Origin of the sequence: Rhodococcus sp. AW25M09, assembly GCF_000333955.1 — a bacterium.
Lineage (GTDB): Bacteria > Actinomycetota > Actinomycetes > Mycobacteriales > Mycobacteriaceae > Rhodococcoides.
The window spans coordinates 1-42,046 of sequence record NZ_CAPS01000086.1 but is presented as its reverse complement, the minus strand read 5'-3'; the positions used below and the strand labels follow the sequence as shown (position 1 = coordinate 42,046).

At 64.0% G+C, this 42,046-nt stretch carries 42 protein-coding genes and 1 pseudogene; 31 read left to right on the top strand and 12 right to left on the bottom strand.

Annotated elements, in window-relative coordinates; genetic code table 11:
* From infB to RHODMAR_RS17750, 5 genes and pseudogenes are all read left to right on the top strand, one after another.
* The coding region (gene infB / locus RHODMAR_RS17770; protein ID WP_081606037.1) for a translation initiation factor IF-2 at nt 1-1,912 on the top strand (1,912 nt) is incomplete at its 5' end.
* Nucleotides 1,913-2,066: 154 nt separating this feature from the next.
* Entirely contained in the window at nt 2,067-2,357 is a 291-nt protein-coding gene (locus tag RHODMAR_RS17765; RefSeq protein WP_008717108.1) for a DUF503 domain-containing protein, read from the top strand.
* Between the two features lie 103 nt (nt 2,358-2,460).
* Nucleotides 2,461-2,904: pseudogene (gene rbfA, locus RHODMAR_RS17760) on the top strand (30S ribosome-binding factor RbfA); the annotation flags it as partial.
* Between the two features lie 193 nt (nt 2,905-3,097).
* Nucleotides 3,098-4,096, top strand: coding sequence for a DHH family phosphoesterase (locus RHODMAR_RS17755; RefSeq protein WP_008717106.1), 999 nt, complete (start codon nt 3,098-3,100; stop codon nt 4,094-4,096).
* Entirely contained in the window at nt 4,093-5,421 is a 1,329-nt protein-coding gene (locus RHODMAR_RS17750) for an MATE family efflux transporter (protein ID WP_008717104.1), read from the top strand. Before RHODMAR_RS17755 ends, RHODMAR_RS17750 begins: the two co-directional genes overlap by 4 nt.
* On the opposite strand, the gene RHODMAR_RS17745 is transcribed toward RHODMAR_RS17750, so the two are convergent.
* The 4 genes from RHODMAR_RS17745 to RHODMAR_RS17730 all read right to left on the bottom strand — a co-directional run bounded on the left by RHODMAR_RS17745 (nt 5,410) and on the right by RHODMAR_RS17730 (nt 8,555).
* Entirely contained in the window at nt 5,410-6,504 is a 1,095-nt protein-coding gene (locus RHODMAR_RS17745; RefSeq protein WP_008717102.1) for a sulfate/molybdate ABC transporter ATP-binding protein, read from the bottom strand. The genes RHODMAR_RS17750 and RHODMAR_RS17745 overlap by 12 nt on opposite strands.
* Nucleotides 6,501-7,328, bottom strand: coding sequence for an ABC transporter permease (locus RHODMAR_RS17740; RefSeq protein WP_008717100.1), 828 nt, complete (start codon nt 7,326-7,328; stop codon nt 6,501-6,503). Before RHODMAR_RS17740 ends, RHODMAR_RS17745 begins: the two co-directional genes overlap by 4 nt.
* A complete protein-coding gene (gene modA / locus RHODMAR_RS17735; RefSeq protein ID WP_051048145.1) occupies nt 7,325-8,068 on the bottom strand; it encodes a molybdate ABC transporter substrate-binding protein in 744 nt (247 codons plus the stop codon). The genes RHODMAR_RS17740 and modA overlap by 4 nt, the downstream gene beginning before the upstream one ends.
* 94 nt (nt 8,069-8,162) lie before the next feature.
* A complete protein-coding gene (locus tag RHODMAR_RS17730; protein ID WP_042939763.1) occupies nt 8,163-8,555 on the bottom strand; it encodes a TOBE domain-containing protein in 393 nt (130 codons plus the stop codon).
* A 251-nt stretch (nt 8,556-8,806) separates the two neighbouring features.
* Here RHODMAR_RS17730 and RHODMAR_RS17725 point away from each other — a divergent pair, with 251 nt between their 5' ends.
* Genes RHODMAR_RS17725 through truB form a run of 3 tightly spaced genes read left to right on the top strand, consistent with a single transcriptional unit; the run spans nt 8,807 to nt 11,360 of the window.
* Nucleotides 8,807-9,730, top strand: a complete 924-nt coding sequence (locus RHODMAR_RS17725; protein ID WP_008717093.1) for a metallophosphoesterase family protein — start codon at nt 8,807-8,809, stop codon at nt 9,728-9,730.
* A complete protein-coding gene (locus RHODMAR_RS17720) occupies nt 9,727-10,392 on the top strand; it encodes a 4'-phosphopantetheinyl transferase family protein (RefSeq protein ID WP_008717091.1) in 666 nt (221 codons plus the stop codon). The genes RHODMAR_RS17725 and RHODMAR_RS17720 overlap by 4 nt, the downstream gene beginning before the upstream one ends.
* A gap of 35 nt (nt 10,393-10,427) precedes the next feature.
* Nucleotides 10,428-11,360, top strand: a complete 933-nt coding sequence (truB, locus tag RHODMAR_RS17715; protein ID WP_008717089.1) for a tRNA pseudouridine(55) synthase TruB — start codon at nt 10,428-10,430, stop codon at nt 11,358-11,360.
* Between the two features lie 70 nt (nt 11,361-11,430).
* Here truB and RHODMAR_RS17710 read toward each other — a convergent pair whose 3' ends face one another.
* Genes RHODMAR_RS17710 through RHODMAR_RS17695 form a run of 4 tightly spaced genes read right to left on the bottom strand, consistent with a single transcriptional unit; the run spans nt 11,431 to nt 14,831 of the window.
* Entirely contained in the window at nt 11,431-12,165 is a 735-nt protein-coding gene (locus RHODMAR_RS17710) for a metal-dependent transcriptional regulator (protein ID WP_232433697.1), read from the bottom strand.
* Nucleotides 12,166-12,184: 19 nt separating this feature from the next.
* Entirely contained in the window at nt 12,185-13,057 is an 873-nt protein-coding gene (locus RHODMAR_RS17705; RefSeq protein WP_008717085.1) for a metal ABC transporter permease, read from the bottom strand.
* Nucleotides 13,048-13,872: a metal ABC transporter ATP-binding protein gene (locus RHODMAR_RS17700; RefSeq protein WP_008717083.1), complete on the bottom strand. Its 825-nt coding sequence runs from the start codon at nt 13,870-13,872 to the stop codon at nt 13,048-13,050. The genes RHODMAR_RS17705 and RHODMAR_RS17700 overlap by 10 nt, the downstream gene beginning before the upstream one ends.
* Nucleotides 13,869-14,831 (bottom strand): metal ABC transporter substrate-binding protein, encoded by a 963-nt coding sequence (locus tag RHODMAR_RS17695; protein ID WP_051048139.1) that lies wholly within the window; start codon nt 14,829-14,831, stop codon nt 13,869-13,871. Before RHODMAR_RS17695 ends, RHODMAR_RS17700 begins: the two co-directional genes overlap by 4 nt.
* 103 nt (nt 14,832-14,934) lie before the next feature.
* Between RHODMAR_RS17695 and RHODMAR_RS17690 the strand changes: the two genes are divergently transcribed.
* From RHODMAR_RS17690 to RHODMAR_RS17670, 5 genes are all read left to right on the top strand, one after another.
* Nucleotides 14,935-15,903 carry a bifunctional riboflavin kinase/FAD synthetase gene (locus tag RHODMAR_RS17690; protein ID WP_198289471.1) on the top strand — a complete coding sequence of 323 codons (969 nt, stop codon included), beginning with the start codon at nt 14,935-14,937 and terminating at the stop codon, nt 15,901-15,903.
* A gap of 122 nt (nt 15,904-16,025) precedes the next feature.
* Entirely contained in the window at nt 16,026-16,295 is a 270-nt protein-coding gene (gene rpsO, locus RHODMAR_RS17685) for a 30S ribosomal protein S15 (RefSeq protein WP_008717069.1), read from the top strand.
* A gap of 393 nt (nt 16,296-16,688) precedes the next feature.
* Nucleotides 16,689-18,950: a polyribonucleotide nucleotidyltransferase gene (locus RHODMAR_RS17680; RefSeq protein ID WP_008717066.1), complete on the top strand. Its 2,262-nt coding sequence runs from the start codon at nt 16,689-16,691 to the stop codon at nt 18,948-18,950.
* 94 nt (nt 18,951-19,044) lie between these two features.
* On the top strand, nt 19,045-20,304 hold the full coding sequence (locus RHODMAR_RS17675) for a M16 family metallopeptidase (RefSeq protein ID WP_008717065.1): 1,260 nt from the start codon (nt 19,045-19,047) through the stop codon (nt 20,302-20,304).
* 246 nt (nt 20,305-20,550) lie between these two features.
* Nucleotides 20,551-21,225, top strand: a complete 675-nt coding sequence (locus RHODMAR_RS17670) for a lysophospholipid acyltransferase family protein (RefSeq protein WP_008717063.1) — start codon at nt 20,551-20,553, stop codon at nt 21,223-21,225.
* A 9-nt stretch (nt 21,226-21,234) separates the two neighbouring features.
* On the opposite strand, the gene RHODMAR_RS17665 is transcribed toward RHODMAR_RS17670, so the two are convergent.
* Nucleotides 21,235-21,978 carry a polyprenol monophosphomannose synthase gene (locus tag RHODMAR_RS17665; protein WP_042939748.1) on the bottom strand — a complete coding sequence of 248 codons (744 nt, stop codon included), beginning with the start codon at nt 21,976-21,978 and terminating at the stop codon, nt 21,235-21,237.
* A gap of 100 nt (nt 21,979-22,078) precedes the next feature.
* Nucleotides 22,079-22,840: a 2-phosphosulfolactate phosphatase gene (locus RHODMAR_RS17660; RefSeq protein ID WP_008717059.1), complete on the bottom strand. Its 762-nt coding sequence runs from the start codon at nt 22,838-22,840 to the stop codon at nt 22,079-22,081.
* 66 nt (nt 22,841-22,906) lie between these two features.
* Between RHODMAR_RS17660 and RHODMAR_RS17655 the strand changes: the two genes are divergently transcribed.
* Nucleotides 22,907-23,341, top strand: a complete 435-nt coding sequence (locus RHODMAR_RS17655) for a hypothetical protein (protein WP_008717058.1) — start codon at nt 22,907-22,909, stop codon at nt 23,339-23,341.
* Between the two features lie 10 nt (nt 23,342-23,351).
* On the opposite strand, the gene RHODMAR_RS17650 is transcribed toward RHODMAR_RS17655, so the two are convergent.
* A complete protein-coding gene (locus RHODMAR_RS17650; protein ID WP_008717056.1) occupies nt 23,352-23,627 on the bottom strand; it encodes a hypothetical protein in 276 nt (91 codons plus the stop codon).
* Nucleotides 23,628-23,725: 98 nt separating this feature from the next.
* Here RHODMAR_RS17650 and RHODMAR_RS17645 point away from each other — a divergent pair, with 98 nt between their 5' ends.
* The 16 genes from RHODMAR_RS17645 to nuoN all read left to right on the top strand — a co-directional run bounded on the left by RHODMAR_RS17645 (nt 23,726) and on the right by nuoN (nt 40,813).
* Nucleotides 23,726-24,367 carry an AMIN-like domain-containing (lipo)protein gene (locus RHODMAR_RS17645; RefSeq protein ID WP_157226134.1) on the top strand — a complete coding sequence of 214 codons (642 nt, stop codon included), beginning with the start codon at nt 23,726-23,728 and terminating at the stop codon, nt 24,365-24,367.
* 95 nt (nt 24,368-24,462) lie between these two features.
* Complete coding sequence (locus RHODMAR_RS17640; protein WP_042939745.1) at nt 24,463-24,909, top strand: hypothetical protein; 447 nt, start codon at nt 24,463-24,465, stop codon at nt 24,907-24,909.
* 254 nt (nt 24,910-25,163) lie between these two features.
* Nucleotides 25,164-25,523 (top strand): NADH-quinone oxidoreductase subunit A, encoded by a 360-nt coding sequence (locus RHODMAR_RS17635; protein WP_008717049.1) that lies wholly within the window; start codon nt 25,164-25,166, stop codon nt 25,521-25,523.
* A 55-nt stretch (nt 25,524-25,578) separates the two neighbouring features.
* Complete coding sequence (locus tag RHODMAR_RS17630; RefSeq protein WP_008717047.1) at nt 25,579-26,133, top strand: NuoB/complex I 20 kDa subunit family protein; 555 nt, start codon at nt 25,579-25,581, stop codon at nt 26,131-26,133.
* Complete coding sequence (locus RHODMAR_RS17625; protein ID WP_008717045.1) at nt 26,130-26,792, top strand: NADH-quinone oxidoreductase subunit C; 663 nt, start codon at nt 26,130-26,132, stop codon at nt 26,790-26,792. Before RHODMAR_RS17630 ends, RHODMAR_RS17625 begins: the two co-directional genes overlap by 4 nt.
* The gene (nuoD, locus tag RHODMAR_RS17620; protein WP_008717043.1) at nt 26,792-28,090 is read left to right on the top strand and encodes an NADH dehydrogenase (quinone) subunit D; all 1,299 of its coding nucleotides are present in this window, start codon (nt 26,792-26,794) and stop codon (nt 28,088-28,090) included. The genes RHODMAR_RS17625 and nuoD overlap by 1 nt, the downstream gene beginning before the upstream one ends.
* Complete coding sequence (gene nuoE / locus RHODMAR_RS17615) at nt 28,087-29,112, top strand: NADH-quinone oxidoreductase subunit NuoE (RefSeq protein WP_008717040.1); 1,026 nt, start codon at nt 28,087-28,089, stop codon at nt 29,110-29,112. The genes nuoD and nuoE overlap by 4 nt, the downstream gene beginning before the upstream one ends.
* Nucleotides 29,103-30,404: an NADH-quinone oxidoreductase subunit NuoF gene (gene nuoF, locus RHODMAR_RS17610; RefSeq protein WP_008717038.1), complete on the top strand. Its 1,302-nt coding sequence runs from the start codon at nt 29,103-29,105 to the stop codon at nt 30,402-30,404. The genes nuoE and nuoF overlap by 10 nt, the downstream gene beginning before the upstream one ends.
* Nucleotides 30,401-32,830: an NADH-quinone oxidoreductase subunit G gene (locus RHODMAR_RS17605; RefSeq protein ID WP_008717035.1), complete on the top strand. Its 2,430-nt coding sequence runs from the start codon at nt 30,401-30,403 to the stop codon at nt 32,828-32,830. Before nuoF ends, RHODMAR_RS17605 begins: the two co-directional genes overlap by 4 nt.
* A gap of 26 nt (nt 32,831-32,856) precedes the next feature.
* Nucleotides 32,857-34,137, top strand: a complete 1,281-nt coding sequence (gene nuoH / locus RHODMAR_RS17600) for an NADH-quinone oxidoreductase subunit NuoH (RefSeq protein WP_042939753.1) — start codon at nt 32,857-32,859, stop codon at nt 34,135-34,137.
* Nucleotides 34,130-34,675, top strand: coding sequence for an NADH-quinone oxidoreductase subunit NuoI (gene nuoI / locus RHODMAR_RS17595; RefSeq protein ID WP_008717024.1), 546 nt, complete (start codon nt 34,130-34,132; stop codon nt 34,673-34,675). The genes nuoH and nuoI overlap by 8 nt, the downstream gene beginning before the upstream one ends.
* Nucleotides 34,672-35,448, top strand: coding sequence for an NADH-quinone oxidoreductase subunit J (locus tag RHODMAR_RS17590; RefSeq protein ID WP_008717022.1), 777 nt, complete (start codon nt 34,672-34,674; stop codon nt 35,446-35,448). Before nuoI ends, RHODMAR_RS17590 begins: the two co-directional genes overlap by 4 nt.
* Nucleotides 35,445-35,744, top strand: coding sequence for an NADH-quinone oxidoreductase subunit NuoK (gene nuoK / locus RHODMAR_RS17585; protein ID WP_008717020.1), 300 nt, complete (start codon nt 35,445-35,447; stop codon nt 35,742-35,744). The genes RHODMAR_RS17590 and nuoK overlap by 4 nt, the downstream gene beginning before the upstream one ends.
* 13 nt (nt 35,745-35,757) lie before the next feature.
* On the top strand, nt 35,758-37,632 hold the full coding sequence (gene nuoL, locus RHODMAR_RS17580; RefSeq protein ID WP_008717018.1) for an NADH-quinone oxidoreductase subunit L: 1,875 nt from the start codon (nt 35,758-35,760) through the stop codon (nt 37,630-37,632).
* Nucleotides 37,629-39,236: an NADH-quinone oxidoreductase subunit M gene (locus RHODMAR_RS17575; protein WP_008717016.1), complete on the top strand. Its 1,608-nt coding sequence runs from the start codon at nt 37,629-37,631 to the stop codon at nt 39,234-39,236. Before nuoL ends, RHODMAR_RS17575 begins: the two co-directional genes overlap by 4 nt.
* Nucleotides 39,233-40,813 carry an NADH-quinone oxidoreductase subunit NuoN gene (gene nuoN, locus RHODMAR_RS17570; RefSeq protein WP_008717014.1) on the top strand — a complete coding sequence of 527 codons (1,581 nt, stop codon included), beginning with the start codon at nt 39,233-39,235 and terminating at the stop codon, nt 40,811-40,813. Before RHODMAR_RS17575 ends, nuoN begins: the two co-directional genes overlap by 4 nt.
* A 121-nt stretch (nt 40,814-40,934) precedes the next feature.
* Here the strand turns inward: nuoN and RHODMAR_RS17565 are convergent, their stop codons facing one another.
* On the bottom strand, nt 40,935-41,585 hold the full coding sequence (locus RHODMAR_RS17565) for a MerR family transcriptional regulator (RefSeq protein ID WP_008717011.1): 651 nt from the start codon (nt 41,583-41,585) through the stop codon (nt 40,935-40,937).
* 111 nt (nt 41,586-41,696) lie between these two features.
* On the opposite strand from RHODMAR_RS17565, the gene RHODMAR_RS17560 reads away from it, so the two are divergent.
* Nucleotides 41,697-42,046: DUF4188 domain-containing protein (locus RHODMAR_RS17560; RefSeq protein WP_042939750.1), on the top strand; the 350-nt coding region annotated here is incomplete at its 3' end.

Sequence of the window (42,046 nt, the reverse complement as noted above, 5' to 3'; positions counted from 1 at the left end):
AGGTGCATTCGGTCGTCCCGGCGGAGCAGTCCGTCGTGGCCGCAAGTCGAAGCGGGCGAAACGCGCCGAGTACGAGAGCATGCAGGCTCCGGCCGTCGGCGGCGTCAGGCTGCCCCGCGGCAACGGTGAGACCATTCGTCTCGCCCGCGGTGCCTCGCTGTCGGACTTCGCGGACAAGATCGACGCGAACCCGGCTGCACTGGTTCAGGCTCTGTTCAACCTCGGTGAGATGGTCACCGCGACGCAATCGGTCAACGACGAGACGCTGGAACTTCTCGGCGGTGAAATGAACTACGTCGTACAGGTCGTCAGCCCTGAGGACGAAGATCGCGAACTGCTCGACTCGTTCGACCTCACCTACGGCGAGGACGCCGGCGGCGAGGAAGATCTCGAACAGCGTCCCCCGGTGGTCACCGTCATGGGCCACGTCGATCACGGTAAGACGCGACTGCTCGACTCGATTCGCAACACCACGGTGCGCGAAGGCGAGGCCGGCGGAATCACGCAGCACATCGGTGCATACCAGGTGCTGACCGAGCTCGAGGGCAACGAGCGTCTCGTGACGTTCATCGACACCCCCGGCCACGAGGCCTTCACGGCCATGCGTGCCCGTGGTGCCAAGGCCACCGACCTCGCGATCCTGGTGGTTGCAGCCGACGACGGCGTCATGCCGCAGACGGTGGAGGCCATCAACCACGCCCAGGCGGCCGAAGTGCCGATCGTGGTCGCGGTGAACAAGATCGACAAGGAAGGCGCGAATCCGGACAAGATCCGGCAGCAGCTCACCGAGTACGGTCTGGTCGCCGAGGAGTACGGCGGCGAGACGATGTTCGTCGACATCTCCGCAAAGCAGGGCACCAACATCGATGCCCTTCTCGACGCGGTGTTGCTGACGGCCGATGCGTCGCTCGATCTGCGCGCCAACCCGGACATGGAAGCTCAGGGTGTCGCCATCGAGGCGCACCTCGACCGTGGTCGTGGACCGGTTGCGACCGTGCTCATCGCCCGCGGAACGCTCCGTGTCGGTGACTCGATCGTGGCAGGCGACGCGTACGGACGCGTTCGCCGGATGGTCGACGAGCACGGCGCTGACGTCACCGAAGCGCTCCCGTCCCGTCCCGTTCAGGTCATCGGCTTCACGTCGGTGCCCGGTGCAGGCGACAACCTTCTGGTGGTCGACGAGGATCGAATCGCACGTCAGATCGCTGATCGACGCAACGCTCGTAAGCGCAACGCGCTTGCCGCGAAGAGTCGTAAGCGCATCAGCCTCGACGATCTCGATGCAGCTCTGAAGGAGACTTCGCAGCTCAACTTGATCCTCAAGGGTGACAACTCGGGCACCGTCGAAGCTCTCGAAGAGGCATTGCTCGGCATCGCTATCGACGACGAGGTCGAACTTCGGGTCATCGACCGCGGTGTCGGTGGCGTGACGGAGACCAACGTCAACCTGGCGTCGGCGTCCAACGCGATCATCATCGGCTTCAACGTTCGGGCCGAGGGCAAGGCGACCGAGCTCGCCAACCGTGAGGGTGTCGACATTCGGTACTACTCGGTGATCTACCAGGCCATCGACGAGATCGAGAAGGCCCTCAAGGGCATGCTCAAGCCGATCTACGAAGAGGTCGCACTGGGCCAGGCCGAGATCCGCGCGCTGTTCCGTTCCTCCAAGGTCGGAAACATCGCCGGTTGCCTCGTTACCTCCGGTACTATCCGTCGCAATGCCAAGGCGCGTCTGCTCCGTGACAATGCGGTCGTTGCCGAGACCGTCACGATCTCCTCGCTTCGCCGCGAGAAGGACGACGCGGTCGAGGTTCGTGAAGGATATGAATGTGGTTTGACGGTGACGTACTCCGACATCAAGGTGGGCGATGTCATAGAGGCGTACGAACTCCGTGAAAAGCCGCGCGACTAGCAAGTCGACGGGGCCAGTCGGCTCCGTATCCGGTCGCGTGGGCTCGGTGGTGAAGCCAGGGGAGTGACACTGCGCTCCGACTTTCGAGCCGGTGGCGGTACGACAGTTGTACCGCCACCGGCTTTGTCGTCGGAGCCGATCGAAGGACGTCAGCGTGTATCTGGGTGCTCTGGAGTTGGACGTGTTGATGGGGGACGTGCGTTCGCTCGCCGAGAAGCGGTCGATGATGGAACCGGTTCTCGGTGATTTGCACAAGTTGGGAGTGTCGGCTGCCGAAACCGGTGAACGAGAACGAATAAGGCGGTCGCTACTCGGGGTCGCCGCAGCCGGCACGGATGTAGATCTGCTGCACGACAAGCTGGACGAGTGCGAACGGCACGTCGCCGAACGCCACGATCTGGAACTGTTGGCAGTACGCCGGAGAATTTTCGGACCCGAGGATTGATCCGAGAAGTCTGCCGAGCATCGCTCGTCGGACGTGAAGTGCACAGCCGTCGGGATGTCGCAAAAGAATCGACGTTCGGCCATGAAAGAGGAGTGTGATTGTCGTGGTGGATCAGGCCAGGGCTCGTAAATTGTCCAAGCGAATCGCCGCCATCGTTGCGACGGCGATCGATCACGAGATCAAGGATCCACGTCTGGCCTTCGTGACGATCACCGACACCAAGGTGACCGCCGACCTGCACGACGCCACGGTGTACTACACCGTCATGGGTGAAGACCTCGATAGTCCCCCTGACCTGCAGGGCGCTGCGGCGGGCCTGGAGAAGGCAAAGGGCGTACTGCGCTCGAAAGTCGGGGCGGGGACAGGTGTGCGGTTCACTCCGACACTGACGTTCGTGACCGATACGGTGCCCGACACCGCCCGTCACATGGAAGAGCTTCTCGAGCGTGCCCGCATGGCCGACGAGGAACTGGCCCGCGCCCGTGCGAACGCTACGCCGGCAGGTGATCCTGATCCGTACAAGGCTCCCCGCGAACTCGCCGACGACGCAGACACTCATTCCGCAGGCTCCACTCCCGCATCACCCGGTCATTCCGCAGGCTCCACTCCCGGGCCGAATGGTCATTCCGCAGGCTCCACTCCCGGGCCGAATGGTCATTCCGCAGGCTCCACTCCCGGGCCGAATGGTCATTCCGCAGGCTCCACTCCCGCAGACGTCGAGCCTGCCGAAGCCGACTGACATGTCCAATGGTTCGCGGGCAGCGTCGGAGCCCAACGAGGATCTGGCGCGGGCGATCGAGATGCTCGAAAGCGCGTCGTCGGTGACCGTCCTGTGCCACGTGCAGCCCGATGCCGACACGATAGGCAGTGGGCTGGCTCTCGGTTCTGTACTCGAACGGCGCGGCGCACGCGTCCAAGTTGCATTTGCCACACCGTCGTCCCTGCCCGAATCGATGGACGAATTGCCGGGCAGGCACTTGCTGGTCGATGCCGACAAGGTGGCCGAGGTCGTCGATCTCGTGGTCACGGTCGATGCCGGAAGTCGAGATCGGCTGGGTTCGCTGGGTGACCGCCTCGATTCTGCGTCGGGAAGTCTCGTCATCGATCATCACCGCAGCAACACCCACTTCGGAACGGTCAACGTGGTGTTCGCGTCGGCAGAGTCCACCACCGCCGTGATCGCCCATCTGCTCGATCAGTGGGGCGTCGAGATCGATGCAGATCTGGCGCACCTGCTTTTCGCGGGCCTGGTCACCGACACCGGATCGTTTCGCTGGGTTCGGCCGGGTTCGCACCTGCTCGCCGAGAGACTGTTGGCGACGGGGATCGACGGTGCCCACATCGCGCGCAGGCTGCTCGATACCCACCCCTTCAACTGGCTGCCGATGCTCGGGGCAGTGCTCGGCTCGGCAACGTTGCTTCCCGACGCGGCCGACGGGGGCGGGTTGGTGTACGCGGTCATTCGTAGCCAGGACGCGGTCGGGCTCCGGTCCGAAGAGATCGAGAGTGTGATCGACATCGTGCGCACCACGTCCGAAGCCGAAGTTGCCGCAGTGTTGAAGCAGCAGGACTTCGGTTCGGTGTGGGTGGTTTCGCTGCGTTCGAAGACCGAGGTCGACGTGTCGGCGGTCGCATGCAGCCTGGGCGGTGGCGGTCACCGCAACGCAGCCGGCTACACCGCTGCGGGAGCGCTGGACGACGTGGTCGATGCTCTGCGCGGGGCCTTGTCGACGTCGTGAGTTCCACCCCCGTCACCGCTCGAAAAATTCTCGGTCTGTCGCTGCCCTCCCTGGGCGTCCTCGCCGCCGAACCCCTGTATTTGTTGTTCGATGCCGCCGTGGTCGGCCGACTCGGTGCGCTGGCGCTCGCCGGGCTGGCGATCGGCGGTCTCGTGCTGGCGCAGGTCAGTACCCAGCTGACTTTTCTGTCGTACGGAACCACTGCGCGCGCAGCGCGTATGCATGGTGCCGGACGCGAACGCGATGCCGTCGGCGAAGGGGTTCAGGCAACCTGGCTGGCCTTGGCGATCGGGATCGCCATCGTGGCGGTCGTGCAGCTGTCAGCCCAGCCTGTGGTGTCGGTACTCACCGGCGGCGGCGACATCGCCGCCGAGGCCATCGCGTGGCTGCGGGTAGCTCTGCTGGGAGTGCCGTTCATTCTTGTCTCGTTGGCCGGAAACGGATGGATGCGTGGAGTTCAGAACACGCTGTCGCCTCTTCGCTTCGTTGTTCTCGGCTTCGGTGTGTCGGCTCTGCTGTGCCCGCTTCTGGTTCACGGGACACTCGGATTTCCACGACTCGAGCTCGTGGGATCGGCCGTGGCGAACGTGATCGGCCAGGGCGTCGCGGGAGCGTTGTTCGTCGTGGCGGTCGTGCGACAGGGCACCGAATTACGGCCACGATGGGTGGTGATGCGGGCACAGTTGGTGCTCGGCCGTGACCTCATCGTGCGCAGTCTCGCGTTCCAGGCGTGCTTCCTCTCGGCCGCTGCGGTCGCGTCGCGGTTCGGTGCCGCTTCGGTCGCCGCCAACCAGGTGGTGCTGCACATGTGGAACCTGGTGTCGCTGATGCTCGATTCCTTGGCAATTGCCGCACAAGCCCTCGTGGGGGCCGCGTTGGGTGCCGGTAGGACCGGGGATGCGCGCGCCCTGGCGTGGCGATTGACTGCATGGTCGACGGTGTTCGCTGTCGTTCTTGCCGCGTTGTTCGCCGTCGGGCGGGCGTTCATCCCTGAGCTGTTCACCACCGATGCGTCCGTCGTCGATCAGATGCATGCGATCTGGTGGATCTTCGTCGCGATCATTCCCATTGCCGGTGTGGTGTTCGCGTTGGACGGGGTTCTGCTCGGCAGTGGTGATGCGGCATTCCTGCGGAACGCGACCATGGCCTGCGCCCTGGTCGGCTTCCTGCCGTTCATCTGGTCGGCGCTGGTCTTCGACTGGGGGTTGGTGGGGATCTGGATCGGCCTCGGTGTCTTCGTCGGCTTGCGCATGCTCGCTGTCGCGGGGCGAGTGCTGTCCGGAAAGTGGCTCGTGATCGGTAGTGATAGGCAACTACGGTCGTGACTGCAGCGCGGGGTGCAAAGCCACCTCGCGGCTCTTCACCACGAAGAACACGCTGCGTCCCGGTTCGAGCCCCAGATCCGAGACCGCAGCGGGAGTGATGTCGGCAGCCATACCGGGTGAGCCGTCGGGATGCGGGCGCGATCGAACACGAATGCCGGAGCCTTGGACCTCCATCTCTTCGATCACCACCTCGAAGACGTTCCGGGGGCTGGCATGCGGCGGCGTGGGGTGCACCGAGACCGCAGCGGGGGAGAACACTGCAACCAGTGGCGTTCCGGTGGCGTGCCGCCCCGAACCACGGACCTTCATCCCCCAACTCGTGGTCAGACTCGTCGTGTCGTCGGCATCGACGGCGCGTCCCGACAGCAGGTTCACTCCGGCGATGCGGGCACCGAATTCGCTGCGCGGAGTGGTGAGGACGTCGGCGACCGAACCACGCTCGACCACGCGCCCGTTGTCGATCACCGCGACGGAATCGGCGAGTGCGACGACGTCGAGGAGATCGTGGGTGACGATCAACGCCGTGCGAGCGCTCTCCCGCAGTACGGTCCGCAGCACTCGCCGGACCGCCGGGGCCGTTTCGACGTCCAGCGCGGCAAGTGGTTCGTCGAGCAGTAGCAGTCGAGGATCTGCGGCAAGGGCGCGCGCAATCGCAACACGCTGGGCCTGACCACCGGACAGCTGTGCTGGACGGCGACCGGCCAGGTGAGATGCGCCGACGGCGTCCAACCATCTGTCGGCCACGCCATTCGCGTGTGCGCGGTTCGCACCGGTGCTGCGGGGAGCGAAGGCCACATTGGTACGCGCGTCCATGTGGGGAAACAACAGCGCGTCCTGGGCGAGAGTGGCGACGCCTCGGGCGTGAATCGGAACGAAGATTCTCGACGAGGTGTCGGTCAACACGTCCTCGCCCAGACGGACGTCTCCGCTGTCGGGTAGCACCGAGCCCGAGACGAGTTGCAGCAGTGTCGACTTGCCGGCCCCGTTGGGTCCGAGGATTGCGACCGTCTCGCCTTCTTCGACGTCCAGTTCGAGGTCGATTCCACGGACGCCGAGAGTGGCGCTGATATGCAGTGCGTTCACAGCGTGCCCGACGACCGAGTGCCACGCGCGGTGACGACGACAAGCGCCGCGACGAGAATCAACAGCAGCGACAGCGCCACCGCCGCATCGGGATCGGTCTCTCGCTGCAGATAGATTTCCAGCGGAAGTGTTCTGGTCACACCCTCGAGAGAGCCGGCGAAGGTCAAGGTCGCTCCGAACTCTCCCAGTGCCCGCGCGAACGCCAGAACGGTCCCGGACACCAAGCCGGGGAGTATCAACGGAATGGTGACGCGGCGTAGGACGGTAGTCGGAGTGGCCCCCAGAGTCGCGGCTACCACGTCGTAGCGGCTGCCGGCCGTACGCAGGGCACCTTCGACGCTGACGACGAGAAACGGCAGCGACACGAATACCTGCGCCAACACCACGGCTGCGGTGGTGAACGCGATTCGGATTCCCAATGCTTCGAGATGTTCGCCCAGCAGGCCCTGGCGTCCGAAGGTGTAGAGCAGCGCGATGCCGCCGACCACCGGAGGCAGAACCAAGGGCAGCACGACGAGGGATCGAAGTACACCGAGTCCTCGAATCTCGCTGCGCGAGAGCACGATTGCCATCGGCACGCCCAGCAGTACGCACAGTGCCGTACTCGCGGTTGCCGTCTTCAGGCTCAGGATCAATGCCGCTACCGCAGACTCCGAGGTGACGAGCCCGAAAAAGTTCGACCAGTCGATTCGGGTGAACATCGCGGCCAGTGGTGCCACGACGACAAGCGCACCGATGGCAGCCGGGACGAAAATCCACAGCGGCACGCCGACCGTGGGACTGCGGCGTGAGCCCGACCGCCCGTCGAGTATCCGCGCGGTCACGGTGTCGCGAAACCGGCACCGGCGAGTACGTCTCGGCCGACGGGTCCGGTGACGAACTCGGTGAAGGCGCGAGCGGTGTCCGGGTTGTCGGTCGTGCTCGACGTCGCGATCGGGTAGGTGTTGACGGCTCCGCTCGATTCCTCGAAAGGCACCGCTGTCACGGCAGCACCCGCGCCGGCAGCATCGGTGACGTACACCAGGCCTGCATCCGCTTGACCAGAGGTGACCTTACCCAGCACATCGGTCACCGAGGATTCCTCGCTGACCGCCGGGATGTCTGTGCCGGTCGCGGACTCGACGGAGGCCGTGGCCGCGCCGCACGGCACCTGGGGTGCACAGATCACCGTCAATACGTCGGGGTTCGCCAGGTCTGCGAACGAGGTGACGTTGTCGGGGTTCCCCGGCGCGGTGACGATGGTCAGAGTGTTGGTGGCGAAGTCTGTCGGATCGCCGGCGACAAGGCCTGCGTCGGCGACCTTGATCATGTTGTTCGTATCCGCCGATGCGAAGACGTCTGCAGGAGCTCCGGCGATCAGCTGAGCGGCGAGATCGGAGGAACCCGCGAAACTGAACTCGATCGAGGTGCCAGGGTGTTCGACGTGGAAGCGCGCACCGAGCTCGGTGAAGGGTGCCCGTAGTGACGCCGCGGCGAACACGGTGATCTCGCCTCCGACGGTGCCTTCGACCGGTGCAGAATCCGTCGTGGACGTCACGGATGGGGAGCTGCACCCGGCCAGCATCGACGTGCCCGCGATCAGGGTGGCCGCGATCAGGGTGCCCGCGATCGGGGTGAATCGGCCCGGTTGCCTTGTTCTCACTGAGATCTCCTGCGTTCTAGGGTGTGTCGACGATGACGGTCGTCGCCTTGATGACCGCGACGGTGACCTTGCCCGGCTCGAGTCCCAGTTCGCGAACCGACTTCGTACTTATCAGGGACACGATGGAGAACGGCCCGCATTGCATGCTGACTTCGCTCATCACCGTGTCGGAGACCACGTCGGTGACCAGCCCGACCAGTCGGTTACGGGCCGAACTGCCTCCGGAGGAGACTTCCGGAGGGGGAGCGGCATGGTCACGGGCGTAGTCGGCCAGGTCTCGGCCGGCGATCACTTTGCGCCCGGTCTCGTCTTCGAGCGAAGCGAGCGTGCCGCTGTCGATCCATCGCCGTACGGTGTCGTCGCTGACGCCGAGCAGTGCGGCGGCGTCTCGAACCCTGATCGGAGGCACCGTCACCGAGGCACCTGCATTGCCGCAGTTGTCCGCAAAATCGTCATGAAGGGCATCATATGCCCGAATGTGCGGTTGTTGGGGCACCGAACGCTATCTCGAAGTCCGGCACTGCCGACGGTTCGCCGAGGCACCGGTTCACCCCACTGGGACTCGCGGTGGAATCTCCGTGGAGTATTGGGCGTTGGTACTTTCTCGGACGGTTCCGGCTATTGGACGCGGGCGGCCGAGCGCATCGGAAAGGATCATCAGTGGCAGCGAAGCTGTGGGCAGTGAGCGACATTCACGTCGGACATCGGGGCAACCGCCCCGTCACCGAGGACATCTTCCCCGAATCGCCCGACGACTGGCTGATCGTTGCCGGAGACGTCTCGGAGAAGACCGACGACATCAAGTGGGCGCTCGAGCTGCTCCGTAGCCGTTTCGCGAAGGTCATCTGGGTTCCCGGAAACCACGAACTGTGGACGACGGTCAAGGACCCGGTGCAGATTCACGGAGCTGCACGGTACGAGTATCTGGTGAACCTGTGCCGCGAGATCGACGTCGTCACCCCGGAGGACCCTTATCTGCGGTGGGAGGGGGAGGGCGGACCGGCGACGATAGTGCCGATGTTCCTGCTCTACGACTACTCGTTCCTCCCGCAGGGAGCCAGAGACAAAGAGCACGGATTGGCGATCGCTCGGGAGAAGAACGTCGTCGCCACCGATGAATTTCTACTGTCCTCGCAGCCGTACGCGACGCGAGACGCCTGGTGTCATGCGCGAATCGATGCCACTCGGGAGCGCCTCGACGCGCTGGACACCACCGTTCCCACAGTGCTGATCAACCACTTTCCGATGGTTCGTCAGCCGACCGAGGTGTTGTTCTACCCGGAGTTCGCGCTGTGGTGTGGGTCGACTCTGACGGCGGACTGGCACACCCGGTACAACGCGATCTGCTCGGTGTACGGTCACCTGCACATCCCGCGGACGACCTATTACGATGGCGTCCGCTTCGAGGAGGTGTCGGTGGGTTACCCCCGTGAGTGGCAGCGCCGCGGGCTACCGAAGAATGTTCTGCGACAGATTCTTCCGGTCCCCGAGTATCCGCCGGGTGCGCTGAACAAGTGGGGCGGCCACTTCACGGTGACGCCCGAGATGGAGGCGGAAGTAGAGAAGATGAGGGCGGGCAAGTGATCGAATCCATACTTCCGAAGGGTGTCGTGTCGGCCGAATTGTTCGCCGATCCACCTGATTTGACTCCCCACCCGCTCGAAGCTCCGTTGGTCGCCAAGGCAGTGGACAAACGCAAGCGTGAATTCACGTCGGCTCGGCACTGTGCGCGCTTGGCAATGGAGAAGTTGGGCGTGGAGCCGGCGCCGATCATGCGCGGTAAATCCGGAGCTCCGCAGTGGCCGAAGGGCGTGGTCGGATCATTGACTCACTGCGACGGCTATCGCGGCGCGGTGCTTGCCTACTCGATGCAGGTCCGATCGGTGGGGATCGACGCCGAGCCGCACGGGCCCCTGCCCGACGGCGTGTTGGAGGCGGTGAGCCTGGAGGCCGAACGAGACTGGCTCGCGACTGCGGGACGCGACGACGTGCACTGGGATCGCGTGTTGTTCTGCGCCAAGGAAGCCACGTACAAGGCCTGGGAGCCGCTGACCGGACGGTGGCTCGGGTTCGAGGACGCGCACATCACCTTCGAGCGCACCGGCTCCGGTGACGACATCTCGGGGACGTTCCGTTCCGAACTGCTGGTGCCGGGTGACACCGTCACCGGCTCGCCGCTGACTGCGTTCGACGGCCGATGGATGGTGGCGGGCGGCCTGGTGATGACCGCGATTTCGGCGATGTGACGACCGGCTCTACGCGCCTGGCACAATGCTCTCTCGTGAGCGCTCGCGAAAAAATTTCTTCCGGTCTCGTCGGTGCCGGTCTGCTCGTGGTCGACAAGGGGCCAGGTGTGACGAGTCACGATGTGGTGGCTTCGTGTCGAAAACTGTTGCGCACCAGAAAAGTCGGCCATGCGGGGACCCTCGACCCGATGGCCACCGGAGTTCTCGTACTCGGCGTGGAGCGAGCTACCAAGATGCTCGGGCTGCTCTCCTTGACGACCAAGTCGTACACCGCGACAGTGCGGCTCGGCCGCAGCACGACGACCGACGATGCCGAGGGGGACGTCCTGGCGGACACCTCGGCCGCGCACGTCTCCGATTCGGACATCGCGATCGCAGTCTCCGGGTTGACGGGCGATATCGAACAGGTTCCGGCGCGCGTCAGTGCCATCAAGGTCGACGGTCAACGCGCACACAAGTTGTCTCGCGCCGGCGAGGATTTCACCCTCGCCGCCCGGAAGGTCACCGTCACCCGATTCGACGTGACGGCCAGGCGCAACGTGGTGGACCTCGAGTCCTCCTTCGTCGACCTCGACGTCGAGGTGGACTGCACGTCGGGGACGTATGTGCGGGCACTGGCACGTGACCTCGGTGCTGCACTGGGGGTCGGCGGCCACCTGACGGTACTGCGCCGTACTCGTGTCGGGCCCTTCACTCTCGAGCACGCACGCACGCTCGACGAGCTGGCCGAGGATCCAGCTGTCAGCCTCGATATCGACCAGGCTGCGCGCACTGCATTTCCACACCGGCAGATCGACGCGGCCGAGGCGGAGTCACTGAGCCAGGGACGCTGGCTGGACCCGGTGGGGATCGACGGGGTCTACGCAGCAGTCGATCCGACAGGACACACCATCGCGCTGCTTCAGGAGCGGGGTAAGCGGGCCGGGTCGGTCATGGTGGTTCGGCCCGCGACTCTGCGTGGCCACTGAACCAGGTCACTGAACGATGTCACTGAATTAGGTCACCGAACGAGGTCATCGAACGATTCGAACACGGTTGTCACGTCGCGGGAACCATCCAGATCGCCTCGGCGGCGCGATGGCCGAGGTCGATGGAATCGGTGGCGTCGGTTCGTGCCAGTTCGATGGCGACGGTGCCGGCGTAGTCGCGTCGTTCGACCACCGTGATAGGTAAGTCCAGCGCGATTCCGACGGAGTCGAAGTAGCGGAGCATCGCCGGATCGGAGTCGGAGATTCTGGCAACTCGGCCGGATTGTCCGTCGAGGTAGTCACTGAGTCGGGTTGCGGACGGGGTGTCGATCGCGCCGTCGACCGAAGGAATCGGGTCTCCGTGCGGATCCCGGTCGGGGTGGCCCAGTTTGGAGTCGATCCGGTCCATCATCAGGTCCGAGACGGCATGTTCGAGGATCTCCGCCTCGTCGTGGACTTCGTCCCAGCCGTAGCCGAGTTCACGCACGAGGTAGGTCTCGATCAGACGGTGACGACGCACCATACCGATGGCGGCCAGGCGGCCTTTCTCGGTCAAAGAGATCGCTCCGTAGCGGGCGTGATCGACCATGCCCTGGTCTGCCAGTTTGCGAATCGCTTCGGACACCGTCGAGGCGGACACGCCGATGCGTTCGGAGAGCATTTTGGTGCTCACGGAGTCTTCGCTCCACTCGCTGGCCGTCCAGATCACCTTGAGGTAGTCCTGCGCAACCGCGGACAGCTGGACGCCCTCGTCGGCCGGAGTGGGATCGTCTTTTCGTTGCGCCACGGTGCCGAGCTTAGGCAATCCAATGGAAAAAGACATCTCACCCGGCCGGAGCTACCGGCACCTGTCCGCGCCGACGCAGGGTGCGTGTGACGATGCCGTGCGAGGGGCTGAACAGGTATGCGAGCACGAAGACCAGTCCCTGGGTGAGCACGACACTGCCACCGGACGACACATCGAGATAGAAGCTGGCGTAGATGCCCACCAGTGCGCATCCCACCGAGATGAGCGGTGCCAGCGCCAGCATGCGCCCGAAACTGTGCGTGAGCAGATAGGCGGATGCGCCGGGCGTGATCAGCATCGCCACGACGAGGATCACCCCGACGGCCTGGAGTGCGACCACGGTGGTGAGCGCCAGCAGGGTCAGCATCACCGCCGAGATCACCGTCGGATTGATCCCGACTGCGCGAGCTTGGGTGCGGTCGAATGCAAAGAGAGTGAAATCGCGACGTTTGACGAGCATGACGGCCAAGGCGATGCCGCCGAGGACGAACACCTGAATCATGTCGGCCTGTGAGACACCGAGCAGATTGCCGAAGAGGATGTGGTTGAGGTCGATCTGGCTGGGAAACTTCGAGATCAGGACCACACCGAGCGCGAACAAGGTGGTGAAGACGACGCCGATGGCGGCATCTTCCTTGACGATGGTGGTGTTGCGGACGACGCCGATCGCGCCGACCGCGATGAGAGCGAACAGCAGCGCGCCGATCGCGAACGGTGCACCGAACAGATACGACAGTGCGACGCCGGGAAGCACTGCGTGCGAAACCGCGTCACCCATCAGCGACCAGCCGATGAGCACGAGCCAACAGCTCAGAACCGCGCACACGATCGAGGCGGTGACGGTCACCAGCAGTGCCCGTTGCATGAAGGTGTACTCGAGTGGGTCCACCAGAAAGTCGATCAGGTACACGGTCGGCTCGCTTCCCGGTTCGGTGTTGCCGGTGACCGAGTGCCTGCACCCAGCTGGTCGACTGTCGACGGGTCGATTCCGAAGGCCAGGGCGAGGTTCTCCGGCCGCAACACCTCGGCTGGGCTGCCGTGCATCAGCACCCGCTGCTGCAACAGGATCGCCTCGTCGCACAGAGTCGGCAGGGCATGCAGATCGTGGGTGGACACGAGAACCGATGCGCCGTGGGACGCGAGCTCGCGCAGCAGCCGGGTGATGGTTGCTTCGGTCTTCTTGTCCACTCCGGCGAAGGGTTCGTCGAGCAACAGCAGTGACGCCTCCTGGGCGATGGCACGGGCGACGAACGCACGTTTGCGCTGACCACCCGAAAGCTGCCCGATCTGTCGATTCGCAAGATCGGCGAGGTCGACGCGGTGCAGAGCCTCGTCGACGGCTTCTCGATCGGCTGCTCGGGGAGTGCGGAAGACATTCTGCTTGCCGTAACGGCCCATCATCACGACGTCGCGCACGCTGATCGGGAACGTCCAATCGACCGATTCCGCCTGGGGCACGTAGCTGACCGTGCCGGACTTGCGCGCCTGTGCGGGGTCTCCGCCGAACACGGTGATGGAGCCGGTGTTCGGCTTGACCACGCCCATCACGGCCTTGAAGAGCGTCGACTTTCCCGATCCGTTCATGCCGACCAGCCCGCATACTCGGCCGGGTGCCAGCGTCAGACTCGCGTCGACGAGAGCCACGACGTCGCGGTATCGGACGTTGACGGTCTCGATCGTCAGGGCAGCGCCGTCGGCGCGCGGAGCCGTACTGTGTGTGGTCATCGTTGCCCCACCAGTGCGTCGGCGATCAGCCGGGCGTCGTAGCGCAGCAGATCCAGGTACGTGGGAACCGGGCCGTCTCCATCGCTCAACGAATCGACGTAGAGCTGTCCGCCGAACCGAGCGCCGGTGTCGTCGGCAACTTGCAGTTGCGCCTTGCTCGAGACTGTCGACTCGCAGAACACGGCGGGTACGTCGTTGTCGCGAACGAAATCGATGGTGTGCACCACCTGCCTCGGTGTTCCTTCCTGTTCGGCGTTGACCGGCCACAGATAGGCCTCCTGCAGGTCGAAGTCACGGGCGAGGTACCCGAACGCCCCCTCGCAGGTGACCAGCGCACGTTGACGCGGAGGCAGCACAGCCAGGTCGGCGTCGAGTTCGGCACCGACCTCGCGGAGTTGCTCGATGTAGTCGGTGGCGTTGGTTCGGTAGTCGTCGGCGTTGGCAGGGTCGAGCGCGACGAACGCGTCGGCGATGTTCTGCACGTACTGCTCGGCTACGAGCGGCGACATCCAGGCGTGCGGGTTGGCCTTTCCGGCGTACGCATCGTCGCGAATGTAGATCGGCTCCACGTGTGCACTCACCACCGCATGTGGTGCCGGAATACGTTCGACGAACTTCTCGAACCATGCTTCGAGCCCCAGCCCGTTGTCCAGGATCAGCTCGGCCCGCTCGGCAGTCCGTAGGTCTCCCGGCGTCGGCTCGTAGCCGTGGATCTCGGCCCCGGCTTTTGTGATCGATTCCACTCGTAGGTGCTCGCCTGCGACGTTGGTGGCCATGTCGGCGAGGACTGTGAAGGTCGTCAGAACCAGGGGTCGACCGTCGCCCGGCACAGTCGGATCGTTCTCGCCCACGGCACGGGCGCAGCCGCCCGAAGCCGCTACCAGTAGTCCTGCCACGGCCCAACTCGCGACGACTCGTCGGCGACGAGATCCACAGGAGCGAAGAAAAAAGTTAGGCACACCAAAACATTTACCCTGGGTTTACCTCTTTGTCCATACCTGGCGCACGCGACACACCTGTCCGAGGGTGACCCGACGGACATCGGGCCGTAGGCTTCCCGGTGTGCAGAGATGGCGAGGTCTCGACGATGTACCTGCCGACTGGGGCAGATGCGTGCTCACGATCGGCGTGTTCGACGGTGTTCACCGCGGACACGCGCAACTGATCGGGCGCGCAGTCGCTGCTGCGAAGGAGCGCGGCGTGCCGAGCGTGCTCATGACGTTCGATCCGCATCCGATGGAAGTCATCCGGCCGGGAAGCCATCCAGCTCAGCTGACGACCCTGACGAGGCGTGCCGAACTGGCCGAGGAATTGGGCATCGACGTCTTCTGCGTCATGCCGTTCACCCCGGAGTTGATGAAGCTCACGCCGGAGCGGTACGTGCACGAGATCTTGATCGAGCGCTTGCACGTCACCGAGGTCGTGGTCGGGGAGAATTTCACGTACGGCAAGAAGGCGCTCGGTACCGTTCCGCTGCTGCGCAAGATCGGCGAGCGGTCCGGATTCGCGGTCGATGGAGTCAACCTGCTCGCCGAGCATGCGGTGACGTTCTCCTCGACGTACATCAGATCCTGTGTGGACGCAGGTGACGTCGCCGCGGCAGCCGCCGCACTCGGGCGTGCGCATCGCGTCGAGGGAGTCGTGGTGCACGGGGACGGGCGGGGTCGTCAAATGGGCTATCCCACAGCCAATGTCGCGCCGCCGATGTATTCGGCAATTCCCGCGGATGGCGTATACGCAGCATGGTTCACCGTGCTCGGACCCGGTCCGATCATGGGAACGGTGACTCCGGGCGAACGGCATCCGGCAGCGGTGTCGGTGGGCACCAACCCCACGTTCTCGGGTCGCACGAGGACTGTCGAGGCGTTCGTGCTCGACGGTGAGGCCGACCTGTACGGCCAGCACGTCGCAGTCGACTTCGTCGAGAGGCTTCGCGGCATGGAGAAGTTCGACTCGATGGAGGCGCTGGTGGACGAGATGGGTCGCGACGCCGAGCGTGCCCGGTCGATTCTGGCGGCCAGCGCAGCCTGATACGCTGTCTCTTCGGTGCTCGCTGCGGTCCGTGGCGGCTGTACCGGCTTCGATTCCGTCGTTTCGGCTACGGATGCGTTGCTTCCTTTCACGCGGACGTCATTGATTCAGGAGTATTACCAGTGGCATTGACCACCGAACAGAAGAAGGCCGTTCTCGGCGAGTACGGCTTGCATCCCACCGACACGGGCTCGCCCGAGGCGCAGGTTGCAATGCTCACCAAGCGCATCGTCGGCTTGACCGAGCACCTCAAGATGCACAAGCACGACCACCACTCCCGCCGCGGCCTGCTGCTGCTGGTCGGACGTCGTCGTCGTCTGCTCAAGTACATCGCCAAGGTCGACGTCACCCGGTACCGTTCGCTCATCGAGCGTCTGGGTCTGCGTCGATAATTTCGATCGACGCGAGGGTGTCACCGATCCGCGGTTCGACGCGCCGGTGTGCACCCGACTCGCAGCAATAGTGCAGAAGCCAACGAGGCAGTGTTTAGACTGAGCCTCGTTGGCTGTCTGTGTTTGTACCGCAGAAACAGTTATGCCAGCACGAGAAGCGGATGCACGGCATCCGCACACCGCCGTGTATGCCTGTCACGACGTGGTGTCGGTCTTCGGTAGTGGCCTTTCGGATACGAGATCCGGCGGGCTTCGATCGATGGCCGCCTCCGCGCAGCCGCGTCCCGAGACGAGCTCTCGGAGATGGACGGCACAGGTATGCCGCCACAGCCAGGAGGGCTCGTGGTGTGTCCACGCGGGCACGGCAAAGACGAGAGGACGAGAACAGAACATATGTCGGAAACCACAACTTCGGACGTCGAAGAGGGCGTCTACGAAGCAACCGCAATCATCGACAACGGCACGTTCGGCAAGCGGAGTATCCGCTTCGAGACCGGCCGCCTCGCACAGCAAGCCGCAGGCGCGGTTGCTGCGTACCTCGACGAGGACACCATGCTGCTGTCGGCAACGACCGCAGGCAAGCACCCCCGCGAGGGATTCGATTTCTTTCCGCTGACGGTCGACGTCGAAGAGCGCATGTACGCCGCGGGACGCATCCCCGGATCGTTCTTCCGCCGCGAGGGCCGCCCGTCCACCGACGCGATCCTCACCTGCCGCCTCATCGACCGGCCGCTGCGCCCGACGTTCGTCGACGGTCTCCGCAACGAGATCCAGGTTGTCATCACGGTGATGAGCCTCAACCCGGCCGACCTGTACGACGTCGTCGCGATCAACGCGGCGTCGGCCTCGACGCAGATCGCCGGCCTGCCGTTCTCCGGCCCGATCGGCGGCGTCCGTGTCGCACTGATCGACAAGCAGTGGGTCGCGTTCCCGACCAACGAGCAGCTCGAGAAGGCCGTGTTCAACATGGTCGTCGCCGGCCGCATCGTCTCCGGTTCCGGTGCCGATGCCGACGTCGCCATCATGATGGTCGAAGCCGAGGCCACCGAGAACGTCATCGAGCTCATCGACGGCGGTGCCACCGCCCCCAACGAGGCAGTCGTCGCCGAGGGTCTCGAGGCATCGAAGCCGTTCATCGCTGCACTGTGCACCGCGCAGCAGGAGCTCGCTGCCAAGGCAGCCAAGCCGACCGGCGACTACCCGGTCTTCCCGGCCTACCAGACGGACGTCTTCGAGGCCGTCGAGAACGCCGCGAAGATTCCGCTGAACGAGGCACTGACCATTGCGGGCAAGGCCGAGCGCGAGAGCAAGCTCGACGAGGTCAAGGCTCAGGTCATGACGTCCGTCGGAGACAGCTTCGTCGGCCGCGAGAAGGAGATCGGTGCGGCATTCCGTGCACTGACCAAGAAGTCGGTTCGCCAGCGCATCCTTACCGATCACTTCCGTATCGACGGCCGCGGCATCACCGACATCCGCTCGCTGTCAGCCGAGGTCGCGATCATTCCGCGCACCCACGGATCGGCCCTGTTCGAGCGCGGCGAGACCCAGATCCTGGGCGTCACCACCCTCGACATGGTCAAGATGGCGCAGCAGGTCGACTCGCTCGGGCCCGAGACGAGCAAGCGTTACATGCACCATTACAACTTCCCGCCGTACTCCACCGGTGAGACCGGCCGCGTCGGTTCGCCGAAGCGTCGCGAGATCGGCCACGGCGCACTGGCCGAGCGCGCCCTGCTGCCGGTTCTGCCCAGCCAGGCAGAGTTCCCGTATGCCATCCGCCAGGTCTCCGAGGCTTTGAGCTCCAACGGCTCGACCTCGATGGGCTCGGTCTGTGCATCGACACTGTCGCTGCTCAACGCCGGTGTGCCGTTGCGTGCCCCGGTTGCGGGTATCGCCATGGGTCTCGTCTCCGACGAGGTCGACGGCGAAACCCGTTACGTCGCCCTCACCGACATCCTCGGTGCCGAGGACGCGTTCGGGGACATGGACTTCAAGGTCGCCGGAACGAAGGACTTCGTCACCGCACTCCAGCTCGACACCAAGCTCGACGGCATCCCCTCCAAGGTGCTCGCCGGCGCGCTGTCGCAGGCCAAGGATGCCCGTACGACGATCCTCGAGGTCATGGCCGAGGCCATCGACACCCCGGACGAGATGAGCCCGTACGCACCTCGCGTCACCGCGATCAAGGTGCCGGTCGACAAGATCGGCGAGGTCATCGGACCCAAGGGCAAGATGATCAACTCCATCACCGAGCAGACCGGTGCCAACATCTCGATCGAAGATGACGGCACTGTCTACGTCGGTGCAGCGGACGGCCCGTCCGCACAGGCCGCGATCGACATGATCAACGCCATCGCCAACCCGCAGCTGCCGAAGGTCGGCGAGCGATTCCTCGGAACCGTCGTCAAGACAACGGCTTTCGGTGCATTCGTTTCGCTGCTCCCGGGCCGCGACGGGTTGGTGCACATCTCCAAGCTCGGTAACGGCAAGCGCATCAACAAGGTCGAGGACGTCGTGAGCGTCGGATCCAAGTTGCGCGTCGAAATCGCCGATATCGACAACCGCGGCAAGATCAGCCTCGTTCCCGTCGAGGACGACAACGCGGCTGCTCCCGCCGACGCTCCCGAGGCACCCGCCGAGGTCAGCGCTGAGTAAGAAGCAACCGAGTCGAACGGTACGTCCCCTCGGGACGTACCGTTCGGCCGTTACGGACAACACCGACGTCAGTACGGGCGTCCAGCGGACCACGTTGCCCGGTGGGCTTCGGGTCGTCACCGAGTTCGTTCCGGGTGTGCGCTCGGCGTCGGTCGGTGTGTGGGTCGGAGTCGGCTCCAGGGACGAGCAACCCAGTGTTGCCGGCGCAGCCCACTTCCTCGAGCATCTGCTGTTCAAGTCGACACCGACGCGCAGCGCGCTCGAGATCGCTCAGGTGATGGACGGTGTCGGGGGAGAGCTGAATGCGTTCACATCCAAGGAAAGCACGTGCTTCTATGCACATGTGCTCGACGAGGATGTCGCATTGGCCATCGATCTGGTCAGCGATGTCGTCCTTCGCGGTCGGTGCCGCTCGGCCGATGTGGACGTCGAGCGCCAGGTGGTGCTCGAAGAGATCTCCATGCGCGACGACGATCCCGAGGATCTGCTCGGCGACGCATTTCTCGAGGCAATGTTCGGCGATCACCCGATCGGACGTCCCATCATCGGGTCCGTCGAGTCCATCGAGTCGATGACCCGTGCACAACTGCACTCGTTCCATGTGCGTCGGTACACGCCACAGCGAATGGTCGTCGCAGTGGCGGGCAACGTCGATCACAAGCAGATCGTCTCGCTCGTGCGGCGCGCCTTCTCCGGTCATCTGGTCAAGGGCGTAAAGCCGGCCGAACGACGTGGTGGCACGGCGCGAGTGCGGAGCGCTCCCACCTTGAGCCTGACGACCCGGGACAGCGAGCAGGCACATCTGTGTCTGGGAGTGCGGGCGTTCGGCCGTCACGAAGGGCATCGCTGGGCGTTGTCGGTGCTCAACTCGGCTGTGGGCGGCGGGCTCAGTTCCCGGCTGTTCCAGGAGATCAGGGAAGAGCGAGGGCTGGCCTATTCGGTGTATTCGTCGGTGGACACCTTTGCCGACAGTGGTGCCTTCTCGGTATACGCGGGATGCCAGCCGGAGAATCTGGGTGAAGTGACGACGGTGATCCGCGAAGTACTGGCCCAGGTCGCCGCCGACGGCATCACCGATGCGGAGTGCGCTCGCGCCAAAGGGTCACTTCGCGGCGGATTGGTTCTGGGACTGGAGGATTCGGGCTCCCGGATGAACCGGATCGGTCGTAGTGAATTGAACTACGGCAATCATCGCGACATCACCGACACCCTGGCGAGAATCGACAGCGTCAGCAACGACGAGGTGCGTGAAGTCGCTGCGGTGTTGCTCGATCGTCCGTTCGGTGCCGCCGTGGTCGGTCCGTACAAGAACGTCCGGCAACTACCCGCGTCGGTCAGGTCGCTGGTTCGCTAGCGGCACCGATCACGTCGCGTACCGCGCGGCGGATCAGTGCCCTCACCTCGAGACCGTCAGTGATCGGTTCGAAGGCGCCGGGTGGAGTTCAGTGCGGCAATCAGCGCGTCGAACGGCGGTAGCGCGTTCGACGTCCGACAGTATGTTCGGGCAATCCGTGTGACACGCTGACTTCGCGCGTTACCGCTCGGGCGGTCAGCACCTCTACGCTCTGCGGTGATGCTGTCCACCCGAGAGGACCGAACGATGTGGTATCTGCTTTTCAAATACGTCTTGATCGGGCCGATTCTTCGTATTCTCGGTCGACCGTCGGTGGTCGGAGGGGAAAATCTTCCGCGGACGGGGCCGGTGATCGTTGCCGGTAACCATCTGACCGTCGTCGATTCGTTCTTCCTCGTTCTCCTGGTTCGCCGTCGGGTCACCTTCATCGCCAAGAGCGAGTATTTCACCGGCACTGGAATCAAAGGGGCAGCACTTCGCTGGTTCTACTACGCTGCAGGTCAGGTGCCCGTCGACCGAAGCGGGGCAGCTGCCTCGGCTCCGGCACTCGAGACAGCGAAAGCTCTGCTTCGACAGGGAAACCTGTGGGCGGTGTATCCGGAAGGCACACGATCGCCTGACGGCCGGCTCTACAAGGGCAAGACCGGGCTGGCGAGGGTCGCGATCGAGACAGGTGCGCCCGTCGTGCCGGTGGTGATGCGCGGGACGCTCCGTTTCAACCCGGTGGGGTCGAGGATGTGGCGCCCGAGCAAGGTGAGCATGGTCGTCGGCGAGCCACTGGACTTCACCAGATACGTTGGGGGAGAGAACAGCAAGGCCATTCTGCGGGCGGTGACCGATGAGGTGATGGCGGCGCTGTCGGACCTGTCGGGTCAGGAATACGTCGACGTGTACGCCGCGACGATCAAGGACTCAGCATGAGAGCGTCGGTCAAAGCTTCTTCTTGCCCAGCAACAACTTCCAGGGCACCAGCGCCGATTCGAGCTGTACCGATAGGCTCATCTTGGATTCGCCCTCGCTGCGCTCCTCGAACGTGATCGGCACTTCGGCGAGAACGAGGCCGTGCTTGACGGTCCGGTAGTTCATCTCGACCTGGAACGCATAGCCGTTGCTCTCGACCGATCCCACATCGATGGTCCGCAGAGTGCGCGCGTGCCACGCCTTGAACCCTGCGGTCGCATCCTTGACGCCGAGGCGCAGGATCGTGTTCACATAAAAATTCGCCCACGCCGACAGTGCTTTGCGGTGCCAGGGCCAATCTGCGGCAACGGCACCCCCGGGAACGTAGCGCGAACCCAGCACCACGGCCGCGTCGGTGGTGTTCAGCTTGTCGATCATGGCCGGGATCACCTCGGTGGGGTGCGAGAGATCGGCATCCATCTGGATCACGATGTCCGCGCCTTCGTCGAGGGCCCGCGTCATGCCCGCCACGTATGCACGGCCCAGTCCGTTCTTCTCGGTGCGGTGTAGAACGCTGACCTCGAGAGGGCCGTCGATGGCCAATTTGTCGGCGACGTCGCCGGTTCCGTCGGGGGAATTGTCGTCGACGACCAGCACTCCGAGGCCCTCGACCTTCAGCCCGGCGAGCAACTCGACGAGCTTGGGGAGGTTCTCGCGCTCGTTGTACGTCGGTACAACGACGGTGGTCTTCGGGGCGACTCGTTCCGTACTCACCACCGTATGATCCGTGATTAGGGGTTCCGATCCAAATATCGGACATGATCGGCCACGTCGGTCCGGCATTTCGGGGCGTCGTGGAACCTCGGGCGTCCCGTCATCGAGTGGCGTCGACGAACACCCCACCGCGCAGGACCGGCACGCACGAACTCGAACCGACCTCGGCGGCGATCGACACGTCCTCTGGATGCCCCATGGCGTCCAATTCTCGCCCGGACGCGCTGCGCCGCAGCTCGGAGCCCGCATCGCGTTCGACGGCTCGCCAGGCCGCAGCGGCCGTCGCCGCCTCTGCAGATGCGTCGGCGACCCCGGAATCGAGCAGCGCGGCGATGACTGCGCCCGCACCCCACAGGTCCTCGACGGCGGGACGCAAGGATCCATCGGGCCACCGTTCCCCGGCTGCTATGACGGCAATCACCGCATTCGGCCTCGTGGCGCGTATCCACTGCCCGACTGTGACGGCATTTCTGAGCGACGCACCGACACACAGGTCGACCCTGCTCGACAGCTCGTCTGCGATGGTGGAGCCGTTCGGCGACGGCAGCACCAGGCGCACGGGAGCAGGGGAGGTTCGGACAGTCGCCGGGCACAAGCTGATCTGCCCCGGCGCAGCCGCCGAGCGGCCGACGGCGAGGACCGCGTCGAACTCTTCGGCCAGCTGCGAGGCTCGGTCGTCGCGCCATCGACTCGGAATGACGTCGATACCCGCATCCATCGCCACCGTCAGAGTTGTGGTGAACGAGAGGACATCGACGATCACGGCAACATCGGTGCCGTCGACGATCGCATCGGCACCCGAGAGGCCCCACTCGAAGCGGAGGCCGAAGGCGCTCTGAGACAGGGTGGGGTCGACAGGCATTGCCGCACGGTACCAAGACAGGTGACGGTGATACGTTCGGCGCGGAACCGAATGGGGGAGCCGACAATGCAGTTGGAACTGGATACGAAGGTCATAGTCCTCGCGGCAGGCCTACTGCTCCTGTGGGCACTGGGGTTGGGGGTACTCAAGTATCGCCAGATGTCGACGTCGGCAGACGGGACGGCACATCGATACGTCGACATCGCCCATCGAGCGGCGCTGATGTACTCGTTCGCCGCACTCTTACTGGCCGTTCTCGCGCACTTCAGTGCTTGGCCGGTCCCGGTCGATCTGATCGCGGCATCGGTGGTGTTGGTGTTCTTCGTGGGTGCGATCGTCGGCTACACCGTGCACGGGATTCGCCGGGACACCGAGAATCAGTTCGTCCACCCCGTTCCAGGAACTCACGCGTTCATGGTGTTGTTGATCATCGGAGAGATCGGGGGAACTGCGGTGCTGGTGGTCGGATTCGCCAAAGAGCAGTTCTTCGCGCTGAACTAGGATCCGGTCACTACCTGGGGTCGAGGTACAGCTCCGCGGTCTCGGTGGCGACCGCGGACACCGCGGCGGCAAGCCCCGGCTCGAGGTCGAGTGCAGCCGTGAGCCTCTCGCCGCGCAGATCCTGCGACCGAAGAAGCTCCCAGGCCTGCTCGACGAGCCGAACCGAGGTGGGATGATCCAACTCCGGTCGGTTCGAGCGCAGTGCTGTCGCAGCCCAATCCGCGTCGAACGTCCCGTTGGGCGGTCCGAACACGCGCTCACCTGACGAATAGCTCTTCGGCTCCATGCTCCGACGCTAGCAGGATCGGCGGTCGGTGTAACCGTGACCGAATCGGAGTGGCACACCACTACCGAACCGAACGGTTTCTTCAGTACGGTATGGCCATGCACAGCAGTCGCCGCAGCGCTTCGGTCACGCTCTCGGCCGCGGGATTGCTCGTGATCGGCGGTCTCGCGGGCTGTTCCGACGGTGATCTCGCGCGTGAAGTCGACGAAGTCTCGGCGAACACGAACTACTCCACGGCCACCGGATCCTTGGTGGTCGGTGATCCGTTCGCTGTTCCGCCGACCGCCGTCGTTCCACCGGCCGTGATTCCGGAACTCCCACCGAGCCTCGACGGTCCCCGGTACTCGGGTATGTCACCGGTCGGTGTCACCGACGTCGTGCTCGACGGGCCCTCTGCCGTCGAGTACCGGCTGGCAGGCAACGGGCCGGTGTCGTACACCGTCAGGTATGTCGACGAGGCCGTCCGGTACGCCACGAGTGAACCGGTGGCGATACCCGGGAAATCTGTCCTCCAGGTGGACCTGTCCGGCGCATCGACGGAATCCGACGACAGCTTCACCTCGTACGCCGGGCCGGGACGTATTGCGGGCAGTGCCGATTCCGCCGTGGTCTCGGTCGATTTTCTGGCCGATCCAGGCGGAATCTCGCAATCGTTCATCGGTGTTGGTACCGATCGGCCCGGGTTCACGGTGACCACCACCGCCGAGCCTGCCGCGGTGATCGTCACCATCGGGTCCTGACGAGCAACTGCGAGCGCCGAATGCATGTGGGCCCAGGTCGTTTCGGCCCAGACGGTTTCGGTCCCTCCTCGGGTGTGTCGCGGTAGCATCGGCCTGTGTCCGACGTCACAGCAGGAAAGAATCGAGCACCCCGTGTGCGGGTGCTCGTCTACAGCAGCGATGCCGGGACGCGGGCCCACGTGAGGTCTGCGGTGGGCACACGACCGGATTCTGCACTCGGCGAGATCGAGTACATCGACATCGCTACAGCGGCCGTCGTCGTCGAGCACATGGATGCCGGCGGCGTGAATTTGGCAATACTGGACGGCGAGTCCTCGCCGGTCGGCGGCCTCGGCCTGGCGAAGCAACTCAAGGACGAGATCGACAGCTGTCCGCCGGTCTTGGTGCTCATCGGACGTCCGGACGACGCGTGGTTGGCGGAGTGGTCTCGCGCGGAGGCTGCTGTTCCCCACCCGCTGGATCCGATTCGGCTCGGACGTGCTGTGGTCGATCTACTGAGGGCGCATTCTCTGAACCCGAGGTCCGGCGCACCGTCCCGTTAGATCGACGCCGAAGTCGGATGCGCTCGCCATCCGTCTCATCGAGCCGACAGCTCGAGGGTAAGTGATGTAAGTCACACCTTGAATGGCGTCTGGATTCGGGTGGGCCATGGGCGTCAACGGTTTACGAAACTGGCCTGCTCGAAATCCCGCGAGATCCGCACCGACCCCATACTGTGTGTTTCAGGTCACATTGGTACGGCCGTTGCATTTACTTCGCGACGCCGCGGTCGTCGATCGAGGGAGCGGATGCCCGAATGAACGCCTACGTTCCGATCCTCGTTCTCGGTGCCATTGCGGTCGTATTCGCGGTGTTCTCGGTGATGGTCGGCACCATGGTGGGGCCTGCCCGCTACAACCGAGCCAAGTTCGATGCATACGAATGCGGTATCGAGCCGACGATGCACGCGCCTACCGGGCAACGATTTCCGGTGAAGTTCTACCTGACGGCGATGCTGTTCATCATCTTCGACATCGAGATCGTCTTTCTCTATCCGTGGGCCGTCCACCTCGACGTACTGGGTGTGTTCGGGCTCGTCGCCATGTTGCTGTTCGTCGTCAACGTGTCGGTGGCCTACGTCTACGAGTGGCGACGAGGCGGACTCGGTTGGGACTGATCGACCGAGAGCAAAGCACTGTTCTCACTGAAGCGGATGCGAAAGAGCGTGATCGATGGGACTCGAAGAGAAGCTACCCAGCGGATTTCTGCTGACCACTGTCGAAGGGCTGGCCGGTTACGCCCGTAAGGGTTCGTTGTGGCCTGCCACCTTCGGTCTCGCGTGCTGCGCGATCGAGATGATGGCGACCACGTCCGGCCGGTTCGACCTCGCCCGATTCGGCATGGAGGCATTTCGCGCATCCCCGCGTCAGGCGGATTTGATGATCGTGGCCGGCCGCGTCAGCCAGAAGATGGGCCCGGTGCTGCGACAGGTGTACGACCAGATGGCCGAACCGAAATGGGTTCTGGCCATGGGGGTCTGCGCTTCCTCGGGCGGAATGTTCAACAACTACGCGGTGATTCAGGGCGTCGACCACATAGTCCCCGTCGACATCTACCTCCCTGGTTGTCCACCACGACCGGAGATGTTGCTGAACGCAATCCTGGAGCTGCACAAAAAGATTCAGCAGATGCCGCTCGGTGTCAATCGCGAGCAGGTGCGTGCGGCCGCCGAAGCTGCGGCGCTCTCGTCCACCCCGACGATCGATCTGAAGGGGCTGCTGCGATGACCACCCGCGGGCCCGGCGGGATGTTCGGTGTCCGGGGGACGGGAGACACCTCCGGTTACGGACGACTGCAGCCGCCGGTGGCACCGATGGACACGGCCGCGCGGCCCTACGGCGGCTACTTCGACGCTCTTGTCGACCGGCTGGCCACAGTTCTCGAATCCGGTGATACTGCGGTTCCATTCGAGGATGCCGTCGAACGGGTGGTGATTCATCGGGGCGAGTTGACGCTGCATCTCGAGCGGCAGTATGTGCCCACCGTGGCCCGAGTGCTGCGGGACGACGAGGAGCTCCGATTCGAATTGTGCACGGGCGCATCGGGCGTGCACTATCCGGACCAGGTCGGCCGCGAATTGCGTGCGGTGTACCACCTGGTGTCCATCACCCACGGGCGGCGCGTTCGACTCGAAGTTGCCGTACCCGACGCGGATCCACACACACCCTCGCTGTGCGGGGTGTATCCGACCAACGACTGGCACGAGCGCGAGGTCTACGACTTCTTCGGACTCGTCTTCGACGGCCACCCTGCCCTGACGCGGATCGAGATGCCCGACGACTGGGTCGGTCACCCGCAGCGCAAGGACTATCCGCTGGGCGGAATTCCCATCGAGTACAAGGGCGCTCGTGTGGCGCCTCCCAACGAGCGCAGGTCGTACAACTGATGAGCGCAACGAACGAGACGATCTACGCCGTATCGGGCCAGGACTGGGACGACGTCGTCGAACTGGCGCGCGAATCGAGCACCGAACGGATCGTGGTCAACATGGGGCCGCAGCACCCGTCCACGCACGGTGTGTTGCGGTTGATTCTCGAGATCGAGGGCGAAACGGTCACCGAGGCCCGATGCGGGATCGGCTACCTGCACACCGGAATCGAGAAGAACCTCGAATATCGCAATTGGACACAGGCCGTCACCTTCGTCACCCGCATGGATTATCTGTCACCGTTCTTCAACGAGACCGCCTACTGCCTCGGAGTGGAGAAGTTGCTCGACATCACCGACGACGTCCCCGAGCGGGCGACCGTCATTCGAGTGATGCTGATGGAGCTCAACCGAATTTCGTCGCACCTGGTCGCATTGGCAACGGGGGGTATGGAATTGGGTGCGGTGACGGCGATGTTGTTCGGCTTCCGCGAGCGAGAGCTGATTCTCGACGTCTTCGAGGCCATCACCGGGCTCCGGATGAATCACGCCTACATCCGTCCAGGTGGGCTGTCTCAGGATCTGCCGGGTGACGCGATCGAGAAGGTACGCGAGCTTCTGCGGGTGCTGCCCGGACGGCTCCGAGATCTCGAACTCATGCTCAACGACAACCCGATCTGGAAGGCCAGAACCGAGAACGTCGGATATCTGGACCTCACCGGATGCATGGCCCTCGGCGTCACCGGCCCGGTGCTTCGGTCCACCGGGCTGCCCTACGATCTGCGCCGATCCGATCCCTACTGCGGATACGAGAACTACGAGTTCGATGTCGTCACCGATACCGGAAGCGACTGTTATGGGCGTTATCTGATTCGGGTGGAGGAGATGAAGGAATCACTCAAGATCGTCGAGCAGACCCTCGATCGCCTTCGGCCGGGGCCTGTCGTGATCGACGACAAGAAGATCGCCTGGCCCGCCGAACTGGTTTCGGGACCGGACGGTCTCGGCAACTCTCAGGACCACGTGCGCACCATCATGAACACGTCGATGGAATCTCTGATTCACCACTTCAAACTGGTGACCGAGGGGATGCGGGTCCCGGCCGGTCAGGTGCTGTCCTCGGTGGAGTCGCCGCGAGGCGAGCTGGGCGTACACATCGTCAGCGACGGCGGATCGAAGCCCTACCGCGTGCATTTCAGAGATCCGTCCTTCACCAACCTGCAGGCGGTTGCCGCGATGTGCGAGGGCGGCATGATCTCCGACGTCATCGCGGCGGTCGCCAGTATCGACCCGGTGATGGGCGGGGTGGACCGATGACCGCACAGCCGTCGGAGCCGGTGTTGATTCAACTGGGAGCGCGCCCCGATGAGGCGGTGCAACTGGTCGGCCCCGGCGCACGAGCATCGTATCCTCCCGATGTCCTGACCCGTCTGCGCGCGGACGCCGACATCATCGTCGCTCGCTATCCGCAGGCCCGTTCCGCGTTGCTGCCACTGCTGCACCTGGTGCAATCCGAGGACGGTCATCTGACGCCCGCGGGCATCGAGTTCTGCGCCGAGGTACTCGAACTCACCGGAGCGGAGGTGACCGCGGTCGCGACGTTCTACTCCATGTACCGACGCGAGCCCACGGGCACGTACCGCGTCGGAGTGTGCACCAACACCCTGTGTGCCGTCATGGGCGGCGACGCGATCATGGACGCACTTCGGGATCACCTCGACATCGGCCACGGCGAGACGACCGAAGACGGCAAGATCACCCTCGAACACATCGAGTGCAATGCTGCGTGTGACTACGCACCGGTGATGATGGTCAATTGGGAATTCTTCGACAACAGGACTCCCTCGACCGCGCGCGAGCTGGTGGATGCGCTTCGATCCGGTGCACAGGTCACCCCTACGCGCGGCGCACCACTGTGCACGTTTCGCGAGACCGAACGCATCCTCGCCGGATTTGCCGACGATCGACCCGGGGCACTCGAATCCTCCGGCAGCGCAGGTGAAGCCAGCCTAGTGGGGCTGCGGTACGCGCGTGAGCATGCAATGTCGGCACCCGAGGCCGTAGGGCGACCCAACGCCGAGCACCCCGATCCGGTACCCGAAGCAGTGACAGAGACGGTACGAGACAAGCCGGCACCTGCCCCCTCGGCCACCGTGCCGCCGCAGGCCGGTACCACCGAGACCGTGCCGCCGCAGGCCGGTACCACCGAGACCGTGCCGCCGCAGGCCGGTACCACCGAGACCGTGCCGCCGCAGGCCGGTACCACCGAGACCGTGCCCCCACAGCCGAACACCACCGAAACCGATCCACCGACGAAGGGGGATTCCACATGGCCCTGACGCCGGTGTTGAGCGAGTTCTGGGACGAGAAGAACTCGTGGACTCTCGATACCTATCGAAGTCACGACGGATACGGAGGGCTCGAGAAGGCCCTTGCCATGGAACCCGATGACCTCATCGCGTTCGTCAAGGAATCCGGGTTGCGTGGCCGGGGCGGTGCGGGCTTCCCGACCGGAACGAAATGGAGCTTCATACCGCAGCACGACGGCAGAGAGCACTACCTGGTGGTCAACGCCGACGAGTCCGAGCCCGGTACCTGCAAGGACATGCCACTGCTCTTGGCGAGTCCGCACACTCTGATCGAGGGAATCATCATCGCTGCGTATGCGATTCGCGCATCGCACGCCTTCGTCTACGTCCGCGGTGAGGTGGTGCCGGTGTTGCGCAGGCTGCAGGCGGCCGTCGCCGAGGCCTACGCGGCCGGATATCTGGGCAACGGCGTACTGGGATCGGAATTCGACCTCGACTTGGTGATCCACGCCGGTGCCGGTGCGTACATCTGCGGTGAAGAGACAGCCCTTCTCGATTCACTGGAAGGCCGGCGCGGACAGCCTCGGCTGCGTCCACCGTTCCCCGCAGTAGCGGGCCTGTACGCGCGTCCGACCGTGGTCAACAACGTCGAATCGATTGCCAGCGTTCCGGTGATTCTGCGCAAGGGAATCGAGTGGTTCCGTTCGATGGGCAGCGAGAAGTCACCCGGTTTCACGCTGTACTCGATCTCGGGCCACGTCCGCCGCCCGGGGCAGTACGAGGCCCCGTTGGGGATCACCCTGCGGGAATTACTGGACTACGCAGGCGGAGTCAGGCCGGGACACGAACTGAAGTTCTGGACGCCGGGAGGATCGTCGACGCCGATGTTCACCGGCGATCACCTCGACGTTCCCCTCGACTACGAGGGCGTCGGAGCGGCCGGATCGATGTTGGGTACCAAGGCACTGCAGATATTCGACGACACGACCTGTGTGGTGCGAGCGGTGCTGCGATGGACGGAGTTCTACGCGCACGAATCCTGCGGAAAATGCACACCGTGTCGAGAGGGAACGTACTGGCTGGTGCAGATACTGCGTCGACTCGACGGCGGTACCGGCACCGAAGCCGATCTGACCACCCTGCTCGATATCGCGGACGGCATTGCCGGTAAATCGTTCTGCGCGTTGGGAGACGGTGCTGCGAGTCCTATCGTCTCCTCGCTGGCGCACTTTCGCGACGAATACGTTCGGCACGTGATCGAGCAGGGATGCCCGTTCGATCCGCACCGATCGACCCTGATGGCCGAGGAGTTGACGTCATGACGGAAGTGTCGGTGGAGTTGGTGACGCTGACCATCGACGACCGCGAAGTCAGTGTTCCGAAGGGCACGTTGGTGATCCGTGCTGCCGAGTCGATGGGGGTGCAGATTCCACGCTTCTGCGACCATCCTCTGCTCGATCCGGTGGGGGCGTGTCGGCAATGTCTGGTGGAGGTCGAGGGGCAACGCAAGCCGCTGGCATCCTGCACGACGACGGTGTCCGAGGGCATGATCGTACGCACGCAGGTGACGTCGGACGCGGCGGACAAGGCGCAGCGCGGCGTCATGGAATTGTTGCTGATCAATCACCCGCTCGACTGCCCGGTGTGCGACAAGGGCGGCGAGTGTCCGCTGCAGAACCAGGCGATGTCTGCGGGACGGACAGAGTCCAGGTTCTCCGAGACCAAACGAACGTACCCCAAACCGATTCCGTTGTCGGCCGAGATTCTGCTCGATCGGGAGCGCTGCGTCCTGTGCGCTCGATGCACTCGATTCGCGTCCCAGGTCGCCGGGGATCCCTCGATCGAGCTTCTCGAACGCGGAGCGGTGCAGCAGGTAGGCATCTTCGGCAACGAACCGTTCGACTCCTACTTCTCCGGAAACACCGTTCAGATCTGCCCGGTGGGGGCCCTGACCAACACCGAATATCGGTTCCGGGCGCGGCCATACGATCTCACCTCGTCGCCTAGCGTGTGCGAGCACTGCGCGGGGGGATGCGCTCAGCGCACGGATCACCGCCGCGGCAAGGTTCTACGTCGTCTGGCGGGAGACGATCCCCAGGTCAACGAGGAATGGAACTGCGACAAGGGTCGCTGGGCGTTCAAATATGCCACCGAAGCAGACCGCATCACCTCGCCGATGATTCGAGACGAATCGGGTGCTCTGGTCGAGACGTCGTGGTCGGCTGCACTGGCCGTCGCGGCAACGGGATTGGCCGCGTCGGTCGGATCAGCAGCGGTGCTCGTGGGCGGGCGGTCGACCCTCGAAGACTCCTACGCCTACGCCAAGTTCGCTCGAACAGTGCTGCACACCAACGACATCGACTTTCGCAACCGCAATCACAGCGCCGAGGAAGCAGAGTTCCTGGCTGCTCGTATCGCGGCGACCGGGATGGGTGTCACCTACAGCGACCTCGAGAATGCCCCCGTGGTGCTGCTGGTCGGGTTCGAGCCCGAGGAAGAGTCGCCGTTGGTGTTCCTTCGGCTTCGCGCAGCACACCGCACCCGTGGCGTTGTGGTCGCGTCGGTCGCGCCCTGGGCCAGCCGGGGCCTGCGCAAGCTGGATGGGGTTCTACTGCAAGCGATTCCCGGTGACGAGCCGCAGTGGCTGGCCGCGCTGCGCGTCGGCGATCGAAGCACCGAATCGGTGGCTCGGCTTCTTCGAGAGCCAGGGTCGATCGTTCTCGTGGGAGAGCGGCTCGGCTCCGTTCCCGGCGGACTGTCCGCAGTGTCGGCGTTGGCCGACGACACCGGTGCGAACCTGGCCTGGATTCCGCGGCGTGCAGGAGAACGGGGTGCCCTCGACGCCGGCGCGCTCCCGAATCTCCTGCCGGGTGGGCGGCCGGTGGCCGATTCGTCAGCACGCGCCGAGGTCGCGGCCGTGTGGGGGCAGGCCGATCTCCCCCCGGAGGCGGGGCGCGACACCGCGGCGATCCTGGCGAGCGCCGGTCCGGATCGCGCATTGATCACGGCAGGAATCGATCTCGACGATCTACCCGATCCTCACGGTGCGCTGGACGCAGTGGACCGATCGGCGTTCGTGGTCAGCCTCGAGCTGCGACACAGTGCGGTGACCGAGCGCGCCGACGTGGTGTTCCCAGTGGCTCCGGTGGTCGACAAGCCGGGAACGTTCGTCGACTGGGAGGGGAGGCATCGCACCTTCGACACAGCGCTCGGTGCAGGAGCGGTACTGCCCGATCAACGAGTACTCGACGCCATCGCCGCACAGATGGGCGTCGAACTGTCGCTGCCCGACGCGGCCGCAGCGCGAGGTGAGCTGGCGCGCTTGGGTACCTGGAACGGCCCGCGGACCACCGCAACTCGGGTGGCTCCGCGCGCGGACATGCCGTCACCGCCTCCCGGTCACGCGATCCTCGCTACCTGGCGGATGCTCATCGATTCGGGACGGATGCAGGACGGCGAAGAGAACCTCGCGAAAACCGCTCGGGAGCCGGTCGTCCGACTGTCTGCGGCGACGGCCTCGGGCATCCGAGCAGAGCGCGGTGATCGAGTGAGTGTCGAGACCGACCGCGGTTCGATCTCGCTGCCGCTGATGATCACCGATCTGCCCGACGGCGTGGTGTGGGTGCCGATGAACTCGCCCGGCTCGGCGGTCTACCGCTCTCTCGGCGCGGCGTCGGGTGATCTGGTGAGGCTGCGTACAGAGACAGCGGTTCCCGAGGCACGTCTCGACGAGGGGGTGTCGTCGTGATTGTCGCCGCGCCGCCCGATCTGTCGATGTTCGGCACCGACCCGTGGTGGTTGGTTCTCGGTAAAGCCCTGGCAGTCTTCGTCTTCCTGGTGCTCACGCCGCTGGTCGCGATCTATGCCGAGCGCAAGATCATGGCGTGGATGCAGATGCGGGTGGGGCCCAACCGGGTCGGCCCATGGGGAATATTGCAGTCGTTGATGGACGGGATCAAGCTCGCGCTGAAGGAGGGGATCACTCCGACCGGCGTCGACAAGCCGATTTACGTTCTGGCTCCGATTATCTCGGTGGTGCCCGCATTCATGGCATTCGCAGTGATCCCGTTCGGGCCCGAGGTATCGGTGTTCGGCACCACCACTCCGTTGCAGATGACCGACCTGCCGGTGGGGGTTCTGTACATTCTCGCCGTCACCTCGATAGGTGTGTACGGGATCGTGCTGGCCGGCTGGGCGTCGGGTTCGACGTATCCGTTGCTCGGCGCTCTGCGTTCGACGGCACAGGTGATTTCGTACGAGGTCGCGATGGGTCTGTCTTTCGCCGCAGTATTCCTCTACGCGGGCACCATGTCGACGTCCGGAATCGTTGCTGCGCAACAGAACACCTGGTACGTATTTCTGCTGTTGCCGTCGTTCCTGGTGTACGTGACGGCCATGGTCGGAGAAACCAATCGTGCTCCGTTCGATCTGCCCGAGGCAGAAGGGGAGCTGGTGGGAGGATTCCACACGGAGTACTCCTCACTGCGTTTCGCGATGTTCATGCTTGCCGAGTACATCAACATGGTGACCGTGTCGGCACTGGCGACCACACTGTTCCTCGGCGGCTGGCACGCGCCGATTCCGTTGAGTCTGTGGAGCGGTGCCAATTCCGGTTGGTGGCCGGTTCTGTGGTTCACCCTCAAGGTCTGGGTGTTCCTGTTCGTCTTCATCTGGCTGCGTTCGACTCTGCCCAGGTTGCGGTACGACCAGTTCATGAACTTCGGTTGGAAGATCCTCATTCCCGTTGCCCTGATCTGGGTGATGGTGATCGCGACCGTGCGGGTGGTCGGCGCCGATCGGTTCGACGTGCCCCTGATCACGTTCATCGTGTCGATGATCTTCGCCGCAGCAGTGCTGGCCTCGTTGTTGCTCATGGTGCGGCGACGTGCACGTGGTCGACATGTGACGCCGACTCCGCCCGTCGCCGAGTTCGACGCGATGTCAGGCGGATTCCCGATACCTCCCATCCCGGCCACGGACTCGACTGTTCGGAGCCGGCACGCCGGCACTCGGTCACGCGCGACCACGACACAGAAGGAGAACGCCGATGCCTGAATTTCTCGGACCTATCGCCGGATTCGGCGTCACCTTCGCCACGATGTTCAAAAAGCCCGAGACCGAACTGTATCCGGAAGAGAAGAAGCCGACCGAGGTTCGATACCACGGCCGGCATCAGCTCAATCGGTACGCCGACGGCCTCGAGAAGTGCATCGGTTGCGAGCTCTGTGCGTGGGCCTGCCCGGCCGACGCCATCTACGTCGAAGGCGCCGACAACACCGAGACCGAACGATTCTCACCCGGCGAGCGATACGGAGGGGTCTACCAGATCAACTACCTGCGGTGCATCGGCTGCGGACTGTGTGTGGAGGCATGTCCTACCAGGGCTCTGACGATGACCAACGAGTACGAACTCGCCGGTGACAACAGGGCAGATCTGATCTACGAGAAGGAAGCACTGCTGGCACCGATGGAGCCCGACATGGTGGCACCGCCGCATGCGATGGCACCGGGTTGCTCGGCCGAGGACTACTACCGCGGCATCGTCACCGGTGACGAGGGTGCGGCCGAAACCGAGGGCGGTCCGGTTCGATGACTGCGCAGGTAGTGGCCGTGCAGCTCGCTCTCGAGGCGACGTCCACCGGTGAGGCCGTTCAGTTCTGGAGCTTGGGTGTCGTCGCGGTCATCGGTGCGTTGGGCGTGGTGATGAGCACCAAAGCCGTGTACTCGGCGCTGTTTCTCGCCGCGACCATGGTGGTGCTCGCGACCTTCTACATGGCACAGGGGGCACTGTTCCTCGGTGTCGTGCAGATCGTCGTCTACACCGGCGCGGTGATGATGCTGTTCCTGTTCGTGCTGATGCTCGTCGGAGTCGACAGCTCTGAATCCTTGACGGAGACCCTGCGAGGGCACCGCATCGCGGCCGTGGTCATCGGAATCGGCTTCGGACTGTTGATCATCGGGGTACTGCTACGTGACGCTGCCCGCGGCGGTCGGCTCGACTTCGCCGGGCTCGATTCAGCCAACTCCACCGGAAACGTCGAGGGTCTCGCGGAGCTCATCTTCGTCGAGTACGTCTGGGCGTTCGAGCTGACCGGGGCGCTGTTGATCACGGCCACCATCGGGGCGATGATTCTGGCGCACCGAGAAGCTCTGGGACCGGTCAAGGGTCAGCGAGAGATGTCGCAGGATCGGTTCCGCGACGGCTCCAGGGTGACACCGCTGCCGAGCCCCGGTGTATTCGCCCGTCACAACGGCGTCGATCGCCGCGCTCTGCTCCCGGATGGAACCGAGTCCGAGTCCTCGGTCAACGCACTGTTCGCCGATCCACGGAGCCAGTACAAGGTGGACGGGGGTGACCAGCGATGAATCCCGAGAACTACCTCTACCTGTCGGTGCTGCTGTTCACCATCGGCGCGGCGGGCGTCATCGTCAGGCGAAACGCGATCATCGTGTTCATGTGCATCGAATTGATGCTCAACGCAGTCAATCTCGCGTTCGTCACGTTTTCCCGCATGCACGGCAATCTCGACGGGCAGTTGTTCGCGTTCTTCACCATGGTGGTCGCTGCTGCCGAGGTAGTGGTGGGCCTGGCGATCATCATGGCCATCTTCCGTTCTCGTCGCTCGATCTCGATGGACGAGAACTCACTGATGAAGAACTGACGGGGGAGCAGAAATGATGTCGATACTGTGGCTTCTCCCGGCTCTGCCGGCGTTCGGTGCGGCCGCCCTGCTGCTCGGTGGACGGCGCACCAACTCCTCGGGCCACCTGGTTGCGACGGCAGCAGCAGTGTCGTCGTTCGTCGTCGCGGCACTGGTATTCGCCTCGATGCTCGGACGCGAAGAGTCGAGCCGAGCACTCACCCAGACCCTGTTCCGGTGGGTTCCGGTCGACCAGCTGCAGGTCGACTTCGGCCTTCGAGCCGATCAGTTGTCGATCTGCTTCGTCCTCTTGATCACCGGAGTCGGGTCGTTGATTCACGTGTATTCGATCGGGTACATGAGTCACGACGCGGAGCGTCGACGCTTCTTCGCGTACCTCAACCTGTTTCTCGCGGCCATGCTGCTGCTGGTGCTCGCCGATAACTTTCTCGGTCTCTACGTGGGTTGGGAGGGAGTGGGTCTGGCCTCGTACTTGCTCATCGGCTTCTGGCAGCACAAGCCGTCCGCAGCATCGGCCGCCCGAAAGGCGTTCGTGGTCAACCGCGTCGGCGATATCGGCTTGGCCGTTGCCCTGATGATCATGTTCGTGAACTTCGGGTCGGTGCAGTACGACGTGGTGTTCGCCGGAATCGGCGGCGCGGGCGAGTCGGTGGCGACCGCCATGGCGCTGATGCTGTTGTTGGCGGCCTGCGGGAAGTCGGCACAGGTGCCGCTGCAATCGTGGCTGGGCGATGCGATGGAGGGTCCGACGCCGGTCTCGGCACTGATCCATGCAGCGACAATGGTGACCGCTGGGGTGTATCTCATCGTTCGATCGGGACCGGTGTTCGAGGCATCGCCGGTTGCGCGAGCGGCCACCGTCACCGTCGGCGGGGTCACGCTGCTGTTCGGTGCAGTCATCGGTTGCGCGAAGGACGACATCAAGAAGGCGCTCGCGGCGTCCACGATGAGCCAGATCGGGTACATGGTGCTCGCCGCCGGACTCGGCCCGTCCGGGTATCCCTTCGCCATCGCGCTGTTGCTCTCGCACGGTTTCTTCAAGGCCGGCCTGTTCCTGGGTGCGGGCTCGGTGATGCACGCGATGAACGACGAAACCGACATGCGACGGTTCGGCGGGCTCCGCGTCGCGATGCCGATCACCTTCGTCACGTTCGGTCTCGGTTACCTGGCCATCATCGGGGTACCGCCGTTCTCCGGCTTCTTCGCCAAGGATCCGATCATCGAGGTTGCTTTCGCGGCCGGGGGAGTGGCCGGCGCGGTGCTCGGCTGCGTGACGTTGCTCGGCGCAGGATTGACCGCGTTCTACATGACGCGGGTGATGCTGATGACGTTCTTCGGCCCGAAACGGTGGGCGGCGCAGGCACATCCGCACGAGGCACCGGCGACGATGACAGCTCCGATGATCGTCTTGGCTTTCGGTTCGGTGGCTGCGGGGGCGTTCCTGGCTGTGGGCGGACGCCTGGAGACATGGCTCGAACCGATCGTGGGCTCGGCCGAAGAAGAGCACGCGATACCGGCCTGGGTCATCACCGTCGCAGTACTGGTGGTGGTGCTCACGGGCGTCGGTGTCGCGTACAGCAAGTACATCGCCCGCGAGGTTCCCCCGACACCACCCGAGGATGTGTCACCGCTGACCAGAGCAGCGCGGGCCGACCTGTACGGAGACGCCGTCAACGAGGCCGCATTCATGCGTCCAGGGCACAAGCTCACGCGCGCATTGGTGTACGCCGACTCGGCGGGCATCGACGCCGTCGTGGATGGTGTGGGGAGATCGATCGGTAACGTATCGACTCGCTCCCAGCGGCTGCAGACCGGATATGTGCGGTCCTATGCGTTGGCGATGTTCGCGGGGGCCGTTCTCGTCGTTCTGATGGTGGTGGTCCTGTGACGATTCCCGGATTGACGGTGTTGTGGGTACTCCCGATTCTCGGCGCGATCATCGTCGCCCTGGTACCCGCCGACCGACCGACGATCGCACGTGGCGTCGCCGTGGGTTTCGCGACCGGCACCCTCGCGATCTCGGTGGCACTCGCAGTGTTGTTCGATTCCGGCGGAGACCGCTATCAGTTCGTCGAAGACCATTCGTGGATAGCAGCGTTCGGTGCGCGCTACACGCTCGGCCTCGACGGAGTCGGCCTCGTGCTGGTAATGCTCACCACCGTACTGACCCCACTGCTGCTCGTCGCGGGCTGGCACGACGGCAGCCGCGTAGCGAACTACGGATCACGTCGGGTCTCGCACACCTACATGGCCTTGATTCTGGTGGTCGAGTCGATGGTGATCGTCTCGTTCTTGTCGCTGGACGTGTTGTTGTTCTACATCTTCTTCGAGGCGATGTTGATTCCGATGTACTTCCTCATCGGCGGATTCGGTAATGCTTCTGGGTCGTTCCGCGGGCTCCACTCCGGTCCCGACGGGTCGTTCCGCGGGCTCCACTCCGGCGGCACCGAGAGAACTCGTGCTGCGGTGAAATTCCTGCTGTACAACCTGTTCGGCGGATTGGTGATGTTGGCTGCCGTCATTGGGTTGTACGTCGTCACCGCCAGGCCGGAGGGCCCGTTCGACGGGGGAACGTTCGATCTGCGCACGATTGCGGACACCGCGGCATCGGGCGGGCTCGGTGTGGATCCGGCGGTGCTCAACGCGCTGTTCCTGGGCTTCATGTTCGCCTTTGCGATCAAGGCACCGCTGTGGCCATTCCATACGTGGCTACCCGACGCCGCGGTACAGTCCACTCCCGCGACGGCCGTGCTGATGATGTCCGTGGTGGACAAGGTGGGTACGTTCGCGATGCTGCGTTTCTGCCTCGAGCTCTTTCCCGGGTCTTCGCAGACGTTCGCGCCGTGGATCATCACCCTTGCGGTGATCGGCATCGTGTACGGGGCGATACTGGCGATCGGTCAGACCGACATGATGAGACTGATTGCGTACACCTCGATTTCGCACTTCGGATTCATCATTCTCGGCATCTTCGCCATGACCGGACAGAGTCAGGCCGGTGCCACGCTGTACATGGTCAATCACGGAATCTCGACTGCCGCATTGTTCTTGATCGCGGGATTCCTCGTGTCCCGTCGTGGTTCACGGGCGATCGCAGACTACGGCGGTGTGCAGAAGGTCGCGCCGGTGCTCGCCGGAACCTTCCTGATCTCGGGACTGGCCACGCTCTCGCTTCCCGGTCTTGCTCCGTTCATCAGTGAATTCCTGGTATTGATCGGCACATTCGGTCGGTACGGTGTCGCCGCGATCGTGGCCACCGGGGCGCTTGTCCTGTCGGCGATCTACATCCTCTGGCTCTATCAGCGGGTGATGACGGGGCCGGTCCGTGGGGGCAACGAGAAGATCTCCGATCTCGTCCCTCGCGAGTTGGTGGTGGTGGTTCCGCTGATCGCACTGCTCATCGTGTTCGGGGTATATCCGAAACCGGCGCTCGATGTCATCACTCCGGCAGTGCAACCCACGATCGTCGACAGTTCAGGAGGTCAGCGATGACCACACCAGAGGTGCAGTACGGGCTGCTGTCGCCGATGCTGATCGTGTTCGGAGTCGCGGTTCTCGGGGTCCTCGTCGAAGCGTTCGTGCCGATGCGAGCACGTCGCGCAACGCATCTGGGTCTTGCGCTCGCGGGTCTGGTGGCGGCACTCGCTGCTGTCCTCGGTCTGGCCGGCACCGAGGCTTCCGCTATGTCCGGGGCCGTCGCCATCGATGGGCCGACGCTGTTTCTACAGGGAACCGTTGTATTGGTGGCGATTCCGGCCCTCGCGCTCCTGGCGGAACGCACCGTCGCAGTCACCGGGGCCGGTGCCGAGCGCCGAATCGACTCGTTCACGCCCCAGGCCTCCACCACTCCAGGAAGCGTGGCAGAGCGAGAAGCCGTCGACGCTGGAGCTGCTCAGACCGAGGTCTTTCCGCTGGCGATGTTCGCGATCGGCGGCATGCTGCTGTTTCCGGCGTCCGCGGATCTGCTGGCGATGTTCGTCGCATTGGAAGTACTGTCTCTTCCGCTGTATCTGTTGTGCGGTCTGGCCCGGCGACGCCGGCTACTGTCCCAGGAAGCAGCGCTGAAGTACTTTCTGCTGGGCGCTTTCTCGTCGGCATTTTTCCTGTTCGGAGTCGCGTTTCTGTACGGCTATGCCGGTACCGTCCGGTTGGACGGCATCGCCGACGCTATTGCAGTGGACGGCCAAGGCAGATCACTCGCGTTGATCGGTACTGCTCTGCTGGCCGTGGGGCTGCTGTTCAAAGTCGGTGCAGTGCCGTTTCATTCGTGGATTCCCGACGTCTACCATGGCGCACCGACGCCAGTGACGGCGATGATGGCAACGGTGACCAAAGTGGCGGCCTTCGGCGCGATTCTGCGCGTTTTCGGCATGGCGTTGCCCGGTCTCGAGTCGAGTTGGCGGCCAATGCTGTGGGTTGTGGCCATCGCAACGATGGTGCTCGGTTCCGTGGTGGCAGTGACTCAGACCGACGTCAAGCGCATGCTGGCCTACTCGTCCGTGGCGCATACGGGATTCATCCTCACCGGAGTGACTGCTCTGGGTAATTCAGGTGATGTGGGTAATTCAGGTGATGTGGGGGATTCGGGTGTCTCGGCCACGATGTTCTACCTGTTGGCCTACGCGTTCAGCACTCTGGGGGGATTCGCGATCATCGGTCTGGCCCGAGACGAACGCGGTGAGGTCGGTGATCTGGAGCGGTGGGCGGGTATCGGTCGTCGCTCGCCGCTGATTGCCGCGGTGTTCGGATTGTTTTTACTCTCGTTCGCCGGTATCCCGCTCACCAGTGGGTTCATCGGCAAATTCGCCGTGTTCAGTGCAGCCTCGGGCGCCGGGGGAGCCGCGCTGGTCGTGGTGGGAGTGGTGTGTAGCGCGATTGCGGCGTTCTTCTACGTTCGAGTGATCGTGCTGATGTTCTTCACCGATCCCACCGAGAAGACCGTAACGATGGTGCGCCCGACGGCATCGGTGTCGTGCGCAATCGGGGTATCGGTGGTCGTCACCGTGGTCCTGGGAGTCTTCCCTCAGCCCGTGCTGGACCTCGCGGCCCGAGCCGGTAGCTTCCTGTAGTCCCGGAAAGGCCACCCCGCCCGGTCCGCGCAACGTTCGCCGGGCAGTGTTCGTTGTCGACGAGCAGAGTTATCCACACCGGGAACGCTGCGCTTGGCCATCGAGCCTGCAGATGACGATTTCATACGCCGGACCGAGGATCTGGACACGTGTTCTCGATTTTGAAGCTGGCAGCTTCGAGACCGAGACGGCGTACTTCGACAATCGCCCGCTCGAGTATCACAGTGCCGATGAGCATCGTCTCGACGGACGCAGTACGGTCATCCTGCGCTCGGGCGTAACGTACCTCGCTGTCGGCGGTTCGTTCCACGTTGTCGGCGGCAACATCGAAATCGGTCAGCGCCGCGGGGAAATCGAACCTGCGCAAGGTCGCGACTAGCTCCGCCAGTCGGTGTTGTGCTGGCGCATCCTGGTCGACTGTCCAGCCTCTCGAGGCCAGCCATGCTTGCACCTCGTCGTAAGCTGCGAGCACGTCGGCATCGTCCTCACCTGGTTGGACCTTATCGAGACCATGCATGACCGCGCCGAACGTGTCATGCATCGACGTCGAATCGTCATCTACGGCAGCTATTGCCGCGCGCACGTGCGCTATCGACAACCCTCCGACTTCGATGAGGGCTCTGACGAGGCGCAACCTGCGGAGGTGTTGCTCCCCATACACCGCCTGGTTGGTCGCTGTTCGTAAACCGCCGGCCAGCAGGCCTTCGCGTAGGTAGTACTTGATGGAAGCGATGGACACGCCGCTGCGTTCGCTGAGCTCGGAAATCCTCATAGGGTGGCCCTTGACATCACCTACGGATAGTAGCACTATCGGTTATGGATACTGTCACTATCTGTCAACGGTCGCACTTGTCGGCCCTGAATGAGGAGAGGACACATCGCCGTGCTTCGACCGCAGGTCCACGCGGGCCGTTACACCGCAGAAGTCGACGACGATTTCGTCGTTTTTATCATCGGTATGCGTATCAATAAATTCTGGAAAGTGCACAAATGGATCCGGCCATTCGTGGCCATGCCTCGAATGTTGCGAGAACTGCGATCGCACCCCGAAAAAGGACTGTTGTGTGCTCGCGCATCCATGGGTGGTCGCACCGTCACCGTAGTGCAGTACTGGCGAAGCTTCGATGAACTCGAAGCATTCGCTAAAAACCCGCTCGACCCGCACATGCCTGCATGGAAGGCGTTCAATCAACGAGTGGGATCCAGCACAGACGTGGGGGTTTACCACGAGAC

What these genes read in the sequence shown, in the direction of transcription:
- RHODMAR_RS17605 (WP_008717035.1), top strand. Translation starts at nt 30,401, where the DNA reads ATGACGGAAGTGTCGGTGGAGTTGGTGACGCTGACCATCGACGACCGC.
- RHODMAR_RS17590 (WP_008717022.1), top strand. Translation starts at nt 34,672, where the DNA reads ATGACTGCGCAGGTAGTGGCCGTGCAGCTCGCTCTCGAGGCGACGTCC.
- nuoH (WP_042939753.1), top strand. Translation starts at nt 32,857, where the DNA reads ATGTTCGGCACCGACCCGTGGTGGTTGGTTCTCGGTAAAGCCCTGGCA.
- modA (WP_051048145.1), bottom strand. Translation starts at nt 8,068, where the DNA reads ATGCTGGCCGGGTGCAGCTCCCCATCCGTGACGTCCACGACGGATTCT.
- nuoD (WP_008717043.1), top strand. Translation starts at nt 26,792, where the DNA reads ATGAGCGCAACGAACGAGACGATCTACGCCGTATCGGGCCAGGACTGG.
- RHODMAR_RS17630 (WP_008717047.1), top strand. Translation starts at nt 25,579, where the DNA reads ATGGGACTCGAAGAGAAGCTACCCAGCGGATTTCTGCTGACCACTGTC.
- nuoI (WP_008717024.1), top strand. Translation starts at nt 34,130, where the DNA reads ATGCCTGAATTTCTCGGACCTATCGCCGGATTCGGCGTCACCTTCGCC.
- nuoE (WP_008717040.1), top strand. Translation starts at nt 28,087, where the DNA reads ATGACCGCACAGCCGTCGGAGCCGGTGTTGATTCAACTGGGAGCGCGC.
- nuoF (WP_008717038.1), top strand. Translation starts at nt 29,103, where the DNA reads ATGGCCCTGACGCCGGTGTTGAGCGAGTTCTGGGACGAGAAGAACTCG.
- nuoL (WP_008717018.1), top strand. Translation starts at nt 35,758, where the DNA reads ATGATGTCGATACTGTGGCTTCTCCCGGCTCTGCCGGCGTTCGGTGCG.
- nuoN (WP_008717014.1), top strand. Translation starts at nt 39,233, where the DNA reads ATGACCACACCAGAGGTGCAGTACGGGCTGCTGTCGCCGATGCTGATC.
- RHODMAR_RS17700 (WP_008717083.1), bottom strand. Translation starts at nt 13,872, where the DNA reads ATGACCACACACAGTACGGCTCCGCGCGCCGACGGCGCTGCCCTGACG.
- RHODMAR_RS17565 (WP_008717011.1), bottom strand. Translation starts at nt 41,585, where the DNA reads ATGAGGATTTCCGAGCTCAGCGAACGCAGCGGCGTGTCCATCGCTTCC.
- RHODMAR_RS17670 (WP_008717063.1), top strand. Translation starts at nt 20,551, where the DNA reads ATGTGGTATCTGCTTTTCAAATACGTCTTGATCGGGCCGATTCTTCGT.
- RHODMAR_RS17650 (WP_008717056.1), bottom strand. Translation starts at nt 23,627, where the DNA reads ATGGAGCCGAAGAGCTATTCGTCAGGTGAGCGCGTGTTCGGACCGCCC.
- RHODMAR_RS17660 (WP_008717059.1), bottom strand. Translation starts at nt 22,840, where the DNA reads ATGCCTGTCGACCCCACCCTGTCTCAGAGCGCCTTCGGCCTCCGCTTC.
- nuoK (WP_008717020.1), top strand. Translation starts at nt 35,445, where the DNA reads ATGAATCCCGAGAACTACCTCTACCTGTCGGTGCTGCTGTTCACCATC.
- RHODMAR_RS17635 (WP_008717049.1), top strand. Translation starts at nt 25,164, where the DNA reads ATGAACGCCTACGTTCCGATCCTCGTTCTCGGTGCCATTGCGGTCGTA.
- RHODMAR_RS17755 (WP_008717106.1), top strand. Translation starts at nt 3,098, where the DNA reads ATGTCCAATGGTTCGCGGGCAGCGTCGGAGCCCAACGAGGATCTGGCG.
- RHODMAR_RS17680 (WP_008717066.1), top strand. Translation starts at nt 16,689, where the DNA reads ATGTCGGAAACCACAACTTCGGACGTCGAAGAGGGCGTCTACGAAGCA.
- RHODMAR_RS17645 (WP_157226134.1), top strand. Translation starts at nt 23,726, where the DNA reads ATGCACAGCAGTCGCCGCAGCGCTTCGGTCACGCTCTCGGCCGCGGGA.
- RHODMAR_RS17625 (WP_008717045.1), top strand. Translation starts at nt 26,130, where the DNA reads ATGACCACCCGCGGGCCCGGCGGGATGTTCGGTGTCCGGGGGACGGGA.
- RHODMAR_RS17655 (WP_008717058.1), top strand. Translation starts at nt 22,907, where the DNA reads ATGCAGTTGGAACTGGATACGAAGGTCATAGTCCTCGCGGCAGGCCTA.